This window comes from Bradyrhizobium manausense (genome assembly GCF_001440035.1).
Lineage (GTDB): Bacteria > Pseudomonadota > Alphaproteobacteria > Rhizobiales > Xanthobacteraceae > Bradyrhizobium > Bradyrhizobium manausense.
In genome coordinates this window covers 78673-120399 of the sequence record NZ_LJYG01000034.1, presented here as the reverse complement: position 1 = coordinate 120399, position 41727 = coordinate 78673, and the positions used below count along the sequence as shown (strand labels likewise).

The window sequence follows — 41727 nt, the reverse complement described above, 5'->3', positions numbered from 1 at the left end:
TGACCCTGGCTGCGTGAAAACGACGAGTCAGATAGAGATCGTCTGGGGGTTTTTGGAGACGATCAATGAATCGGTTCATTGAAGGGGCGGACCGAGCGCAATCGACGCTGTTGCCCGAATGCCTCGACGACTGGGTCGATGAGAGTAATCCGGTTCGCGCGGTCGATGCCTTGGTCGAAGCGCTCGATCTGGCAGAGCTGGGCTTCAAGGACGTCGAGCCTGCGGCAACCGGCCGGCCCGGTTATCACCCTGCGCCGCTGCTCAAGCTCTACATCTACGGCTATCTCAACCGCATCCAGTCGAGCCGCCGGCTCGAGCGCGAGGCGAGGCGCAATCTTGAGGTGATTTGGCTGTTGCAGCGGCTTTCGCCCGACGACAAGACGATCGCCGACTTTCGCCGCGACAACGGCCCCGCCATCAAGAAGGTGTGCGCGAAGTTCGTCGAACTTTGCCGGCAGATGGGCTTGTTGACGAAGGCGAGCGTCGCCATCGACGGCTCGAAGTTCAAGGCGGTCAACACGCGTGACAAGAACTTCACGAAGGGCAAGGTCGAGCGCCGTCGCCAGCAGCTGGAGGAGAGCGTATCGCGCTATCTCGCGCAGCTGGACACCGCAGATCTGCAGGAGCCATCTGAGACTCTCGCCGCGAAGACGGCGCATCTGAAGGAGAAGCTCACCAAGCTCGCGAGCGAGATGCAGAAGCTCGAAGCCTGCGAACAGGCAATGCTGGCATCACCGGACCAGCAGATCTCGCTGACCGATCCCGACAGTCGGTCCATGGCCACGAGTGGCCGCGGCTCCGGTGTCGTCGGCTACAATGTGCAGGTTGCCGTCGATACCGAGCACCACCTCATCATCGCGCACGAGGTGACGAATAGCGGCTCGGATCGTGCACAACTCGCCAACATGGGTAAACAGGCCAAGGCCGTGCTCGGCGTCGACAAGCTCGAGGCCGTGGCCGATCGCGGCTACTACACAGGCGAGGAGATCAAAGCCTGCGCCGACGCCGATATCGCTGTGACACTGCCGAAACCGAATACGACGGGCATGGAGGCGAAGGGCAAGTTCGGCAAGCACGACTTCGCATACCTGGCCAAGCAGGATGTATATCGCTGCCCGGCGGGCCAGTTGCTGGCGTATTGGCTTACAACAGTGGATGGCGAACGCACCATTCGGCGCTACGCCACGAAAGCTTGTGGAAGCTGCCCGCTTAAGGCGCGCTGCACCACGGCCAAGAACCGCGTCATCTCCCGTTGGGAACATGAACACGTCATGGAGGATGCCCAGAGGCGGCTCGACGCCGATCCCCAGGCGATGCGTCGCCGTCGCGAGACGGTCGAGCATCCGTTTGGCACACTGAAGATGCGCATGGGCGCGACGCACTTCCTGACGAAGCGGTTGCCGAAGGTCGCCGCCGAGATGGCGCTGCACGTGCTCGCCTACAATCTCACACGCGCAATGAACATCATGGGTGTCGGTGCGCTGATCGCGGCGATGCAGGCATGAGGCAGGAGCGCTGTCGTGCGCGTGCCGCCAACCTTTATCGATCGATCACAGTGACCAAGGCAAGCCAATGGACCGGCTTCCGCCACCTTGCCGGAAAATATGCCACTTTGGCGTTAGCTGGCCCTCACAGGGGCCGTTCACGGCCGCGTCACCCCGCACTGAAGCGTTTTCACGCAACCAAGACCCGAAACGGACTTGGTTAGCAAAGAGAAGCTCGTTCTCAATCGCAGACCTCAGTCATTATTCCGTGAGTGAAAGCACCCTTGGGCAGCTGCAAGTGGCATCCTTGTCGCACAGGGCGGCATATCTGAGAGTTGCAATAGATCTGCCCAGTGGCCTGCGGCTTCGCAGGCGCAGCCTCGCTCTTCTTCCTCTCCTCGTCTCGCTTCTTGGCATCATCGCGTGTCGCGACGGGCTTCTTGTCCTGGACCTTCTCGCATTCATTGTCGTCGTTGACGCGATAGCCGGCGCGGCAGGTGATCTTCGCGCAGGCATCGCCATCGGCCTTGAAGCCGTGGTCGCACACCAGCGGACAGACCCGGCCCGGCTTGGCCTTGATGGCATCGAGCGCCTCGAAGCTGGCGAGCTTTGCGTCGAACTTCGTTCCGGCATATTTGTTGAATAGCGTCAGCGAGAGCTGCGATGACGCATTCCAGTCGCCGTCGGCCGCGGCCGCCAGACAGCCGACACGACGGAGCTCGGATTGGACCAGCTTCGCCGTCTCCTGCGGAGACAGGCTCGACAGGGAAGAGGTCGGAGCAACGGCGGCAACTTTCTGTTCGCTCTCTTGCGCTTTCGCGTCCGCAGCCTGCTTCGCGGCCAACTCGGCAGCGGCCTTGTCACTGGCGATCTTGTCGGCGAGCGCCTTCTCCGCAGCCTGCTTATCGGCCAGCGCCTTGGCCACGGCGGCCTCGGCATCCTTCCGCCGCTGCTCGGCCGCGAGCGCCTTGGCTTCCCCGATCTGCTTGGCCTTCTCCGCGGCTGCCTTCGCATCCTCGGCCGCCTTGGCGGCGGCAGCAGCCTTTTCCTGCTCGGCCTTGGTGGCGCGCTCCGATGCGAGCCGCGCCTTGGCCTCCTCAGCCTGGCGCGCTTTCTCGGCAGCGCTGGCGCGGGCCTCTTCGGCAGCAACGTTCTTAAGTTGGGCACGCGCAAGGCCGGCATAGAAGCCGTCGGGATAGGCCTGCAAGAATGCTTCCCATGCGTCGCGGTTTCCCGCCTGCAGCGCCAGCTCGTAGTCCCGGCGGATGCTGTCCTGCGGGTTGGCTTGCGGGCCTTGCGGCGCAGTGACCACCGGCTTCGCCGGAACGAGCGACACGTCATCGCCGCCGAGCGAGCCGTAGACAAAGGGCTCCTGCTTGTTGCCGGTAGACTTGAGCACGTCGTCACGGACGAAGCGGAACGCCTTGCCGAGGTCGAGGCCCGGCGTCGGCAGGCGGTCGACCAGCGCAGTGGCAAACGGGCTGTTCCTGCTATCGCCGTCCGAGGCAGTGGAGCCGGCTTTCGCCGCAAAGGCGATCATGGTGTTCGGGCTGGTCGGCTCGACCTTGGCAAGGCCGCGGCCGATCGCGCGCGAGGCCATGGTCCGCTTCATGGTCTTGGCGAAGGGATTGTCGCGACAGGCATCCAGGATGACGAGGCGCAGTTGCTTGGCCGGCTCGATGGCAAACAGCACCCGGTCGAGCGGGAAGGCCTCATCAAGGACGTCGGTATCGGTCTCCAAGGCGGCATCGGTCGGAATCAGATAATTGGTGCCGTCGAGTTCGATGCCATGGCCGGCGTAGTAGACCACCGCGACGTCGGCCTCGCGGGCCTTGCTGCCGAACTCGCGCAGAGCCTTGCGCATGTCGACCACGTTCAGGTCGAGCTTGACGTCGACGGCGTCGAAGCCGGCCCTCTTGAACATGCCGCCTACCAGAGCGGCATCGTTCGTGGGATTCGCGAGCCTCGCCACATTCTTGTAGGCCGAGTTACCGATGACCAGCGCGACGCGCCGTTCGGCCATCGCCGGTCCGCATCCGAGCCAAACGGCAAAAATGATCAAGAAAAGACGAAGCGCGCCCATTATGGTCCCAAATCAATGGTAGCAGCGTATCCAGAGGGTGGCGAAAGGCAAGCGGACGGTATGTGATGCCGATCACAGAGGCCTTGCAAACGCTCGTTCAGGTTCGATGGTAGGCAGGATTTTCATACTCAGGCACAAGCGCGGCGGCGCACAGCCAATTCGTAGCGGCGTCGAGACAGGGCAATTCAGCTTGTGGCCCAGCCTGTGTGATAACCCTTTTGCCGACTGGCAAGTCGAGAGGCTCGGGATCGGTTTCGCGGCTAGAGTTTGCTCCGATACAAACTCCTTACGTCTGCATCGCCTCCAGCAGGGTTCGGCAACCCAAAATCGCTATTGCACGTTTCATATTGTAGGCGAGCACATGCATCGCCATCTCGGTCGCAACCTTGTGCTGTCTTCGCATGAGGAAGTGCGTGGCACCCATCCAGGCCTTTATGGTCCCGAAGGGATGTTCGGCCGTCTTGCGGCGTAAGGTCATCTTGTTGGGGTCCTGGTCGAGCCGCTGCTGAACCTTCTCCAGAAGCCGTTGGTTCGGACCGGCTCACCCCATGCCGTGTAGTCGTAACGGGTGTAGGACGTCGCGTCCTTTTCCTTCACAACAATCCAGGTGTGGACGGCGAAGATGCTGCGCCAGCCGACAGTTCGTGCGGCGAAGACCCGGATGACCGCTTCGTGATGCTCAGCCGCTGAAGGCAGGACTCCCGCGCTCGAGCGGTCGGCCGACAGCCAGTTTTCCCGGCCATCGCTCAGCCAAAAATAGCGCGCTGCGGATGCAGCGATCGGCGCGAAGAGAAGGAATAGAAAGATGAGCAAGGGCTTCTTCAATGGGGAATGCGCGGTGGGACGTACAGCGGCATATAGTTCGCGCCGGGAGCCGTCGCCACAGGGAGGAGGGACTAAGGAGCTTGGAAATAGGTCACGTTCTCGCCCACCCGTGGTCATCGTGGTTCGCAAATATCTCTTTGTCGCTCCGGAGAGCTTCCGTCTCTCGGTCAGCCTCCCGGTTGGCTCGTTAGCGCCTTTCCAGGACGTCCGCCCCAGGCAACGTAGGAAGAGCGGCGCCATGCGCCCATCCGGCGATTATCGTTGCCATCCACCAGTACGCCGAAGCCGTAACTGGCAATCGGGGCTATTTTTTCAACAAGGCGCATTCGACGGGCGGGCTGAGAAGGGACGCCTTGCCGTAGCCGGCGATTTCGATTGCCTTCCGCGAGACAGCCCATAGGAACGGTGGCGCGACGCACGGGTTGGCTAATCGCAACGGAGCGATCATCATGGCCACAAATCTTCCCCGCGACGAGCAGAGAGAGGGCGCCCGCCAGGTGATGATGTGGGGATCGGCGCTCGCCGCGATTCTGTTCGTCGGATTTGCGGTCTGGTTTGCAGTGCCCCAGATATTCGGGATGACGGACTATCTCGGCCGCCCATCGACGGGCGCAGACCAAAGCGCTCCCGCGACCACCGTCGGGACCGGGGTTCCGACGCAGCGCGAGGCGATCAGCACAACTGCGAAGCAGGATCCTGTCGGCGTCTAGGACTCCTCGGGCAAGCGCGCGCGGCAAATTCAACAGAGCACCGCGCCTGCGACAGTCTCCGATCAGCAGCGCCAGCAGCTTCGCTCGATCATCTCGTCCGCGCATGGGCCTTCGATGGATCGTCCCAATTTCGAGATGATGGTCGGCATATCCGTCCCGCAACAGACCGAGACTGCTGATCTGCCTGCGGAAGCCACGCAAGTGCTCAACGGGTTTTGGGGCGATCAGTATTTGCTCGCCGGCAAGGATCTCATCATCGTCGATCAGCACTCCCGGCGCGTCGCCGCCATCATCGCCAATGTGCGGTGAGGCCCGCGCATATCGAGACTTGCGATTACAAATCCGTAAAGCGATTGAAACGCGATGTGGGCGAACTATCTCTGTGAGAGGCGGCAGCGTAACAAGCCGCCCTTCAACTGACCCGGCCAACAGTACCGGACCGGGCCCTTCCTATTCGCTGTGATCTGGCCCTGCCTCATCGACTTTAGAGGCCCTGGCAATGGCTGCCCGCACCTATGACCATCAACGCTGGTCAGAAGACGACGACCAGCTGCTTCGCAACATGTGCGAGACCGGAAAGAGCCTGACGCTGATGATCGTGAAGCTGAAACGGCCAGTTGCGTCGATCAGGTCACCGCGCCGTCGAACTCGGGATTTGCCTTCCCGGCACTCGCATCGGATTGCGCCGCAAGCGCAATCGGTGCGCGTGATCGGCAAGCCTGCCGCGCCCACCAATTCGCGTATCCGATCTATCAGTTCCGCATTCATCCTGCGCAGATCACGCGCAGGCGCTGCCTGATTCAGCGATGCGCCCGGTGCTGGTCGGTGCGCTGATGCAAGACGAGGCCTATAGTGAAGTGCGGTCGTCTCTCACCGTGGGCGATCTCGGCAATGTTTGCGCCCACCTGCGGTCGGGGCATCGCAAAGTCTAACTTCGTCGCAAAAGCGCATCACTGATCTTCTCGGCCGCCATGATCACTGGGATGTTGGTATTGGCGGTCGGCAGCCGCGGCATGATCGAGGCGTCCGCAACGAAGATATTGTCGCTGCCGATCACCCTGCCCTCGGCATCGACCACGACCATGGGGTCAGCCGGATCGCCCATGCGGCAGGTGCCTACGGGGTGCCAGACACCAAACACGCTCTGCCGCACGAAGGCCTCCAGGGCGCGCTGGTCCGCCAACGTCGCCCGGAAGTCGGTGCCGTTGAGCAGCACGAGCCGGATCAGGAGCTGCCTGAGGCCCGCGGGCACGTCGAGCATCGGGCGGAGGATCGAGGCGACGATGCGGTTGGCCGTGCCATACCGGCTCAGCCGCTTGATGCGCGGGGAATACGAGGCCGGGAAGAAGTCACCGGCCTCGGGATTGAGCGCGGGATGGACGACAAGGCTCGCAAGCAGACGGACGGACGCAATCATCCGTTCGAGATCACGCGGATCGGACAACAGGTTGAAATCGACAACCGGATAGGTCTTGGGATCGGGCGTCGCCAGCTTTAGCGATCCGCTGGAATACGGCCGGTTGCACCAGAGAAAATAGAGCCCGAGCCGCGTGCCCAGCGCGTGCCAGCCGCCACGGGCCGAGGCCGTGATGTACATGTCCGAGGCGTCACAGCCCGGATGGCCTGACGAGTAGCGCATCGCCGCAAAGTTGGGACGCCGCCGGGCCAGCGGGAGCCGAAGGTCGCGCGGCAGATATTGACAGAAGGTTAGCGCGGGATGATCGCGCAGATTGCTGCCGACGCCGGGGAGATCGATAACCCTGGTAATGCCGAGCGCCTGAAGCGCCGCACCCGGACCGATACCCGCCCGCATCAGGATCGCCGGCGATTGCAACGCGCCCGCGGTGAGGATCACGCGGCCGGCGCCGACCGTGAGCTTCTGCCCGCTACGCGAGACCACCACACCCGTCGCGCGGCGGTGGTCGAGCTGAAGCTGCTCGACCTCACTGTACGCCCAAATGGCGAGGTTCGGCCGCGAGCGCGTCGCTGCATCGAGATAGCCAGCAGCCGTGGAGACCCGCCGATCGTTGCTGTTGGAGAACGCAGGCGGAAAGATGCCGTCCTCGAACTCCGCGTTCTGATCCTTACGGAACGGCAGCCCGGTCGCCGATAGCGCCTCGCCCACGGCGCGGCCGAACTCGGGAATGTCCTCGCGGGCGACGCGGCGGATCGGGATCGGGCCGTGCTTGCCGTGCGGCGGTCCATCGAAATCGAGATCGGTCTCGAGCTTGAGGAAATACGGCAGCACGTCCGCCCACCCCCAGCCCCGCGCGCCCAGATCGCGCCATTCGTCATAGTCGCGAGGCAGGCCGCGATTGGCCGATTGCACATTGATACTGGAGCCGCCGCCCATCACCCGCGCCTGCTCGTAGGCGCGGACGACCGGCCTGCCCTCGGCGTTGCGGCCGGCTGCCGCCGACAGACCCGGCCAGATGTACTTGTCGCCGAAGAACAGCGTCATCGGATAGCTGTCGAGGATTTCCGGCGGCGTCGCCTCGGGCGGCGTATCCATCCCGGCTTCGATGAGGAGAACGCGGCGGCGCCCGTCCGCCGAGAGCCGGTTGGCGAGCACACAGCCCGCCGATCCGCCGCCGACGATCACGTCGTCGAAATGCAGCTCATCCATTCCCGTCTCGTCGTGCAATTCGATGGACCGGCGCGGCCGTTGCGACCGCGCCGGTCGAGCCTAGCGGAAGTCGCCCTTGGTGTCGGGAATCACGATCGCACCGATCAGGTAGATGACGAACACGCCGGCCGCGAAGCAGGCCAGCGACATCGGGATTTCCGCCGGGCTGCCGCTCACCAGCGAGACGAAGGTCGGCATCATGCCGCCCAGCGCGAAGCCGATGTTCCAGGACAGACCGGTGCCGCTCGCGCGCAGCGCAGTCGGAAAACGCTCGTTCAGGAAGATCAGCACCGGCGCGTAGCCCGCATTCCCGATGAAGGCGATGGCGAGCGCATAGAGCGTGATCTGCGTCGTGTCCCTGGTGGCCGCGAGGTTGAGATAGCACAACGGCAGAAGCACGGCTGCGAGGACGCCGATCATCAGGAAGGTCTTCTTGCGGCCGATGCGGTCGCTGAGCGCACCGACCAGCACGGCCGAGAAGAATGCCGAGACGCTCGCACCCATCAGGATCAGCGACGAGGTCTGGTTCGGGACCGCGTTGATGACCTTCAGGAAGCTCGGCAGATAGCCAGAGGTTAAATAATAGCCCGCGCCACCGCCAAAGGTGATGAGCAGGTTGACCAGCAGAACACCGCGATATTGGCCGGAGAACACGTCCTTGACCGGCGCCTTCGAGACCTTCGCCTGCTTGTTGCCCTGCTGGCGCTTGAGCTCCTTGAAGTAAGGCGACTCCTCGAGGTTGCGGAAGATAAACCAGCCAAGCAGCGAGCTCAGCAGGCCCGAGAAGAACATGAAGCGCCAGCCCCACACGGCAAAAGCATCGCCGGGGAAGACCGAGGACGTGATCAGGAAGATGAAGGATGCAAGCAGCGCCCCGATGCCGGCACCGCCACCGCCGACCAGACCGGACATCGCGCCGCGCCATTGCGGCGGCACGGACTCGGTACCGATGGTATGGGTGGAGGCCACGACGCCGCCGACGAAGATGCCCTGCACCAGGCGCAGGATCAGGAAGATGATCGGCGCGAACACGCCGACCTGCGCGATGGTCGGCAGGAGGCCGAACGCTGCGGTGCTGACGCCGACGCCGACGATGGCAACCAGCATGGCCTGCTTGCGGCCGTGTACGTCGGCATAATGGCCGAACACCGCCGAGCCAAGCGGACGCATCAGCAGCGTCACCGCAAACGAGCCGTAGACAGCGGCCAGCGACAGCGCCGCATTACTCGACGGAAAGAACAGTGCGCCGACGACCGGCGCCACGTAGAGCAGAATGAACAAATCGAACAGATCCAGTGCCCATCCGAGCACCGAGGCGATGATCGCGTTGACCATCTGCTTGTTGTCTGCGGACGCCTGCGCGCCCACGACCGGCATATCCATCTCAGCCATGTTGTTTTACCTCCCCCGTTTGAATGGCGCCACGGTTCGCGTCATTGCGAACCGCGGCGTGCGTTGCATCGCGTATCAGCGGCCGCTGAATTTCGGCGCACGCTTCGCGTTGAAGGCCTCGACGCCTTCTTTGAAGTCCTCGGACTGGCGTAGGCGGCTATAGCAATGGCCTTCCAGCTCGATGGCGATAGCGAGCGTCGAATCCTCGGTGTCATTGAGCAGCTTCTTGGCCGTGCGCTGCGCCAGCGGCGAGAAGGTGCGGAGCTCGTCGACGAGCTTGTCGGTGGCCTTCTCCAGCTCGGCATCCGGCACGCATTCGGTGGCGATGCCCCATTCATAGGCCTGCTTGGCCGAGATGCGCTTGGAGCGCATCACGATGTCCTTGGTGCGGGTGATGCCGACCATCTTCTGCAGGCGCGCCGAGCCGCCCGAACCAGGGATCTGGCCGAGCTTCTGCTCCGGCAGCGCGTATTGCGTGGTTTCGGACGCGATGCGGAAGTCGCAGGCGAGCGACAGCTCGAAGCCGACGCCGAAGCAATAGCCGCGGTTGGCAACGATCACGGGCTTGGCGCAGCGCGCGGGCGCGGCTATGTTCCAGGCGAGCTTGGAGACGTGCTCGGGGCTCGCCTCCATGAAGCCGCCGATATTCCCGCCGCTGGAGAAGTGCTCGCCCTCGCCGCGCACCACGATGACGCGCACGCGCGCGTCCTCGTCCAGCGTCTCGAAGGTCAGCCGCAGCTGGTCGCGCTGCGGCATCGCCACCACGTTGTAGGGCGGCCTCCCTAAGATGATGTCAGCGCGCTCGTGCGCCTCGTCGATCTCGACCTTGAACCCGTCGAGCTTGGCGAGCCGGGGATCGGTGAATGTATAGGGTGATGGCATCTGTGGTTCCTTCTGTTGATGGGTGATTCAGGCCGCGTCCGACGGCGGCAGGCGCTCGGCCTCGTATTCTCCGGCGACGAGCAATCGCCGCAGCAGCTTGCCGACCGGCGATTTCGGGATCGCGTCGACGAAAACGTAGCGGCGCGGCCGCTTGAAATTGGCAAGGCCCGAGGTGCGGCAGAACTGCTCCAGTTCTCCCTCCGACACTGCGCGGTTGCGCTTGACGAAGGCGGCGACGATCTTGCCCCACTTCTCGTCAGCGACGCCGACCACTGCGACCTCGTCAACGGCGGGATGCAACGACAGGCAGCTTTCGATCTCGACCGGCGAGACGTTCTCGCCGCCGGTGATGATCATGTCGTCGACGCGGCCGGTGACGAAGAGATCGCCGTCGGCATCGACGTAGCCGGTGTCGCCGGTAAAATACCAGCCTTCGCGCAGCGATTTTGCGTCGGCCTCCGGTCGGCGCCAGTAGCCTTCAAACGCCTCGTCGCCGGCGAGCGTCGCGATGATCTCGCCCTCCTCGCCGACCGTGGCAAGCTCCGCGACCGACTTTGCGCCGATGCGTACGACCTTGACATGTTGATTCAAGCCCGCCTTGCCGGCGGAGCCGGGTTTTGCTGCCGCGTCCTGGTCGATCGTGAAAGTGTAGATCTCCGAGCTGCCGTAGTGATTTACGAACAGGGTTGGCTCGAACGCCTCATTCAGCTTCTTCAACAGTCCATCGGTCATCGACGCGCCGGCAAAGCCGAGCTTGCGCACGGTGGAGACGACGGTTTTGGCAAAGGCCTCGTGATGGACGAGGTCGTGATAAAGCGTCGGCACCAGATAAAGGTTGGTGATCGCCTCCTTCTCGATCAGCGCCAGCGCCTGTCGGCTGTCATAGCGCGGCAGGCAGATGAAAGTTCCTCCGATCAGCGACATCGCCAGCAGCGAGCGGACGCCCATGGTGTGGTAGAGCGGCATCACGCCGAGCGTGCGCTCGCCTCGGCCGTAGAGATTTTGCGCGACATGGGCGATCGCCGCGGCCCGCTCGGCGCAATGCCGGCGCGGCACGCCCTTCGGCCGCGAGGTTGTGCCGGAGGTGTAGAGCATGATCGACCATGCATCGGCGCCGACGCGCGGCTCGGCGTCCGGTGCGCTGTTCCTGATCAGATCGCCAAAGCTGGTCGCATCGCCAGTGCCGGGATCGGCGGAGACGCGCAGCAGCTTGCCTGACAGCGCCGAGCCCTGCACCGCTTCGGCGGAAATGTCCTGATAGAACACCGCGCAGGCCTCGGCATTTTCGATGCAGTAATCGAGCTCGTCGGCCTTGGCCCGCCAGTTGATCGGCGTGATCACGAGACCGGCGAACTGGCTGGCCCAGTGCAGCGTCGCCGCTTCCCAGCGGTTTTGCAGCAGCGTGACGACGTGATCGCCGGGTTGGAGGCCGAGGCGGTCGAACGAGGCGACCAGCGCGGAGATCTTGTCGTACCATTGCCGGTATGTCAGGCGCAGATCGCCGTCGACCAGCGCAACCGAATTGGGATCGCGCGCGGCGCTGGCCATAAAGCTGCTGGCGAGATCAAGCATCGGACGTCTCTTTGCTGGATGAAGCAAGCTCGGCGGCGGCATCTAACGCCGCCCTGATGATCGGGGTGTAGCCGGTGCAGCGGCAGATATGCCCGCTGAGGAGATCGCGGATCTCCGCTTCGGTCGGCGCCGGGTTCTTCGCGAGATAATGGTCGAGCGACATCAGGATGCCGGCGGTGCAGAAGCCGCACTGGAGGGCGTGGTTGCGGCGGAGCGCCTGCTGCAGCACACCCAGCCGGTCGGCCGAGGGGGCGAGCCCCTCCACCGTTTTCAGCTCGCAGCCATCGACCTGCACCGCGAGACTCAAGCAGGACCGCGTCAGCATTCCGTCGACGACAATCGTGCAGGCGCCGCAGACGCCATGCTCGCAACCGACATGGGTTCCGGTCGCACCGAGCTGGTGACGCAGGAAGTCCGACAGCAGCATCCGCGGCTCGGCCTCGCCCTCGACCGGCTTGCCGTTGAGCGTGAAGCGGACGGCGTGGCGCTGCTCGGCCTTGAGGCGGGTCATTGCAGCACCTCGCCGATCAGGTCGCGACCGATCATGCGCACGAGGTCGCGGCGATAGCGAGCGCTGGCGTGGACGTCGTCGCGGGCACCGAGTTCGTAAGCAAAGGTATTGAGCGCGTCATCGAGCGCGCTGCCTTCGAGTTGCGGCCAGTCACTCGCAGTCGGGACGTCGGCGACACCGCCGACAGCGAGCCGCACGCCCGTCGGAATCTTCATCGCGGCGCAGGCGACGATGGCGAAATCGCCGTGACGGCGCGCGACCTCGCGGAAGGCGACACGCGCCCCCTTAACCACCGGCAGCGAGATGCCCTCAATCAGCTCGTCATCGGCACGTGCGGTTAGCATCATGCCGGCAAAAAAATCTTTTGCCACGACGCGGCGGCGGCGCCTGGTGTTGCGCAACAGCACCTCGCCGCCGAGTGCGACCAGCGCGAGCGGCATCTCGGCGCTGGGATCCGCATGCGCGAGCGAGCCGCAGATGGTGCCGCGGCTGCGGGTCTGCATGTGCCCGACCCAGGGCAGCGCCAGCGCCACCAGCGGCAGCGTCTCGGCGAGGTCAGGCCATGCGAGCAGGTCCGCCTGGCGAACTCCGGCGCCGATGACGACAGCATCGCCCTTGCGCTCGATCTGGCGAAGCTCCCTGATCCGCATGATGTCGATCAGCAGCTTTGGCTTGGCGAGGCGCATGTTCAGCATCGCCATCAGCGATTGCCCGCCGGCGAGCACGCGGGCGTCGCCGCCCCGCTGCGCGAGGCCTTCGAGAACGTCGCCGACGCTTTCGGCGCGGAGATAGTCGAATGCGGGCGGTTTCATCGGCGCGCCCCCAACAGGCTGACCGCCTTTGCCAGCAGCGCGAACAGCGAGAAGCCGCCGCCCTCGGCGTCACCACCGCCGGCCTTGCGGGCCAGCGCGGTGAAGAACTGGCCGATGATCACGCGTGTCGCGCCATCGAGCAGCCGGCCGCCGATGCTCGCGACCTTGCCGCCGATCGCGGCGTCATAGATGTAGCTCAGCCTGGTTCCGCCATTGCCGTCGGGCGCGAGCGTGATGCGGCCCTCGGCGTTGCCGAAACCCAGCGCGCCGGTAGCGACGCCGCGCAAGGTGACCGCACGCGGCGGATCGAGATCGAACAGCTCGACGTCGGCGCGATAACGGCCATTGACGGGGCCAATGCCGAGCGTGACGTCGGCGCGGAAATGCGTGTCGGTGACCTTGTCGACGCGCTGGCAGCCCGGAATGACCGATTGCAGCGTCGCGGGATCAAGCAGCATGGCCCAGACCTGCTCCGGCGCGCCCTTCACCGACGCCGCTCCCTCCCCGCGCAGCCGGCGGTCACCCTCGCGCACGGCCGCAGTGGTCGCGCCGCCTGCGGGCGGCGGCGGTTCGGCGCCACGCACCAGCTCGGCCAGCCGCGACGGCACCAGCGGCAAAGTGACATCGGCTACGCCGAGCGCATCGGCGACCGCATTGGCAAGGCACACCGGCGTCGACATGCAATTGCCTTCGCCGACGCCCTTTGCACCAAGCGGCGTGAACGGCGACGCCGTCTCCATGTGGAAGATCTCGGGCTCCGGCACCTCGGTCGTGGTCGGCAGCAGATAGTCGGCGAGCGTTCCCGTCAGGAAACTGCCGTCCTCTGCATAGGCATATTCCTCGAGAAGCGCGGCGCCGAGCGCTTGGGCAAAGCCGCCGCGGATCTGACCGTTGACCATGCCCGGATGCAAAATGGTGCCGCAATCGTGCATGGTGACGTAACGATCGATCCGCGTTTCAAGCGTGATCGGATCGATCTCGACGCCGCAGAAGTCGAAGATGAAGCCGTGGCAGAGCGAGGAGTTGATGCGGTCCTCGTCATCGGGTGGCGTCAGCTCCGGCGGCGTCCAGAACACGGTTTCGCGGATGGTGTGGCCGGCATCGTCAGGCAGCGAGCCCGGCGACCAGTGGCTGAGGGCTGCGACGCGCGAGAACGCGATCCGGTTCTCCGGATTATGCTTCGAGGCGACAAAGCCTTTCGCAAAGGTGATGTCGGCCGGCTCGACGTTGAGCTGGCTGGCGGCGACCCGCGCAAGCTTTCCGGCGACGCGCTCGGCCGCAGTCTTAGCAGTGCCTGCCACGGCCGCCGCAAAGCGGCTGGCGTAATTGCCTGACGCGATCGACCAAGCGTCCTTGGCGGTGTCTATCTCGGTGTTGACGCGGATGTCCTTCGGTTGGAGGCCAAAGACGTCGGCCACGACCTGCGACAGCACGGTGCGATGGCCCTGCCCCTGCGGCACCGAGGCGACATGCACGGTGACGCTGCCGACCGGATCGAGCCCGACCGTCGCCGTCGCCTGCGCGCCATTCTTCGGCCCGGCCTTGCGGCGCTCGGCCGCGGTCAGCACGGTCGTGATGTAGCCCATGTTGGAGACGCTGGGCTCGACCACGGCGGTGAAGCCGATGCCGTAGAGCCGCCCCTGCGCCCGCGCCGCGTCGCGCTTCGCCTTCAGTTCGGCAAGCCTGCCCTGCTCCACCGCGCGCGCGACGGCTTCCTGATAGTTGCCGGAATCGAGCAGCGCTCCGGTCGCCGTGCGATAGGGAAAGGCGTCGGCATCGATGAGATTGCGCTTGATGACGTCCAGCGGATCGAGGCCGAGCCCAATCGCGATCCGCTGCACCAGGCGTTCCAGCGCGAAATAGACCTGCGGGCCGCCAAAGCCGCGGTTGAGGCCGGTTGGCGTCTTATTGGTGACGACGACACGGTTGCGGATTCTGACATGGCGGATGTCATAGGCGCCGGTCAGATTGCCATGCATGCGATAGAGCGTCGCCGGCTCGGGCGCACGCAGGTGCGCGCCGCAATCCTCGACCTGGTCCCAGTCCAGCGCGAGAATCTTGCCATCCACGGCCACTGCCGCCGACAGCTTGGTCGCGCGATTGGTGGCCGACACCGATGCGGTGAGATGCTCAAGCCGGTCCTCGATCCATTTGACCGGCCGTCCCGTGATGCGCGCCGCCGCCCCGATCAGCACGATGTAGGGAAACACGCCCTGCTTGACGCCGAAGCTGCCGCCGGAATCCGGCGGCGTGCGCAGCCGCAACCGATTGCCCGGCACTTTCAGCGCACGTGCGATCACCGTGTGGATGCTGAACGGCCCCTGGAAATTGGCGAGCACCTCATAGGCATCCTCGCCGGCATCGTGCGAGGCGACGACGCCGTAGGTCTCGATCGGCGTGCAGGAATTGCGGGGATATCTGATGTCGATGGCGAAGCGATGCGGCGCATCCGCAAAGGCCTGCTCGGGATCGCCATAGCGGAATGAGCGATCGCTGGCGAGATTGCCGGGAAAGCCGTCGTGCAACACGGGCGCACCCGGTGCGATCGCTCCGAGCGGATCGACCACTGCGCCGCGCGGGCTGTATTCGACGTTGATCAGCTCCGCCGCATCTTCGGCGCGCGCGCGATCGGTGGCGAGGACCACGGCCACGGGCTCACCGATATAGCGCACACGATCGATCGCGATGGGCCAGCATTCCACCGGCGCCTTCACGCCGACGACGAGGCTGGTGGTGACGGCCTTGACGTCGCTGCCGGTCAGAACCGCAGCAACGCCCGGCAGGCGTTTTGCAGCTTCAGCATCGATGGAGAGAATGTCGGCATGCGCGTGCGGCGAGCGCAGGATGGTCGCGTGCAGCGTGCCGGGCGCGACGCCGAGATCGTCGATGAAGCGGCCGCGGCCGGAGAGCAGCGCGGCGTCCTCGACGCGCTCGATCGAGCGCCCGACCCACGGCTCATCGCCATTTCCCGGATTTGCGGATGTGACCGCCTGCAACATGTCCCGGCATACCTCCCGACGCGCTCTTTGACGCGACGGTGACAGATGTCAGGACAGGGGGTGCGCGGGCCATACCGCCCGCTCTCACCACTTACCAAATCGTCTCATTAGAGACTGTGCAGCGCAATATCAGCTCGCGGGACTCAACCGGCAAGACGCGAAACGTTGCGAAACTCGCGCGGGCTGACGCCGGCATGATCGCGGAAGAAGCGCGTGAAATGCGCCGGCTCCGGAAAACCAAAGCGCTCGCTGAGCTCGCCGAGCGGCGTGTCCTCGCGCATCACGGCCTCGAGCGCGCGCTCCATGCGGACAACGTTGAGATAGAGCTTTGGCGAGACGCCGAGCGAGGTCTCGAACAGGCGGAAGAACTGCGCGCGCGAAAGGCCCGCGCCCTTCACGAACTGATCGACATTGGAACAGCAATCGTGCACGCGCATCGCGTCCATGGCGCGGCGGATGCGCCAGTCGCAGCCCACCACGCTCATGCCGCGGATCGAGGTCGGAAAGCTGCGCCAGGGCGTGAAGCGCTCGATCACCGCGATCATCAGGTCAGACAGCGTCTGCTCATGGGTGCGCACCGCATCCGGATTCGCCATCATTTCAGCGGCCAGATGCAGCGTGAGCTGGCGGATGCGCGGCGACACCTCGCCCGAAGGACGCTCGAAAAAGCCCGGCGCGCCGCTCGCGGCCCAACCGGGGCGAAACTCCTTCAGCCATTCCGGCTCGATATAGAGGGCCATGATCAGCGTGCGCGGACGATTGACGTCGTGCACGTAAGCATGCGGCTTCCAGCCGTCGACGAGCACGGCCGCGGTATCGGTAAGCGGCGTGACCTGGTCGCCGACCAGGAACTGCGTATCGGCGCCCTCGACCTTGAGCAGGACGTGACAGTGATGATGAGCGTGACGGACCAGCGAACGGTCCATGTCGAGCAGCGCGACCCTGCCGAAAGCGCCGTGAGCGATGCGCAGGGCCGTCGACATCAGTTCCGTCCTCCCGGCAGCATTGCGCTGCAACACGATTGGCTCGTTGGCGCGACACCATAAGCGGCGCCCGCTTCATATTCCAATCGCGCAAACCGACGCAAGTTTCTCGTACGCGTTAATCGGATCACGTGCGTGCCTCCGCAAGAAGCCGCACGATGGCGGCGCTGGGGTCGGCCTGCAACGCAATGGCGAGATCGATATCCTCCTCGCCATTGACGCGGATACGCTTGAAGGCGAGCTCGGGCGCGCTGACCGGGGCGGTCGCATCCAGGCCCATCTTGGCGCTGATGCCGTTGTCGGTGGTCGGATCAAGCTTCGAGCCGAGCGCGCCTGAGACGACCATGAGATCGCGATCAGCCTGGAAGCGCGTCGCCACCGCCCATTCGATCTCGTCCGACGAGGAGATGTCGACGTCCTTGTCCACGACGACCACCTGCTTGATATCGTAATGCGCGCCGAAGGCGCACATCATGATGTTCTTGGGCTCGCCGTCATTGGCCTTGTCGATCTTGATCGCGAGATGATAGCGGCAGGTGCCGCCGCGCGTCAGGCGAACGTCGAGCACGTTGGGAAAGCTGCGGCGCAGATGCTGGAGCAGCGTCGCTTCGCGTGGCACGCCGCCGAGGATCAGGTGCTCGAAGCCGCCGCCGACGATGGTGTGGAAGATCGGCTTCTTGCGATGCGTGATCGCGTCGACCTCGATCACCTCGCGATTGGCGCGCGGACCGTAATATTGGGGGAATTCGCCGAACGGCCCCTCCGGCTCGCGCACGTCTTGCAGAATGCGGCCTTCGATCACGATCTCCGCATGGGCGGGAACCCGGACCGAATTGGTCCGGCACTTCACGACATTGACGGGCGCGCCTAACAGCGCACCGGCAATCGCCATCTCGTCCTCGTCGAGCGCGGCGATCGCCTGCGAGGCCAGCATCAAGGCCGGATGCGCGCCAATCACGATCGCGATCTCCAGCGCCTGGCCCAGCTGCTCGGCGAGGCGATAATAGGAGAAAGTGTGCCGCGGCAGCAGCAGCACGCCGATGCGGTTCTTGCCGGAAATCTGGCAACGATGGATCGAGACGTTCTGCACGCCCGTCCTGGGATTGCGCGCGATCAGCAGCCCGGCAGTGATATATGGGCCGCTGTCGCGTTCATTGTGCTTGGGAACCGGAAGCTGGCGGAGCAGGTCGACGTCGTCATGGACGACCTCCTGCACTGGACCGCTCGCGACCTCGTGCGTTGGCAGCGGATGGCTGGCGGCCGCCAGGAACCGCGGCAGCAGCTGGTGCTCGGTGACGCCGATGGACTCGGCGACCCAGTCGCGTCCGGCAAAGAGGTTCGCGACGACGGGAATCTCGTGCCCGCCGGGGCGCGGAAATAGCACTGCACTGTCGCGCTCCAGCCGCTTGGCGATGGCGGCGAGCTCGTCCGCCAGCGCAACGCCCTCGCGCGCGATCGCGAGCTTGCCGCGTTCGGCGAGATAAGCGAGCCAGGCGCGCAGATCGGCGGGCGCGTTCCTCGCAACATTGTCCATTGGCATACGGGTCTTTCCTCAAGGTCTCAAATCAGGGCGCGATCTTGCGCAGCGTCGGCGAGCGGCGCCTGAGCGCCTCGTCCTCGCCCCAGCGGCGCACGACGCCGATATCGATGTCAAAGAGGTCCAGCACGCGGCCGACGGTGTGCTCGACCATTTCGTCGAGGCTTTCGGGCCTGGCATAGAAAGCCGGCACGGGCGGCGCGATGATCGCGCCCATCTCCGAGAGAGCCGTCATCGTCCGAAGATGCCCCGTGTGCAGCGGGGTCTCGCGCACCATCAGCACCAGGCGCCGGCGCTCCTTGAGCACGACGTCGGCGGCGCGGGTCAGTAACGTCGTGGTCACACCGGAAGCGATCTCGGACATCGAGCGCATCGAGCACGGCGCTACGATCATGCCGGCAGTGCGGAACGAGCCGCTCGAGATTGCGGAGGCCATGTCGTCGATCGCATGGTTGACATTGGCGAGCGCCCTCACCTCGGCGATCTTCAGGTCGGTCTCATAGGCAAAGGTTTGCTCGGCGGTCCTCGACATCACCAGATGCGTCTCGACGCCGGCATTGCGCAGCAGCTGCAGCATGCGCACGCCATAGGTGACGCCCGATGCGCCGGAAATGCCGATAATCATCCGCTTGGGGCTGGCGTCCTGCATAGGTCTGGTTTCGCTCCCGGGGAGTCTGCGCCTTTCAAGGCCAAGACTAGGCAACCTCATCCATCACCACAAATAATCATTGATTATATCATTCATCATCTGAGATGATGGCCCGCGCGCGGATCGCTGAACGAAGGACACGCCCCGTGGAACTCAGGCAGATGCAATACTTCCTGTGCCTGGCCGAGGAGAGAAACGTCACCCGCGCCGCGCGCCAGCTCAACATCGTGCAGCCGGCGCTGAGCATGCAGATTGCCAAGCTCGAGGCCGAGCTTGGCCAAAAGCTGTTCGACCGCAGCGTCCAGGGCATGACGCTGACCAGCGCCGGGGAAGCGCTGGTGCGGCTGACGGCGCCGATCGTGCGCGACGCCGAATATGCGCGGCAGGAGATGGCGCAGCTCGGCGGGCGCATCTCGGGCCGCGTCTCGGTCGGCCTCATCACCTCGGTGGCGCAGAGCACAATGGCGCGGTCGTCCGCGACCGTCGCCAGCCGCTATCCCGAGATCACGTTGTCGGTCTGCGAGGGCTATACCGAGACGCTGGTCGACTGGGTCAACACCGGGCAGCTCGATTTCGCGCTGATCAATGTGCCGCGCCGCAAGACGCCGCTCGCTGCGCATCACGTCTTGGACGAGGAGATGGTGTTCGCCTGCCGGAAGGACGGCCCGATCAGGCGGCCCGCAAGACTACGCTTCGACCACATCGCCAATGTCGATCTGGTGCTGCCGTCGAAGCGCCACGGCCTGCGCCTGATCCTCGACGAGCATGCCGCCGCAATCGGAATCGACCTGCGGCCACGCCTGGAGCTCGACACCCTGCCCGCGCTCTGCGACGTGATCGCGACTACCGATTTCGCGACGGTGCTGCCGACCATTGCGCTCCGGCAATCGCTCGCCAGCGGCAGCATCCGGGCGCATCGCTTCGACGAGCAGAGGATCGTGCGCTCGATTGCCTGGGTGCATCACCCAAGGCGGGCCGTGTCGGTCGCGGCCAAGGCCGTGCTCGATGTCATCAGTCAGGATCTTGCGCAGGCCGCCGCCGTGGCGAGCGGGTTCGTGGAGCCCGCCTCGAGTAACGCAACTTCGCCTTCACGCAACGAGCGCAAGAAACCGAGGCGGAAACCGATCTCTTAAATGCAGAATTCCGCACGGACAAGATGTCGCGCCCGCTGCAAAATGAGACGCGTTGGTAAGTTTTGAGACCAGCCGGCATGACGGCCGCAATGGCCCGCTAACTACGGTCCAGGCGCAGAACTCGCGAACCTGGCGCCCATCCCCGACGAATCCCGTCCCGGACGATTCCAGGTCTTGCAGAACAAGACACATTCGGGAGGTCCAGTCCGGGATGACACCGTTCGGTCGCAGCAAGATCACGGACAGCACGGCGCCATGCGCCAACGGCTGTCACCTCAACCGCAGGTCCTTGCTGTCGTTCGGCGCGGGCGCTGTGGTCGCCGCCACAGGACTTCGTCCTGCACGAGCACAGGATTATCCCGCCCGGCCGGTGCAAGTGCTCGTGCCCTTTGCCGGCGGGAGCGCCAGCGACGTCGTCACGCGCATCCTGCTCAACCGCATGTCCACATCGCTCGGGCAGGCCTTCGTGGTCGACAACCGCCCCGGCGCCGGCGGCAACATCGGCACCGCGGCGGCGGCTCATGCATCGCCTGACGGCTACACCTTGCTGATGAGCACCTCCGGTCCGTTAGTCGCGAACAAGTCGCTCTACAAGGACCTCCCCTACGATCCGCTGAAGGATCTCGCCCCGATCGGCCTGTTCGCGACGCTGCCGAATGTCATCGTGATCAACTCAAAACTGCCGCCGAAATCGCTGGCCGAGCTGATCGACTACGCCAAGGCGCATCCGCGCGAGCTGAACTACGGGACGGTCGGCATCGGCTCCTCGCAGCACCTGGCAGCCGCCTACTTCGAGCAGCTCACCGGTGCCGAACTCACGCACGTGCCCTACCGCAACATCGCCGCCTACACGCCGGACTTCATCGCCGGACAGGTCCCGCTCGGCTTCCAACTCCTGCCGAACGTCCTCGGTCTGATCAAAAGCGGTGATGCGCGTCCGCTCGCGGTTGCCAACGACAAGCGCATGACGGCGCTGCCGGATGTGCCGACCGCGGCCGAGGCCGGCCTTAAGAATTACGAGAGCGCGGCTTGGCTCGCGCTGCTTGCGCCGGCGAATACCGAAAAAGCCGTCGTCGAAAGGCTGTATAAAGCGATGGTCGAAGCCGTGAACGATCCGAAAGTGCGCGCCCTCTTCGTCGAACAGGGCGCCGAGCCGCTGGTGATGGATCCGCAAGGCCTGAAAGACTTTATGGCCTCGGAAGCCGCGAAATGGGCGAGGATCATCAAGAAGATTGGCATTGAGCCGCTGTGACTCCGAGGCTTCGCTTCTCGTAGCTCTGGCTGTTCTGCACGCTATAATGCGCCACAATACTCTGCCAACGGAAGCACGTGGAATTCACGCGCCGATCGAGGTTAAGTGGGGTCAACGCTCGAAGATGAGAGGAAGTGAGAACCTCCCACCAAAGCACGCCAAATTGCGCGACAGCCGCCGCCCATACTACTCCCACTCAACCATTTCGAATGGCGTCTCGTCGTTGATCCGCAAGCACAAATTTTCAAATGTGACCGACAAGTGCCGACGGTATACCCGCCGCAATTTTTCGGTCTTGAATTCACAGGAAATTTGCGCCGATCGTAATTCTGGTGAGTTCGGTACCTATCGGAGTCAATCGACTGGTCAGGTCGCCTACTCGGTCAAGACTGCGATACTCGCTTCAGCGTAGGACTATCCAAATACCGTCAAGAACAAACTAGACCGCTCCGATCGGTTTTCCATCATGCGCCAACCAGAATAGTCCGCATTGCGCCTTTGAACCCCTGCAGCGGAAATAGAGAAGGCTTCGTCTAGCTGCGATAGCGCTCGATCCGGGAAAGATCCGGCACCATACCGAGCCCCGGAGCTTCGCTCAGTTCCACGGCACCGTCCTTCACATTTACGATCGGGCCGCAAAACAGATCGCGCAACGGATTGTCGTTCGCGTCAATTTCGAGCCAGCCTTCACCACCAGCACCCGCCAAGAGATGCGCTGAAGCAAGCAAGCCGATGCCGCCACCAAGATAGTGTGGACAGAACGTCTTTCCCGATTTCAGGATATCACTTGCAAGCCCCGCGCCTAGGCTGAGGCCGCCCCATTTCGCGATGTCGGGCTGAACCACTCCGAGTACGTTTTCAGCCAGGACCTCCTCGAAGCCATCGACGCTGGAGATGTTCTCGCCCGCGGCAATCGGCATTGTCGCGCCAGCGCGCAGTCTGCGCCACTCCTCGCGCGGCCGGTCGGCGCGGATCGGCTCCTCAAGCCAGCGCAGATCGAAAGCGGCGAGTTGCGGCAGCATCTTCAGCGCTTGTTCGACCGACCAGCCCTGATTGGCGTCCGCGGCCAGCATGCCCTTGCCGACAATCGACCGCAGTGACGCCAGATTGGCGAGATCGACATCGGCTCCGAAGCCGACTTTCAGCTTCAATCCGCGATAGCCGCGCTTGAGTGCCGCTTCGGCGGTCTGGGCCGCGCCGCCGGGATTGATCCCGCTCGCATAGACCTTGATCCTGCTCGACTGTCCACCGAGCAGCCGCCACAGCGGCAAACGCCGCCGGCGCGCCGAGAGATCCCACAGCGCCAGATCAATGCCCGAAATCGCCTGCGCAAACGGGCCGGGCTCGCCGCATTGAAGCGCCAGGACTTCCGTGCCCACCGTCAGCGCCTCGAAGGCCTGAGCGGGACCGCCGAACTTGCGTCCGATGAGGCCGGGCGCAAGCACTTCATTGACGAGTCGGGCGCGGTGCTCCGCACCCGGGGCCGGAAAATTGCACCAGGCCTCGCCCCATCCCTCGACCCCGTCCTCGTCGACGACGCGAACGAACACCGCAGGGCGGTTCAGCATCTGTCCGAACGACGTCACCACCGGCGTCACCAGCGGATAGCGATAGCAAAACGCCTCGATCGTGCGGATGGTGAAGCTGTCGGTCATGCTGCTGATCCCGCGAGATGGCGCCGTGCTCCCGACTTGTCAGTAGGTGCGGGCGAAATCTCCCTCCTTCCTAATATCACTGAAAACGGGAAAGCGCGGCTTCCATGGCGTGCCCTTCGCCGTCGTCAGCGCATTGAGCCGCTCGAGGACGTTGAGACCCTCCTTGCGCAGGCTCGCCGACACTGCGGCATAGTCCGGGAAGTTCTTCAGCACGGCGTCCAGCCAGATGGTGCGGCCGGCTAGGAAACCGCTGGCGCCCGCGGCATAGGAATAGTCGAGCACGCGCTCGAACTTGTCCGGCGCGGCGCCGCCCGACAGCAGCACCCAGGGAATGCTGCGCTGCCGGCAGATCTCGCCGATCGCATCGAACTCCCTCTGCGCCGCCTTCGCCTTGGCACCGGCATCGCGCGCAGGCAGGCCGTTGGCCGCGAGCGGGCTCTCCAGCTTGAGCAGATCGACGCAGTATTCGGGCTTGGCGAACTCGCGCACGCTGTCGATGACGAGGCCGGGAAGCTTGCCCGGTGACTCCACGTAATCGGCGGTGTGATTGGCGCTCCCGAGGAACGGATAGACCAGCAGTTCGAGCACATAGGGAATGTCGTGACGGGCGCAATCCTCGCCGATCTCGCGCACGAACTGCTTCTGATGCGCGTTGACGGCGGCATCGGCGTCGGGCCGGTACCAGGCCAGCACCTTGACGGCATCGCCGCCCATGGCGCGGATCTTCTCCACGCTCCAGTTGGTGATGGCGCGCGACTTGCGGCCGCCGGCGGTTTCTTCGACCCGGTGCTCCTCCAACGTCATGATAAGCCCGCAGCGCGGCGGCAGCAGGTCGATCGCCGCTGGGACCGCGAAATTCGGGTCGAACAGCATCGAGCTGCAATGCGGCGCGAGATTCTCGACGAGGAGGCGCTTGGCCGCCGTGACGTCGGAATATTCCACCTGCTCCCGCGTGATGCCCCTGGCCTTGGCGATGGCATCGAACAAGGGCGGCCGCTGATCCAGCGCGACCATCCGGAAGTGGCCGTCCGCGTCAGCAAGCCGCGCCAGGCCGCGGTTCTTTCCAATCGTTCTCATGGCTGTGTCCTCATGAATGCCAGACTGTCGTTGATGGCAGGAATTCCGTTGCGGCCGCCGGCATGGCGGCATTTCATCGCGGCGGTGGCGGCCGAAAACGCCATGGCGGCGCGCACGCTGAGGCCGGCACCGATCGCCAGCGCGTAGGCTCCGTGGAAAACGTCGCCGGCCCCCGTGGTATCGAGGACATCGACGGAGTAGGCCGCTTGCCGGTGCACCTCGCCATTCTCGAACCAGCTCACCCCGCCCTCGCCGCGCGTGACGCCGATGACGCAGCCGCCGAAGCGCGACAGCGCGCCGAGCGTTTCGTCCCCGGCCGATCCGGCAAAGGCGGCGAGCGCGGGCTCCGAGAAGATCGCGTGGTCGGCCAGCGGGAGCAGCCGCGCGAACACCTCGGCCTCCGCGACGTCGCCGTCGAGCACCGTCGGAATGCCGCGCTGGCGCGCCGCCTGGAACAGCGTCGCCGCCCCCTCGGCCCAGCGCGGGTCGGCCAGCACAGCGGATGCGCGGGCGACGGCCTCGAGCGGAAGCCAGTCGGCGGCTTCGGGGTAAAGGCCGCGGAAATTCACGATCTGCCGCTCGCCGCTGCGGTCGACAATGATCCCGGAAACCGACGAGCGGCCATCGGGAAACAGCCGGAAGTTCTCGGCATCGACGCCTTCGGCTATGAAGGCGGACTTCATCTCGTGGCCGGCGGCGTCATTGCCTGCCCGCCCCCAGAACGCAACGGATGCGCCGAGCCGCGCCACCGCGACGCTCGCATTGGCAGCCATGCCGCCGCCGAGCGTCGCGTACTCCACTGCCCTGATCTTCTCGCTACCGCCGGCGAAGGACCGCTCGACGTGCCAGACCTGGTCAAGCGCCGACAGCCCAAGACAGATCACGTGTACGGCTTTGGCGCCGGACGCGACGTCCACGAGGGCCGCGAGATCGCCGATTGGTGCCGGGGCGCTCACCGAAGGACCTGCCCGTCGGTGGCGGCAAACAGATGTGTCCTGCCCGGCTGCGGGCGCAGGTTGATGCGATCCCCGACTTTCGGCCGCAGCGACGGATCGACCCGCGCAATGGCGGAGACATTGGCGAGATCGAAATGGATCAGCGTGTCGGAGCCGAGCGGCTCGACCAGCTTGACCGAGATCGGAAGGCCGTCGGTGCCTTCAGGTGCGACCGCGAAATGTTCCGGACGGATGCCGAGCACCGCCTGACCCGCCTTGGCGAGGCGCCCCGCGGTCTCGCCGTCCAGCGGCACGACCGTCCCGCCCTGCGAGAGCACCGCGCGCTCCTCGCGCCATTCGACCGGGAAGAAGTTCATCGCGGGCGAGCCAATGAAGCCGGCAACGAACTGGTTGGCGGGCCGCTCATAGACCGCCTCCGGCGTATCGTATTGTTGGATCGCGCCGCTCTGGAGCACGACGATGCGGTCGGCCATGGTCATGGCCTCGATCTGGTCGTGGGTCACGAAAACCATCGTGGTCTTCAGCTCCTGCGACAGCGCCTTGATCTCGGCGCGCACCTGCCCGCGCAGCTTCGCGTCCAGGTTGGACAGCGGCTCGTCGAACAGGAACGCCTTGGGATTCCGGACGATCGCGCGGCCCATGGCGACGCGCTGGCGCTGGCCGCCCGAGAGCTCCTTGGGCTTGCGGTCCAGATAGGGCTCGATGTGCAGCAGCGCGGCCGCGCGCTTGACTCGCGACGCGATCTCCACCTTCGGCGTGCCACGCAGTTCGAGCGCAAACGACATGTTGTCGTAGACGCTCATATGCGGATACAGCGCGTAATCCTGGAACACCATGGCGATGTCGCGCTGGGCGGCCTGCACGCCGTTGACACGGATGTCGCCGATATAGAGGTCGCCGGACGAGATCGGCTCGAGCCCGGCGATAATCCGCAGCAAGGTTGACTTGCCGCAGCCGGAGGGACCGACGAACACGACGAATTCGTGATCGGCGATCTCGAGATTGAGATCGGGAATGACCGTGAAAGTGCCGTAGCGCTTGGTGAGGTTGCGGATCGAGATCGAGGCCATGTCTCAGTCCAGCGCCAGGACCGGCTTGATCAGCTCGCCCTTGGCGAAACGGGCGAAATTCTCTGGGAGATCCGACAGGCCGAATTCGCCGTCGACCAGGATGCGGTACTCGTCCTTGTAGCGCCGCAGCAGCTCGACATTCGGCTCAAAATCCGCAACCGGGAAATAGAAGGTCCGGATCATGTAGAAGTCCTTGCGCCGGAACACCTTGCCTTCCTCGATCACCCACGGCGCGGCGTTCTCGCCGACCAGCACCAAGGCGCCGCGCGGCAGCACCAGCTCGATGCCGAGATTGCGCGCCGCATGCGCGCCGGAGCATTCCATGATCAGCGGGAAGCGCCGCGACGTATCGCCGACCGGATGCGCCTTGGCGCCGAAGGATTGCGCGATGTTCAGGCGCGCGGCATTGGGGTCGGCGACGTAGACCTCGTCGTAGCCGAGCGCGCGAAGTGCTAGCACGACGCCAAGGCCGACGGGCCCGGCCCCCATCACGAGCACCGGCCCGGCCTCGCTCGGCGGCACCACGCGGCTGACGAAGCGCACGGCGTGGCCCGAGGTGCCGATGGTGTCGAGCAACAGCGGCGCGAGGCTGTCCTCGATATCGTCAGGCACCGGCAGCAGGCAGTTCTCGGGAACCGGCACGTATTCGGCATAGCCGCCGGGCCGGTTCCAGCCGATCAGGCTGGAGACTTCCAGGCACATCTGGGTGTCGCCGCGCCGGCAGGCGGCGCAGTGGCCGCAATGCAGGGGGATGTACACGGCACAGCGGCGGCCATGGAGCTTGTGGCCCGGCTGCTCCACCACGCCGAAGATTTCATGGCCCGCCGTGAATTGCGCACCGTTGTGCCAGAGCTTGAAATCCGAGCCGCAGAGCGCAGTGCGCGACACCCTCACCAGGACCTCGCCGGGGGCAACGTCGGGCATCGCAACGCGCTCGACCGTGATACGGTCGTTGCCGTGGAAGACCGCGGCCTGCATGATCGAATTCGGACGGGGCGCACTATTCATCGTTCAGCCTTTCACCGCGCCGAGCGTAAGTCCGGACACCAGCCAGCGCTGAACCAGGGCCGCCAGCAGCAGCGGCGGCAACGCGATCAGCGTCGCCGCGGCCATGAGGGCGCCCCATTGTGTCGAGCCTTCTCCGATGAAGTTGAAGGCCGCCGCGATCAGCGTCTTGGTGTCGCCGTTAGACAGCACCAGCGCAAACAGGAAGTAGTTCCACGAAAACACGAAGGCGAGGATCGCCGAGACCGCGATCCCCGATGCCACCAGCGGCATCGCGATGCGCCACAGAATCCGCGTGACGCTGCAGCCGTCGACCTGCGCGGCCTCGAACACGCTGCGCGGGATCGCGTCGAAGGACGGCAACAGCACCCAGATCACGATTGGCAGGGTGATCACGGCATGGCTGAGGATCAGCGCCGTGTAGGAGCCGATCATGCCGACCTGCCGGAACATCACGTACCAGGGCAGCAGGAACAGCGTGCCCGGCGCCATGCGCGCCGCGAGCGTCAGGATCGCCGGCCAGGTGATCCGCGTCCAGGACACGGCGAAGGCCGCGGGAATGCCGAACAGCAGCCCCAGCGCCGTCGACCCGACGGTGACGATGAGGCTGTTGAGCGCGTAGCTCAGGAATGGCGTCGTCCGGGTCAGCTCGACGTAATTCTCCAGCGTCGGCGCGAAGATCACCGTCGGCGGATAGGCGGTGACCTCGAAGGACGGCTTGAACGAGGAGAGCACCATCCAGACCGTCGGAGCCATGATCACCGCGCCGGCGATCACGAGCTGCACGGTGTTGAGCCAGCGGATCCAGCGCTCGTTATGGGCGGCATCGGTCATGACATCACCACGCCACCGCGCCGCGCAGGCGGTTGAAGGCTAGCACTGCGCCGAACACGATCGCCGTCAGGGTCAGCATCAGGGCGCTGGCATAGCCGATGTTGAAGAATTCGAAGCCGACGCGGAAACCGTAGATATTGAGCGTGTTCGAGGCATTGCCCGGGCCGCCCTGGGTGGTGATGTAGATGATGTCGAAGAAGCGCAGGAGATCAACGCTGCGCAGGATCGCCGCGGTGACGATGGTCGGCAGCAGTAGCGGCAGCGTGATGCGCTGGAACGTCTTGAGTGGCGATGCCCCGTCAATCTGCGCCGCCTCGTAGACGCTCGGCGGCAGCGACTGCAGGCCGCCCAGCACAATCAGCGCAACGTAGGGCGTCCACTGCCAGCTGTCGATCAGCGCCACCGTCGGGATGACCCAGGTCGGCGAAGCCAGCCAGTCCGATGGCGGCAGGCCGACCGATTGCAGGACGTAGTTGGCCGCGCCGAGCGAGGGATCCAGGATCACCAGCCACATCATGCCGGCGACGACCGGCGGCATCATGAAGGGCGAGATGAACAGCGACCGAACGATGCCCGACAGGCGGCGCGCATGGAACAGCACCAGCGCGAGCCAGACGCCGAACACGAGCTGGAGCGCCAGCGACAACACGAACAGCGCGATCGTCACCCACAGCCCGTGCCAGAACTCGGTGTCGGAGATCAGCTTCGTGTAGTTCGCAAGGCCGGCGAAGGACTGCTTGCCGGTCGACGAGAAGGTCTGGAAACCGAGCCACACGGTGTACACGACCGGAAACGCGATCATCCCGACCGTGAACAGAACGGCCGGCGCCGACAGCGCCGCCATCTCCGCCCTGCTCCGGTCCCGCGTCAGTGTTGCAGCCGTATCCGACAAGTGCCTGTTTCCCGCCAGGAGGCACCGGTCGGCCTCGAGGCCGACCGGCTTATAGCGATTACTTCTGGGCGATCAGCCCATCGAGCGCCTTGTCGGCGTCGGCGCAGGCCTGGTCGACCGGCTTCTGCTTCAGGATGAGATCCTGCACGGCCTGGCCGATGAACTCGCGCGATTCCGGATTGGCGACGATGGGATAGCCGACCTCGGACGAGCCCTTGGTAGCGAGCACGTCGAGCGCGGCCTGCCACTCCTTGCGCACCGGCTCCTCGTCGATCCATTTGCGATATTCGGAATCGTTGGCGACCGCGGGCCGCGGCGGTGCGATGCCCTGCAGCGCCATCTTCTTCTGCACCTCGGGGCTGGTCGCCCACTGTACGAAGTACCAGGCGGCCTCGGGCTGCTTGCTGTGCGAGGAGACCGCCATGCCCCAGCCGATCGTGGTCGGCACCTGCCCGCCCTCGCCCGCCGGGAATGGCATCAGGCCGGTGTCCTTGAGGCGCGCGCCGCCATCCATCACGGTGCGCAGTTCGTTGGAGGATTCGAACGCCATCGCAGCGCGGCCGCTGCGGTAGAGCGCCGAGATCTGCTGGAAGCTGTAATTGACAACGCCGGGCGGGCCGTAGTCGCGGAGCAGCCGGCTGTAGGTGTCGAGCGCTTCCTTGCCCTTGGCCGAGCACAGGTTGGACTTGCCGTTCACGACATAGCTGCCGCCGATATTGTGGAGCACGTTGCTGAATGTGTAGGCGACGGCGGGCTTGAGACCGCGGGACACGAAGGGCGTCACGGCGCTGTCGCACGCCTTGATCTTCTCGGCGGCCGCTTCGACGTCCTTGATGGTCTTTGGCGCATCCAGACCGCATTTCTTGAAGAGATCGGTCCGGTAATACAGGATCGGCCCTTCGATGTTCATCGGCATGCTGGTCAGCTTGCCGCCGAAGGTCGCCGCCTTTAGCAGCGCCTGGCTGAGCCCCGCGGGAGCGTAATCCTTGGCGACCTCGTTCTTCGACATCGCGGTGAGATCGGCATACCAGCCGGAGGCGGCGAACTGCTCGCCCTCGCGGGAGGGCAGAGTCATGAACGCGTCGACCTCGTCGCTATTGGCGTTCATCACGGTCACCAGACGCTGTCGCATCTGCTGTTCCTGGTAGCCGTCGACCTTCAGGGTCATGCCGGTCAGCTTCTCGAAATCCGCCTTGTAGGTCAGCAGGGCCTGCGCGACGGGATTGTTGTTGGCGAGAAAGGTGACGGTCTTGCCCTTGAACTTCATCCAGTCGAAATCCGCCGCATGCGCCTGCGGGCCGATCGCGGCGATGGCGAGTAGCGGCAGCATGAATTGCGTCCCGAGCATCCTGGGTGTCATCGAACTTTCCTCCCGGCAGGCCGCCTTGACCGGCGGATCCCGCTCATTTTTTGAACGAGACTTGAAAACGGTTACATCCTAGGCCACACTTCGGCTCTGTCAAGCGACCGACAAGCGTAACAACATCAAGCAGATTGCGCGCGCTCGGTTCTCGCAAGCGTACCGCCCCGAATGTAACGTTACATCATGCTGATTGCGAACGAGAAGTCAGGAAAGCAGGGCATCCGCGCGGTCGCGGCGCGCGCCGGCGTCTCCACGGCGACGGTGTCGCGCGCCCTCAACAATCCTGACGCGGTGAGCGCATCGCTGCGCGCGCGGATCACCCAAGCGATCGACGCGCTCGGCTACATCCCGCACGCGCCGGCCCGCATCCTCTCCTCGCGCCGCTCGCGCACGCTCGGCGCGATCGTGCCGACCATCGACAACACGATGTTCGCGCGCGGTATCGCGTCGCTCCAGCACTACCTCTCCTCGGTCGGGTACATGCTGTTCCTCACCACCAGCGGCTACGATCTCGAGGTCGAACTGCAGCAGGCGCGAAATCTGATCAGCCGCGGCGTCGACGGCCTCGTGCTGCGCGGAGACTGCCATCACGAGGGCCTGCGCAAGTTGCTCGCCGACAACGCCGTGCCGTTCATCAATGTCGGCATCTATCAGCCGAACCGGCCCTATCCGTGCGTCGGCACCAACAACGAAGCGGCGGCCCATCGCGCCGCCAGCCACGTCATCGAGCTCGGCCATCGCCGGATCGGGATCGTCTCGGCGCTCCAGCGCAACAACGATCGTGCCAGCGCCCGCGTCGCCGGATTCCGCCGTGCGCTGGCCGAACACGGCCTCGACTTGCCGCCGCAATGGCACGTCGAGGTCCCCTACACGCTCGACGACGCGCGCGAGGCGGCGCGGCATCTCTTGAACCTCAGGGAGCGCCCGACCGCCGTTGTGTGCGGCAACGACGTGATCGCCTATGGCGTGCTGCTCGAGGCCGAGCGCAGCGGCTTTTCGGTGCCCGGCGACCTCTCGGTCGTCGGCTTCGACGACCTCGACTGGAGCCGGCATTTGCGGCCGAGCCTGACCACGATCCGCGTTCCGACCGACGAGACCTGGCAGCGCGCCGGCGAATATCTGGTGCGCAGCCTCGCCGGCGAACAGACCATCATGCACCGCGAGATCGATTTCTCGCTGATCGTCCGCGAGTCGACGGCGCCGCCGCCGGCCGCTCTGAAGTGAGGCCCTACCGATGAACTCCAACTTCGCGCTCGCACCGGGATTTCATGCGGTGGTGATCGGCGGCGCCGGCGATATCGGCGCGGCCATCAGCAGCCAGTTCTGCGATCTCGGCGCCACCGTCACCGCGACCGGCGCAAATGAGGCGGATCTGGCGCGCAGCCGGCTCGAACCGCGCGCCGGTCTCAGGCTTGCAACGCTCGACGTCACCGATGACGCAGCCGTCACCGCTTTTGCACGCGGCCATGGCCGCGTCGACGCGCTGGTAAACTGCGCCGGCATTCTGGCGCGCGACAAGGAGTTCGAGATCGAGACGTTCATGAAAGTGATCGACGTCAATCTCACCGGGACCTTCCGGGCCTGCATGGCGTTCCACCCGCAGCTCGCCGCGCAGGCCGGCGCGATCGTCAATATCGCCTCCATGAACGCAACGCTGGCGCTGCCGCGCATCCCCGCCTATTGCGCTAGCAAGGGCGGCGTCGTGATGCTCACCAAGGCCTTGGCGCTGAAATGGGCCGAGGACGGGATCCGCGTCAATGCGGTCGCGCCCGGCTACATCGAGACCGCGATCAATGCGGCAGGCCGGGCCGATCTCGCGCATTATCAGCGGATCGCCGACCGCACCGCCTTTAAGCGGTGGGGACAGCCGGATGATATAGCGGGCGCGGTTGCGTTCCTCTGCATGCCGGCGTCTCGATATGCGACCGGCACTGTCGTTGCGGTCGACGGCGGATTCCTTGCCGGCTAGAGCCTTGGGGATTGCGACCTCGTCTCGCTGCGGCAGCTTCTATGGTCCCTCCTGCACCACGTGAGACGCGCCTTTGGCGCAATTAATCTGCCGGCAGAATTGGGCGCGTACGCCCATGCTCATCAATAGCAACGAAGGTGAAGATTGCTTCGGTGACCTTCTCGATCGAAGCGTCCTCTCGTGATCGGCGCCATACCGTCAAAACCAGACAAACACAGATTCCGCTAATCGCGACGCGACCACGCCGCCCTGGATGTGCGGGTCAGCCTGCGCCAATCGCCGTGCCCCGCTAATTCGCATTTCACACCGATGCACTACTGAGCTTCGGCTGACATCCGAATTTCGGATACGCGAAAGTACTGGGGCTCGGCGACACGAATTCACGCGAACTGTTCGCGACGCGAAAGTGACGAAACGCCCGGCTAGACAGTCGCTCGCCGGCCCGAGAGGTCGAATAGGCCTCCGTACTGAACGAGCACTCCTCGCTCGCGAGCCAGCAGACGAGCGACGTCGCCTCTTCGATCGTACCGAACCGTCCAAGCGGAATCTTCGAAAGCTGAACTCGATGTGCTGGGCCGCCATTTGATCAAAGAGGGGCGTTTTGATTGCCGCCGGCGTGATGCAGTTGACGCGGATGTTGGTCGCAGCCGTTTCCTTGCCTAGCGACTTGGTGAGCGCAATCACTGCCGCCTTGGACGCACTGTAGGCCGAAGCGTTCGGGTTGCCTTCCTTGCCCGCGACCGAGGCGACGTTGACGATGCGACGGTAGCCGCCGTTCTCCATCGCGCGGCGCGGTTGCAGTAGAAGGCTCCTTTGACGTTGACGTCGAAGACCTTGCGCCAATCGCTGCCCGGGTAGCCCTTCACGGCTCCGTTCAGCCCGGTGACTCCGACGCTGGCTACCAGAATGTCGAGCCGGCCGCCCAAGTCGTCGATGCTCCGCCGAATGGCCGCGTCGACAGCGTCTTCCTGCGCGACGTTGACCTTCTGCGTGTGCGCCGCGCCGGCCCCGGCGGCTGCGGCGGCGAGGACGGAGGCGTGCAGGTCCCACATGGAAACCCGGGCGCCTTCGGCTCGGTCGTCGTCTCGCTATTCAATGCACCGCCGCGTACAGGATCTTGTCCTGCGTGGCCTCCGCCGAATCGAACTCGGCGACGATGCGCCCCGTCCGGGCGACCAGGATGCGGTCGGAGACGGCAAGCACTTCCGGCAGATAGGACGAGATCACGACCACCGCCTTGCCCTCGTCCGCGAGACGGCGGATCTCGGCGTGGATGTGCGGGATGGTGCCGACGTCGACGCCGCGTGTCGGCTCATCGAAGATGATAATCGAGGGATCTTGCACCAGCGTCTTCGCCAGTACGACCTTCTGCTGGTTGCCCCCCGAGAGCTCGATGATCTTGGCTTTTCTTTGTAGGGCGCTGATCTTGAGCCGGTCGACCCAATAGGTGGCGAGCTTAGCACGGCGGGCGCGCGAAAGCAGAAAGCTGAAGCCGCCCTTGGTGGCGAGCTTGCCGAGATAGACGTTATCATCGACCACCATGGTCTCGAAGAAGCCGTTGGCCTTGCGGTCCTCGGTGATATAGGCAATGCCGTCATTGATGGCCTGGCGCGGCACCCGGTAACGGATCGGCTTTCCGCGCAGGCGGATGGTGCCGCCATTGATCAAATTGCGTTTGAGCGCACCATAGATCACCTTGGCAATCTCGGTGCGGCCAGAGCCAATCAGGCCGGCGATGCCGACGACCTCGCCTGCATAAACCGAGAACGACATGTTCTTCACCGCCATGCCCATGGTGACGTTCTCAACCGTCAGCACCTTCTCGCGACGATGGTGAGTTTTCTTGCTGCCGCCATAGACCGCCTGCGCCACTTCGCGGCCGACCATATGTTGAACGAGGCTATCCCGACTAAGCTGTTTTGCCGGCGCGGTGATCACGTGCCGTCCGTCGCGCAGCACCGTGATGCGATCGGCGATCTGCAAGGATTCTTCCAGCGCGTGCGAGATGTAGATGATGGAAACGCCGCGGGCGCGGAGGTCGCGCACCAGGTGGAAGAAATGGACGATCTCCTCGGGCGTAAGCGAGGCAGTCGGCTCGTCGAAGATAATGATGCGCGCCTTGTTGTAGATCGCGCGCGCGATCTCGACCATTTGCTTCTTGGCGGTGCCGAGCATGGCCACCGGGGTTGCCGGCTCGACGTGGAAATTGAGCGATTGCAGCAGCTGCTGTGCCTGGATGTTGAGGGTGCGGAAGCGCGTCAACAGGTTTTCGTTGCCGAGCTCTATATTCTGCGCTGCCGTCATGGTCGGCACCAGGCTCGTCTCCTGATAGACCATGCAGATGCCGGCGTTCAAAGCATCGCGCGGCTGTTCGAGCTTCACCTGCTTGCCATCGAGCCGGTATTCGCCGGAGGTGAGTTGGATCGCCCCCGCAATCGCCTTGCACAGCGTCGATTTTCCGGCGCCGTTCTCGCCGACGAGGGCATGCACCTCGCCCGCATAGAGATTGAAGTTGACACCCTCGATGGCATGCACGCCGCCATAGATCTTGCTGCCGCCGACGATCTCGAGCACCGGCTCGGTGGCGTTGACAAGGTTTGCACCATCGCTCATCGGAGCTCTCCCGTGTGGAGTAGAAGGCATCCGGCGCCGCGGGCGGCGATGACCACGCCTTGTGGCGTTGCGCAGGCGGCGGTGACGCCATGGAAGCGGCCGCCGGCGCGGCTATGCAGGCTGTCCGTCGCTTCGCCCTCGGCGTCGAGATGCACGAGCAGCCCATAGGAGCGCGGCGGCGCCCAGGGTTTTTGGATGCCGAGCGCCTTGACGCCGCCGATCTGCATTGGCTCGAGGCAATCGGAACCGCCGGTGAGCGCCGGCGCGATCCAATAATTTTCCGGCATCGCCCGCATCATCTCCTCCCGGAAATCGTCCTCCTTGAGCACGAATTCGATGAGATGCGTGCGTCGCGCGAACAGGCCGAGCAGATAGCCGCCACGACCATCCGGATGCATCCGGCCAGGGTAGCCCGGCAAATTACCGGCGACCACCTCGCCCTGCCCCAGCACGCTTGCGGTGAGCGGAAAGCGGCTCAAGCAATACGCGCCGCTCTCGGTGAGCCACAGGCTTTTGCCGTCGGCGGACACCACAACTCCATAGGGATAGGACAGATCGCGCAGCAGCACCTCGGCACTTCCGAGATCCGGCCCGCACGCAATCAACCTCCCTTGGCTCCGCTTCTCCATCAGGTCCCGCCGCCATTGGTCCGGTGTGCAGCCGGCAGCGCCTTCGACCACGAAGATGCGGCCATCGGGATGCGCGACCACCGAGAGCAGCCCGACCAAAGGGCGGCCGTCCGCGGACTGCAGCCACACCAGATCGGGATTGGCCGGATCAATTGCTGCGAGGCCACGGCCGGCCACGCAGACGAGCAGCCGTCCGTCGGGGTGAACCGCAAGTCCACCCGCATCGCCGTCGAATTCGGCAACCAGCGTCCGCGTCGCGAAATCCGCCCCCGAAAGTTTCAGCACCCGTCGCCCAGCCGAGGCGAAGATCGATCCGTCGGGTGCTGCAATGACATCGTCGACGCCCGGCAGGGGATCGCCGATGACGGTCGCCTCATCCAACCGGTCGTTGGGGCTTAGCGCGCCATCGAGCGGGGGGATCGCGTTCTGGCCGCCGTCGCGGTCGATGACGCTGCGGATATCGCGCAGGAGATGACCGAAGAATCCCATGGCAGTTATCCTTTGACCCTGCTCTTGTCGCCCCAATAGGCGTCGTATCCGGTCCAGCTCTCGTCGACACCGTCGAGCTTGATGCGGCCGATGCGGTTGTTCTCGAGGCCGCCGAGATAGAGATAACCCTTGTGCTCGCGCATCGAGGTCAGGGTCGAATGCGAGATGCCGGTCGGATCCCACCAGGATTCGAGCGCCTCGCCCTGTTCGTTGAATTTCAGCACGCAGCCATGGTTCAGCGCCGGCGCGAGCCATTCGTCGGTCGGCACCTGCTTGACCATGCGCAGGCGGAATCCGGGCTTGCGCACCGAGAGGTCGAAGGTGGGCGTGCGGATGCCGACGAGCGCCAGCCAGTAATTGCCGTCGGAGGCGCGGTTGATGTTATCGGGATTACCGGGGAGTTCGTCGATTAGAACCTCGGTCCTGCCCTTCTTCGGTCCCTCGATCCAGTAACGGAATATCTTGCAGAGTGAAGTGCTCGCGATCAGCACCGATTTCCCGTCATGAGAAACGCACACGCCGTTCGGAAAATAGAAGTGATTGATGACGGTCCGCGTCGTTCTGGTCTTGGGATCGTAACAGACCACGCGGCCATTGGGCCGCGCCTCAAGGATGTCGAGCGTGTTGGTCGTCATCTCATAGCGAGTGGTGCAATCGCTGAAATAGATCTTGCCGTCCGGCGCGATATCGAGATCATCGGCCATGCGCAGGCGGGAATCGTCGTTGAGCTTGTACCAGGTGCGATTGGTCTCGTCGGTGACCTTGAACACACGGCCATCGGGCGCGACGCCATAGACGCCCATGCCGGCAACCGCCACGATCAGGTTCTCGTCGCGGTCGAACTGCATGCCGAGGGGGCGGCCGCCGATATGGGCGAACACCTCGCGCTGTTCGAAGTTCTCTCCCGAGAAGCGGATCACGTTGCCGTCGCGGGTCGAGCCGTAGACACGGCCCTGGCGGTCGACGATGACATCCTCCGGCCCCTCGACCTGGTCGAGGCCGATGACCTGGGCGTGAATCAAGCGATCGTTCTGGGCAAAGGGCGATGCCGAGCCGCGCTGCACGGAGGGCGCGGGAGAGAACGCCACATAGGCGGGATTCACGTAGATCTTCTGGATGGCCTTGCCGCGGTTCTTCGACCATTTGACATCGATGCCGACGGCGGCGAGCAGGATCATGCCGGTGACCGCCGACGTGACGTAGCCGGGGATACCCATCCGGACCAAGCCATTGATGAGGAGGAAGACGATCAGCGCGCCGATCATCGCCCGCCATACCGTACCCTTGCCGCCGGCAAGCGAGATCCCGCCGAGCACGACCGCGGTCAGCGCCTGGAACTCCCAGCCGACGCCCGTCGTCGAATCCGTCGAGGCCTGGCGCGCGGCATAGAAAATTCCGCTCGCCGCGCACAGCGTGCCCGACAGCACATAGGTGAGGAACAGCATCAGCCGGACCCGGATGCCGGCATGCCGCGCCGCCTTGCGGCTGGCGCCGATCGCGGTCAAATGCCAGCCATAGCGCGAGCGCGACAGAAAGATGTGACAGATCAGCAGCACCAGGAAGAGCGTCGCCGCGTTGACGGGAATGCCGAGCACGCTGCCGGTGCCGATGAAGTCCCAGGCATCGCTGTCGACCGAATTGGTGGCGAACACCTGGGCATAGCCGGTGTTGAGCAGGTTGACCGAGGCACGCAGAATGATCAGCGTCACCAGCGTGGTCAGGAACGGCCGCGCCTTCAGGAAGCCTATGAGGAGGCCGTTGATGCTACCGAGCGCGGCCCCGACGCAAAGTGTCGCGACCACGACGAGACCGACCGGCCACTCCATCACAAGGAGGAAGAACAGCGCCGCGAAATTGCACAGCGCGAAGATCGCCCCGACCGACAGGTCGATGCCGCCGCTGATAAGGCAAAAGCCCATCGCGAGTGCCACGAATCCGAACTCGGCAAACAGGCGCAGCAGCGACAGCCCGTTCTGCACCGAAGCGTAATCGGGAATCGTGAGCGCGAAATAAAGCCACAGTCCGATCATCACCGTGAACGGGACGACCGGCTCGAACCATTGCTTGAGCAGCAGTTCGGACAGCAGCAGGCGCGGCGAGAACCGCCGCGCCGATTGTGTTAGGGACTCGGCAAAGGCTTCGATCGTCGACATGATCCGGGAACTCCCAAGCGGCCGGCGTGCAGCGGCGCACACCGGCTCAGATTCGCGTCAGCTCTTCTTGGGAAGCGCGAAGCAGTTGGCTCCGGACGCGTTGGTCTTATCGAGCCAGATGGGTCGCGTGTAATATTCGAGGTTCTTCGTGCCAGGCTTTTCGCCGGACATCAGCAGCGTTTCGGCGGCAAACATCAGATCGTGGCCCTGCTCGGTCGCCTTGTAGCTCAGGAATTTGTAGAAATTGCCGGAAGTCACCTGGTCGCAATCGAGCGAGGAGCCCTCGCCCGAGGCGAAGACCTTGACATCGTCGATCTTGCCCGCGTTGCGGATCGCCTGCGCGGCACCGGATTCCATGATGCCCCAGAACCCGATCGAGGCGCAGAGATCCGGATGCTGCTGGATCACGGTGGCGGTGATGTTCAGCGCGGTGTTGGCGTCCCAGTTGGCGGCCTGGTTCGACACCACCTTGATGTTGGTATCCTTGTTCAGCACCTCCATGATGCCGCCGACCTGATCGACGCTCGCCGCCGCCGTCAGCTCGCCCTGCACGATCTGGACCTTGCCGGACTTGCCGGAACCGGTGCCGCAGACCTTGACGACCTCGGTGGCCAGCATCTTGCCGATTTCGCGCCAGTCGGCACCGACGAAGGCGCCGGACTTGTAGTTCGACGACATGTTGATCTGGATGACGTGCGTGCCCTGCGCTTCGGCGCGCTTCAGGTCCTTCATCAGCAGCGTGACGCTCGGATTTTGCACGATCAGCACGTCAGGCTTCTGGTCGACCAACGCCGTGAGCGCCTGCTGCATCGCCGACGGATTGTTGTTGGGATCGCGGACAATGAATTTCATGCCGCGCCATTCCGCCTCTTCCTGCACCACCCTGCCCCATTCGTCGGACAGGGGAACGCCGAGCGCGATAGGCAGGTAGGCGATGGTCTTGCCCTGCAGCGCTTTGTCATAGGAGGCGCGAAGCTCGCGCGCTGTCTTGGTACCGCCTTCCTCCTGCGCGGGCACCTGCGACGGCAGCGCGGCCAGCGCAGCGCCTGTGATCGCGATCGTCCAGAGTGTCCTGATCTTCATGGGTTCCTCCTGTTGTTGATGAGACGGGATGCCTTGGCGGCATTCCTCGTTAGGTTTTGCCTCGTTAGGTTTTGCTTCGTTGAGTAAGCCTCGTCAGTCTCCCTGCCGCGCCGTCTCCTCGTCCCGCGGATGCAGGAAATTGTCGAGCACGATGGCGGCCAGCAGAACCACGCCCTTGATGATGTTCTGGACTTCGCTGTTGACGTCCATGATGGTGAACGCATTCAGCAGCGTGCCGATCAGGATGCAGCCGACCACGACCGAGAATACGCTGCCGCGCCCGCCGATCAGGCTTATGCCGCCAATAACGACGACCAGCACCACGTCGAAGATCATCGTGCCCTGGGTGATCGCCATCTGCATGCTACCGGTGGTGCCGACCCATACGAGACCGGCGAGCCAGGCGAGGAAGGCGACCAGCGCATATTCGAGCACGATCAGCGGCCGGAGCGGGATGCCGGTGAGCCGCGCGGCCTCGGGATTATCGCCCTGCGCATAGATGAAGCGGCCGATCGAGGTGCGCGACAGAAACAGATGCATGGCGATCGCGGAAACGGCGAACACCAGGATCGGGACGGGAACGCCCAACAGGCGCCCGGCGCCGGCGAACATCAGCCCGGGTGCATCCCTGGGCGCGTAGACCACCCAGGCCGGCGCCAACCAGAACGCCAGCCCATAGATCACGAAGCCGGCGGCCAGCGTCACGAACAGAGGCGGCGCCTCGACAAAGGCGACCATGACGCCATTGGTGACGCCGATCAGCAGCGCGATGGCGAGCGCGAGGAGGACGGCGGCGCCGACCGGCACGCCGCGCTGCATCTCGATCAGGGCGATGGCCCAGCAGCCTGCCAGGGTCGCGACCTGGCTGAGGTCAATGCCGCGGCTTATCACGATCAGCCCCATACCGAGGCCGAGCACGCCCAGGATGGAGATACTGCGCAACAGATTGAGCAGATTGGACACAGTGGCAAAGCCGCTTAGCGTGAACCCGAACACGACGAGCAGCACGATCGTGATCAGGAGCACGATCTGCTCCTGGTTTGGCTTTGCGATATTGAAGGGAATGCGCGGGGCGGTCTCTGGAACGACAAGGCCGCGCAACGCCAGGGGCCACCGCATTCGTTTCCTCCAACTCTTGTTTTGTCGGGAGTTTGATGCGGCTTTCAGGCTTCGTCAAATACATTTCGCAAGCTGCGGTTGATCGCCTCCTCGCGATTTTTCAAACAGCGTTTGAAGTTGAGACGCCCGGATGCAGGCCGCGCCGATTTCCACGAAACGGCATTTTGCAAAGTCGCAGCTTTCGCGTGCATAGCTTTTTGCGCAATGAACAGTCGCGACGCCTACGGCGAGCCGGCGAGAAGCCGCGCGGTGGCGCGCGGTCATCATCTCCCCGTTCGTCTTGATGAGGAAGGCGCGCAGCGAAAAAGCGGGGCAACCGCGAGAGGATCAGATGATTTCGGGCTTGAGATCGCTACCCACAGCTTTGAAAGTTCAAAAACCATCGAGCGGTTTCTGCTTCGAGAGTTGGCCAACAATCCTGCAGCCGACTGCTGCGGGAGATGTTCGCTCGATAATGGCTCCTAAGTTCGTGCTCGACTTGGTCAAGATTGATACCAACTAGGCCACCATTCTTCACCACAACACGACCCGCCACGACAACATCCTTCACCAAGGTGCTATTTCCCCGACTAAAAAGCAGGCCAATTGGATCAACTTCAACCAGGCGATCATGATCAAGCAGTTCGTAATCAAGAACGGTGAAATCTGCCGGAGCTCCGGCCTTCAGCAGACCGTCACCCGGCGCACCGATTGCGGCACGGCCATTCGTCACGACGTGCGAAAGAAATTCCGCCGCGGTCCAGTTGGTCGGGAATCCGTCCCCTCTGTGAGCGAGCCTGACAAGCCGCATCTCCCGCAGGATGTCGTCGTCTTCATCGAGCGCAAGCCCGTCGACCCCGACGCAGATAGGACAGCCACAACGATAGGCGCGGCCGATCGGAGCGATGCCTGAGCTGAGGTGCAGATTTGAGCTGAAGTTTGTGACGATACGGCTCCCGCTGGCCGCAATGATCTCCTGTTCTGCAGGCGTGACATGAACGCAATGAGCCAAGGTCAATCGGGGTGACAGGAGCCCGATATCCCTCAAATACTCTACGATCCCACCTGGAAACTCCCGATCTGCCCACTGGCGCTGGTAGGGAGTTTCCAGAAGATGCATGTGGATGCGTCGTCCTGTAAGTGCGGAAGCCTCGGCAACGCCTTCGAGCAGCTCGCGCGAGCACCATTGGACTCCGGCCGGTCCAAATTGGACGTCCACTGTCGGTCCCTCAATGGCGGCGGCGACCTCCTCGGTCATCGTGATCAGCTGCCCGGGCTCGGCCGGCGGCTTGACAAACATCTCGCGGACAACCGCGGCGGCGTCGACCGGCAGCCGATTCAGGAACTCCTCCGTGTCTCCATAGACGACCGGATTCTGGTCGCGGAGCGCT

General features: G+C 64.3%; 34 protein-coding genes and 3 pseudogenes (1 of these 37 only partly in view). 8 read left to right on the top strand and 29 right to left on the bottom strand.

All coding sequences use genetic code 11. The features are described from left to right. Positions 1 to 65 precede the first annotated feature (65 nt). Positions 66 to 1505 (top strand): IS1182 family transposase, encoded by a 1440-nt coding sequence (locus tag AOQ71_RS08045; protein WP_057743882.1) that lies wholly within the window; start codon positions 66 to 68, stop codon positions 1503 to 1505. A gap of 220 nt (positions 1506 to 1725) precedes the next feature. Here the strand turns inward: AOQ71_RS08045 and AOQ71_RS08040 are convergent, their stop codons facing one another. The 3 genes and pseudogenes from AOQ71_RS08040 to AOQ71_RS08030 all read right to left on the bottom strand — a co-directional run. Then, positions 1726 to 3567: a caspase family protein gene (locus AOQ71_RS08040; RefSeq protein WP_057744154.1), complete on the bottom strand. Its 1842-nt coding sequence runs from the start codon at positions 3565 to 3567 to the stop codon at positions 1726 to 1728. Between the two features lie 286 nt (positions 3568 to 3853). Next, a pseudogene (locus tag AOQ71_RS08035) lies at positions 3854 to 4087 on the bottom strand (transposase); the annotation flags it as partial. After that, positions 4087 to 4380 (bottom strand): annotated as a pseudogene (locus tag AOQ71_RS08030) (DUF3750 domain-containing protein); the annotation flags it as partial. The pseudogenes AOQ71_RS08035 and AOQ71_RS08030, both read right to left, overlap by 1 nt. A 461-nt stretch (positions 4381 to 4841) precedes the next feature. On the opposite strand from AOQ71_RS08030, the gene AOQ71_RS08025 reads away from it, so the two are divergent. From AOQ71_RS08025 to AOQ71_RS08015, 3 genes are all read left to right on the top strand, one after another. Then, the gene (locus tag AOQ71_RS08025; RefSeq protein WP_057744146.1) at positions 4842 to 5102 is read left to right on the top strand and encodes a hypothetical protein; all 261 of its coding nucleotides are present in this window, start codon (positions 4842 to 4844) and stop codon (positions 5100 to 5102) included. A gap of 114 nt (positions 5103 to 5216) precedes the next feature. Beyond that, positions 5217 to 5411, top strand: a complete 195-nt coding sequence (locus AOQ71_RS08020) for a DUF1236 domain-containing protein (protein WP_057744143.1) — start codon at positions 5217 to 5219, stop codon at positions 5409 to 5411. A 190-nt stretch (positions 5412 to 5601) separates the two neighbouring features. Then, on the top strand, positions 5602 to 5901 hold the full coding sequence (locus AOQ71_RS08015) for a hypothetical protein (protein WP_057744140.1): 300 nt from the start codon (positions 5602 to 5604) through the stop codon (positions 5899 to 5901). 129 nt (positions 5902 to 6030) lie between these two features. Here the strand turns inward: AOQ71_RS08015 and AOQ71_RS08010 are convergent, their stop codons facing one another. The 10 genes from AOQ71_RS08010 to AOQ71_RS07965 all read right to left on the bottom strand — a co-directional run bounded on the left by AOQ71_RS08010 (position 6031) and on the right by AOQ71_RS07965 (position 19065). Next, a complete protein-coding gene (locus tag AOQ71_RS08010) occupies positions 6031 to 7728 on the bottom strand; it encodes a GMC family oxidoreductase (protein ID WP_057744137.1) in 1698 nt (565 codons plus the stop codon). Between the two features lie 60 nt (positions 7729 to 7788). Further along, positions 7789 to 9120, bottom strand: coding sequence for an MFS transporter (locus AOQ71_RS08005; RefSeq protein WP_057744135.1), 1332 nt, complete (start codon positions 9118 to 9120; stop codon positions 7789 to 7791). A gap of 75 nt (positions 9121 to 9195) precedes the next feature. After that, the gene (locus tag AOQ71_RS08000; protein ID WP_057744133.1) at positions 9196 to 10002 is read right to left on the bottom strand and encodes an enoyl-CoA hydratase/isomerase family protein; all 807 of its coding nucleotides are present in this window, start codon (positions 10000 to 10002) and stop codon (positions 9196 to 9198) included. Positions 10003 to 10029: 27 nt separating this feature from the next. Then, on the bottom strand, positions 10030 to 11574 hold the full coding sequence (locus AOQ71_RS07995; protein WP_057744130.1) for an AMP-binding protein: 1545 nt from the start codon (positions 11572 to 11574) through the stop codon (positions 10030 to 10032). Then, positions 11567 to 12085 (bottom strand): (2Fe-2S)-binding protein, encoded by a 519-nt coding sequence (locus tag AOQ71_RS07990; RefSeq protein WP_057744128.1) that lies wholly within the window; start codon positions 12083 to 12085, stop codon positions 11567 to 11569. Before AOQ71_RS07990 ends, AOQ71_RS07995 begins: the two co-directional genes overlap by 8 nt. Beyond that, positions 12082 to 12897: an FAD binding domain-containing protein gene (locus AOQ71_RS07985; RefSeq protein WP_057744124.1), complete on the bottom strand. Its 816-nt coding sequence runs from the start codon at positions 12895 to 12897 to the stop codon at positions 12082 to 12084. Before AOQ71_RS07985 ends, AOQ71_RS07990 begins: the two co-directional genes overlap by 4 nt. Then, positions 12894 to 15896 (bottom strand): xanthine dehydrogenase family protein molybdopterin-binding subunit, encoded by a 3003-nt coding sequence (locus AOQ71_RS07980; protein ID WP_057744120.1) that lies wholly within the window; start codon positions 15894 to 15896, stop codon positions 12894 to 12896. Before AOQ71_RS07980 ends, AOQ71_RS07985 begins: the two co-directional genes overlap by 4 nt. Before the next feature lie 143 nt (positions 15897 to 16039). Beyond that, positions 16040 to 16879, bottom strand: coding sequence for a helix-turn-helix transcriptional regulator (locus AOQ71_RS07975; protein ID WP_057744117.1), 840 nt, complete (start codon positions 16877 to 16879; stop codon positions 16040 to 16042). Positions 16880 to 17006: 127 nt separating this feature from the next. Further along, on the bottom strand, positions 17007 to 18419 hold the full coding sequence (locus AOQ71_RS07970) for a UbiD family decarboxylase (protein WP_057744114.1): 1413 nt from the start codon (positions 18417 to 18419) through the stop codon (positions 17007 to 17009). 25 nt (positions 18420 to 18444) lie between these two features. After that, positions 18445 to 19065 carry a UbiX family flavin prenyltransferase gene (locus AOQ71_RS07965; protein WP_057744111.1) on the bottom strand — a complete coding sequence of 207 codons (621 nt, stop codon included), beginning with the start codon at positions 19063 to 19065 and terminating at the stop codon, positions 18445 to 18447. Positions 19066 to 19226: 161 nt separating this feature from the next. Here AOQ71_RS07965 and AOQ71_RS07960 point away from each other — a divergent pair, with 161 nt between their 5' ends. After that, a complete protein-coding gene (locus AOQ71_RS07960) occupies positions 19227 to 20198 on the top strand; it encodes a LysR family transcriptional regulator (protein WP_057744106.1) in 972 nt (323 codons plus the stop codon). A 211-nt stretch (positions 20199 to 20409) separates the two neighbouring features. After that, entirely contained in the window at positions 20410 to 21450 is a 1041-nt protein-coding gene (locus tag AOQ71_RS07955) for a Bug family tripartite tricarboxylate transporter substrate binding protein (protein ID WP_057744103.1), read from the top strand. Between the two features lie 533 nt (positions 21451 to 21983). On the opposite strand, the gene AOQ71_RS07950 is transcribed toward AOQ71_RS07955, so the two are convergent. Genes AOQ71_RS07950 through AOQ71_RS07915 form a run of 8 tightly spaced genes read right to left on the bottom strand, consistent with a single transcriptional unit; the run spans position 21984 to position 30299 of the window. Then, on the bottom strand, positions 21984 to 23105 hold the full coding sequence (locus AOQ71_RS07950) for a mandelate racemase/muconate lactonizing enzyme family protein (RefSeq protein WP_057744100.1): 1122 nt from the start codon (positions 23103 to 23105) through the stop codon (positions 21984 to 21986). Between the two features lie 39 nt (positions 23106 to 23144). After that, complete coding sequence (locus AOQ71_RS07945) at positions 23145 to 24182, bottom strand: tagatose 1,6-diphosphate aldolase (protein ID WP_057744097.1); 1038 nt, start codon at positions 24180 to 24182, stop codon at positions 23145 to 23147. Further along, positions 24179 to 25138 (bottom strand): sugar kinase, encoded by a 960-nt coding sequence (locus tag AOQ71_RS07940; protein ID WP_057744093.1) that lies wholly within the window; start codon positions 25136 to 25138, stop codon positions 24179 to 24181. Before AOQ71_RS07940 ends, AOQ71_RS07945 begins: the two co-directional genes overlap by 4 nt. Next, the gene (locus AOQ71_RS07935) at positions 25135 to 26208 is read right to left on the bottom strand and encodes an ABC transporter ATP-binding protein (protein WP_057744090.1); all 1074 of its coding nucleotides are present in this window, start codon (positions 26206 to 26208) and stop codon (positions 25135 to 25137) included. Before AOQ71_RS07935 ends, AOQ71_RS07940 begins: the two co-directional genes overlap by 4 nt. Positions 26209 to 26211: 3 nt before the next feature. After that, positions 26212 to 27216, bottom strand: coding sequence for a zinc-dependent alcohol dehydrogenase family protein (locus AOQ71_RS07930; RefSeq protein ID WP_057744086.1), 1005 nt, complete (start codon positions 27214 to 27216; stop codon positions 26212 to 26214). A gap of 3 nt (positions 27217 to 27219) precedes the next feature. Continuing rightward, the gene (locus AOQ71_RS07925) at positions 27220 to 28047 is read right to left on the bottom strand and encodes a carbohydrate ABC transporter permease (RefSeq protein WP_057744083.1); all 828 of its coding nucleotides are present in this window, start codon (positions 28045 to 28047) and stop codon (positions 27220 to 27222) included. Positions 28048 to 28051: 4 nt separating this feature from the next. Then, positions 28052 to 28939, bottom strand: coding sequence for a carbohydrate ABC transporter permease (locus AOQ71_RS07920; protein WP_057744079.1), 888 nt, complete (start codon positions 28937 to 28939; stop codon positions 28052 to 28054). A 58-nt stretch (positions 28940 to 28997) separates the two neighbouring features. After that, positions 28998 to 30299: an ABC transporter substrate-binding protein gene (locus tag AOQ71_RS07915; protein ID WP_057744076.1), complete on the bottom strand. Its 1302-nt coding sequence runs from the start codon at positions 30297 to 30299 to the stop codon at positions 28998 to 29000. 186 nt (positions 30300 to 30485) lie between these two features. Here AOQ71_RS07915 and AOQ71_RS07910 point away from each other — a divergent pair, with 186 nt between their 5' ends. Both AOQ71_RS07910 and AOQ71_RS07905 read left to right on the top strand, forming a co-directional pair. Continuing rightward, positions 30486 to 31526, top strand: a complete 1041-nt coding sequence (locus AOQ71_RS07910) for a LacI family DNA-binding transcriptional regulator (RefSeq protein ID WP_057744073.1) — start codon at positions 30486 to 30488, stop codon at positions 31524 to 31526. Between the two features lie 10 nt (positions 31527 to 31536). Continuing rightward, a complete protein-coding gene (locus AOQ71_RS07905) occupies positions 31537 to 32271 on the top strand; it encodes an SDR family NAD(P)-dependent oxidoreductase (RefSeq protein ID WP_057744069.1) in 735 nt (244 codons plus the stop codon). A 198-nt stretch (positions 32272 to 32469) separates the two neighbouring features. Here the strand turns inward: AOQ71_RS07905 and AOQ71_RS42870 are convergent. The 8 genes and pseudogenes from AOQ71_RS42870 to AOQ71_RS07870 all read right to left on the bottom strand — a co-directional run. After that, positions 32470 to 33323 (bottom strand): annotated as a pseudogene (locus tag AOQ71_RS42870) (SDR family NAD(P)-dependent oxidoreductase). Positions 33324 to 33363: 40 nt separating this feature from the next. Further along, entirely contained in the window at positions 33364 to 34884 is a 1521-nt protein-coding gene (locus AOQ71_RS07895; RefSeq protein ID WP_057744061.1) for a sugar ABC transporter ATP-binding protein, read from the bottom strand. Then, positions 34881 to 36002, bottom strand: coding sequence for an SMP-30/gluconolactonase/LRE family protein (locus AOQ71_RS07890; protein WP_057744058.1), 1122 nt, complete (start codon positions 36000 to 36002; stop codon positions 34881 to 34883). Before AOQ71_RS07890 ends, AOQ71_RS07895 begins: the two co-directional genes overlap by 4 nt. 5 nt (positions 36003 to 36007) lie before the next feature. Continuing rightward, the gene (locus tag AOQ71_RS07885) at positions 36008 to 38155 is read right to left on the bottom strand and encodes an ABC transporter permease (protein WP_057744054.1); all 2148 of its coding nucleotides are present in this window, start codon (positions 38153 to 38155) and stop codon (positions 36008 to 36010) included. A gap of 57 nt (positions 38156 to 38212) precedes the next feature. Continuing rightward, positions 38213 to 39238 (bottom strand): sugar ABC transporter substrate-binding protein, encoded by a 1026-nt coding sequence (locus AOQ71_RS07880; protein WP_057744050.1) that lies wholly within the window; start codon positions 39236 to 39238, stop codon positions 38213 to 38215. A 93-nt stretch (positions 39239 to 39331) separates the two neighbouring features. Beyond that, positions 39332 to 40357 carry an ABC transporter permease gene (locus tag AOQ71_RS07875; RefSeq protein WP_083514036.1) on the bottom strand — a complete coding sequence of 342 codons (1026 nt, stop codon included), beginning with the start codon at positions 40355 to 40357 and terminating at the stop codon, positions 39332 to 39334. A 54-nt stretch (positions 40358 to 40411) separates the two neighbouring features. Continuing rightward, entirely contained in the window at positions 40412 to 40624 is a 213-nt protein-coding gene (locus AOQ71_RS44910) for a hypothetical protein (protein ID WP_157083429.1), read from the bottom strand. A gap of 85 nt (positions 40625 to 40709) precedes the next feature. Next, positions 40710 to 41727, bottom strand: the 3' portion of a protein-coding gene (locus tag AOQ71_RS07870; protein ID WP_057744047.1) for an amidohydrolase family protein. The gene runs 416 nt beyond the window's last position; the window shows 1018 of its 1434 coding nt (coding positions 417-1434); its start codon lies beyond the right edge, outside the window; it ends in the stop codon at positions 40710 to 40712.

What these genes read in the sequence shown, in the direction of transcription:
- AOQ71_RS07915 (WP_057744076.1), bottom strand. Translation starts at nt 30,299, where the DNA reads ATGACACCCAGGATGCTCGGGACGCAATTCATGCTGCCGCTACTCGCC.
- AOQ71_RS07875 (WP_083514036.1), bottom strand. Translation starts at nt 40,357, where the DNA reads ATGCGGTGGCCCCTGGCGTTGCGCGGCCTTGTCGTTCCAGAGACCGCC.
- AOQ71_RS07995 (WP_057744130.1), bottom strand. Translation starts at nt 11,574, where the DNA reads ATGCTTGATCTCGCCAGCAGCTTTATGGCCAGCGCCGCGCGCGATCCC.
- AOQ71_RS08020 (WP_057744143.1), top strand. Translation starts at nt 5,217, where the DNA reads ATGGATCGTCCCAATTTCGAGATGATGGTCGGCATATCCGTCCCGCAA.
- AOQ71_RS07950 (WP_057744100.1), bottom strand. Translation starts at nt 23,105, where the DNA reads ATGACCGACAGCTTCACCATCCGCACGATCGAGGCGTTTTGCTATCGC.
- AOQ71_RS07880 (WP_057744050.1), bottom strand. Translation starts at nt 39,238, where the DNA reads ATGAAGATCAGGACACTCTGGACGATCGCGATCACAGGCGCTGCGCTG.
- AOQ71_RS07890 (WP_057744058.1), bottom strand. Translation starts at nt 36,002, where the DNA reads ATGGGATTCTTCGGTCATCTCCTGCGCGATATCCGCAGCGTCATCGAC.
- AOQ71_RS07960 (WP_057744106.1), top strand. Translation starts at nt 19,227, where the DNA reads ATGCAATACTTCCTGTGCCTGGCCGAGGAGAGAAACGTCACCCGCGCC.
- AOQ71_RS08045 (WP_057743882.1), top strand. Translation starts at nt 66, where the DNA reads ATGAATCGGTTCATTGAAGGGGCGGACCGAGCGCAATCGACGCTGTTG.
- AOQ71_RS07905 (WP_057744069.1), top strand. Translation starts at nt 31,537, where the DNA reads ATGAACTCCAACTTCGCGCTCGCACCGGGATTTCATGCGGTGGTGATC.
- AOQ71_RS07965 (WP_057744111.1), bottom strand. Translation starts at nt 19,065, where the DNA reads ATGCAGGACGCCAGCCCCAAGCGGATGATTATCGGCATTTCCGGCGCA.
- AOQ71_RS07945 (WP_057744097.1), bottom strand. Translation starts at nt 24,182, where the DNA reads ATGAGAACGATTGGAAAGAACCGCGGCCTGGCGCGGCTTGCTGACGCG.
- AOQ71_RS07895 (WP_057744061.1), bottom strand. Translation starts at nt 34,884, where the DNA reads ATGAGCGATGGTGCAAACCTTGTCAACGCCACCGAGCCGGTGCTCGAG.
- AOQ71_RS07910 (WP_057744073.1), top strand. Translation starts at nt 30,486, where the DNA reads ATGCTGATTGCGAACGAGAAGTCAGGAAAGCAGGGCATCCGCGCGGTC.
- AOQ71_RS44910 (WP_157083429.1), bottom strand. Translation starts at nt 40,624, where the DNA reads ATGATGACCGCGCGCCACCGCGCGGCTTCTCGCCGGCTCGCCGTAGGC.
- AOQ71_RS07970 (WP_057744114.1), bottom strand. Translation starts at nt 18,419, where the DNA reads ATGCCAATGGACAATGTTGCGAGGAACGCGCCCGCCGATCTGCGCGCC.
- AOQ71_RS07935 (WP_057744090.1), bottom strand. Translation starts at nt 26,208, where the DNA reads ATGGCCTCGATCTCGATCCGCAACCTCACCAAGCGCTACGGCACTTTC.
- AOQ71_RS07980 (WP_057744120.1), bottom strand. Translation starts at nt 15,896, where the DNA reads ATGTTGCAGGCGGTCACATCCGCAAATCCGGGAAATGGCGATGAGCCG.
- AOQ71_RS08025 (WP_057744146.1), top strand. Translation starts at nt 4,842, where the DNA reads ATGGCCACAAATCTTCCCCGCGACGAGCAGAGAGAGGGCGCCCGCCAG.
- AOQ71_RS07930 (WP_057744086.1), bottom strand. Translation starts at nt 27,216, where the DNA reads ATGAATAGTGCGCCCCGTCCGAATTCGATCATGCAGGCCGCGGTCTTC.
- AOQ71_RS08010 (WP_057744137.1), bottom strand. Translation starts at nt 7,728, where the DNA reads ATGGATGAGCTGCATTTCGACGACGTGATCGTCGGCGGCGGATCGGCG.
- AOQ71_RS08005 (WP_057744135.1), bottom strand. Translation starts at nt 9,120, where the DNA reads ATGGCTGAGATGGATATGCCGGTCGTGGGCGCGCAGGCGTCCGCAGAC.
- AOQ71_RS08040 (WP_057744154.1), bottom strand. Translation starts at nt 3,567, where the DNA reads ATGGGCGCGCTTCGTCTTTTCTTGATCATTTTTGCCGTTTGGCTCGGA.
- AOQ71_RS07885 (WP_057744054.1), bottom strand. Translation starts at nt 38,155, where the DNA reads ATGTCGACGATCGAAGCCTTTGCCGAGTCCCTAACACAATCGGCGCGG.
- AOQ71_RS07990 (WP_057744128.1), bottom strand. Translation starts at nt 12,085, where the DNA reads ATGACCCGCCTCAAGGCCGAGCAGCGCCACGCCGTCCGCTTCACGCTC.
- AOQ71_RS07955 (WP_057744103.1), top strand. Translation starts at nt 20,410, where the DNA reads ATGACACCGTTCGGTCGCAGCAAGATCACGGACAGCACGGCGCCATGC.
- AOQ71_RS08000 (WP_057744133.1), bottom strand. Translation starts at nt 10,002, where the DNA reads ATGCCATCACCCTATACATTCACCGATCCCCGGCTCGCCAAGCTCGAC.
- AOQ71_RS07975 (WP_057744117.1), bottom strand. Translation starts at nt 16,879, where the DNA reads ATGTCGACGGCCCTGCGCATCGCTCACGGCGCTTTCGGCAGGGTCGCG.
- AOQ71_RS07985 (WP_057744124.1), bottom strand. Translation starts at nt 12,897, where the DNA reads ATGAAACCGCCCGCATTCGACTATCTCCGCGCCGAAAGCGTCGGCGAC.
- AOQ71_RS08015 (WP_057744140.1), top strand. Translation starts at nt 5,602, where the DNA reads ATGGCTGCCCGCACCTATGACCATCAACGCTGGTCAGAAGACGACGAC.
- AOQ71_RS07925 (WP_057744083.1), bottom strand. Translation starts at nt 28,047, where the DNA reads ATGACCGATGCCGCCCATAACGAGCGCTGGATCCGCTGGCTCAACACC.